Here is a 57,671-nt window from a genome sequence, read left to right on the forward strand (position 1 = left end):
CGACCCCGCCGGCGACGGGTGGCGCGGCTGGGCCGCGCTGCTGGCCGGCGGACTCGCCGCGAGGGAGGTGGAGTTCACCAACCTCGCGGTCAGCGGGGCGCAGACCCGGGACGTACTGGAACGTCAGACCCCGGCCGCGCTGGAACTTCGTCCCGACATCGTCGCCGTCGTCATAGGCGTCAACGACACCCTGCGCTGCACCTTCGACATCCACGCGGTGGCCGAACGGCTCGACAAGGTCTACGCGGCCTTCACCGCGCCGGGCACCACCCTGCTCACGGCCTGCCTGCCCGATCCCGGCTCCATGCTCGGACTCCCGGGCGCCCTGGCCCGTCCGCTGGCCCGTCGGCAGCGTGCCGTCAACATGGTGGTGCACGCGCTGTCCGAGCGGTACGGGGCGGTCCACCTGCACGCGGCGGAGGGCGCCTGGCTCACCGACCGCGCGATGTGGAGCGCGGACCGGCTGCACCCGTGCGAGCGCGGGCACCGGCAGCTCGCCGTCCGCTTCCACGCCCTCCTCGCCCCGATGGGCAAGGCGACAGGGAGGGCGCCGTCGCCCGAGCCCGAGTTCCCGGCGCCGACGAAGAAGGCGAGCCTGGTGTGGCTGGCCACCGCCGGCACCGCGTGGGTGATCAGGCGCTGCCGTGACCTGCTGCCCCAGCTGCTGCGGCTCGCCCTCGACGAGATGCGGCACCGCCGCAAGGGCACCAGCGCCCGACTGGACCTGAGCGCGTCCGCCGCCGTGTCCGCCGCGCTGGCTGCCCTCCAGCCGCCGGAGCGGCCGGCCGACGCGGCGTGAGGCCGGCCTGCCGGCCGAGGCCGCAACGGCGGTTGAGCGGCGGCTAACGACGGTTCGGCGACGGCGTACCGCTTACGGCGGTTCAGCGACGGCGTATCGCGGTTCAGCGGCGGCGTACGGCCACGAACCGGACCGGGATGCCCGGGACCGTCTGGGCCGCCGCCGGGAGATCGGCGGCGCGGACCACCGCGATCACCGGATAGCCGCCGGTGGTCGGATGGTCGGCCAGGAACACCACCGGACGGCCGTCCGGCGGAACCTGGACGGCACCGAGGACCATGCCCTCACTGGGGAGTTCACCGGGACGGGCCCGCTCCAGGGCGGGCCCTTCCGTGCGCAGCCCGATGCGGTTGCTCGCCGACGACACGCGGTACGCGCGCGAGGTGAACGCCCGTACGGCAGCGGGCGTGAACCAGTCGGCACGCGGCCCGAGCGTCACCCGCAGCACCAGCTCCGCCGGCGGGGACGGCTGCGGAGCGACGTCCACGCGCGCGTGCGGGCCCGCCGGAGTGCCCAGCGGCAGCACCGTACCGTCCGCCAGCGGAGCGGGACCGAGCCCGGAGAGCAGATCCGTGGCCCGGCTGCCCAGTACGGGTTCGACGGCGACACCGCCGGAGACGGCCACATAACTGCGTACACCGGACAGGGCCGTCCCCACCTCCAGCAGCTCCCCGGCGGCGACCACGACGGGTGCGCCCCACGCGGCCGGGCGCCCGCCCACCGCGACCGGACACGGCGCACCCCCGACCGCCACCACCACCGTCGAACGCGGCCGCACGGCACAGCCGTCGAGCGTCGTCTCCAGGACGGCCGCCTCGGGGGAGTTGCCGACCAGCCGGTTGACGAGCGCCGCGGCGGGCGCGTCCAGCGCTCCGGAGCGGGGCACCCCGAGATGCGCGTACCCGGGCCGCCCCCGGTCCTGCACGGTCGTCAGCGCCCCGGCCCGTACGACGACGAGCGCCCGGTCGGTCACAGGCCCCCCACCGGCCCCGCTGGCCCCACCGGCACGAACCGCACCCGCGTACCCGGCGCCAGCAGTGCGGCCGGCACACGCGCGTGGTCCCACAGCACCGCCTCCGTCGTCCCGATCAGCTGCCAGCCGCCCGGCGACGAGCGCGGGTACACGCCGGTGTACGGCCCGGCCAGCGCCACCGCCCCCGCGGGCACGGCCGTGCGCGGAGTGGCGCGGCGCGGCATGTCGTACTGGGCGGGCAGCCCGGTGAGATAGCCGAAGCCGGGCGCGAAGCCGCAGAAGGCGACCGTGAACTCGGTTCCCGAGTGGATACGGGCCACCTCGTGCTCGGACACCCGCCAGTGGGCGGCGACCTCGGACAGGTCCGGGCCGTCGTAGCGCACAGGCAGCTCGATCGCCGCACGCGCGCGTGCGGGACTGGGAGGGATCTCGGCGGCGGACAGTTCGGCGGCCCGGCGGGCCGGGTCGTCAAGGCCGTCGAGCAGGACCGTGCGGGCCGCCGGCACGATCTCGCGGACCGCCAGTGAGCCCTCCGCGCGGCGGCGCAGCAACTCGGCGTGCAGGGCCTGGGCCTCGGCGCCGGAGCCGACCTCGAGGAGCAGGGCGTCGTCACCGACGGGGCGGGTGGTCATGGGCATGGTGCTCCCGGCCGGTATCGTCCCGGTCACGCGAAGGCCGCCACGGTCACGCCCGCCTCCGTGAGCCGCGTGCGCACCCTGCGCGCCAGCTCCACGGCGCCCGGGGTGTCACCGTGCAGACAGAGCGAGCGGGCACGCACGCCGATACGCGCGCCGGAGTGCGCGACGACCGCGCCGGAGCGCGCCAGTTCCACCGAGCGCTCCACCACTGCCTCCGGGTCGCTCACCACCGCGCCCTCGCGCCCACGCGGGACGAGCGTCCCCTCGTCGGTGTAAGCGCGGTCCGCGAACGCCTCGGTGACGGCCGGCAGCCCCGCCTTGCCGGCCAGCTCCAGCAGCCGTGAACCGGGCAGCCCCAGTACCGGGAGCGAGGCGTCCGCGAGGAGCACGCCGTCGACCACCGCGGCGGCCTGCTCCTCGTCGTGCACGACCCGGTTGTAGAGCGCGCCGTGCGGCTTCACGTACGCCACGCGTCCGCCCGCCGCACGTGCGAAGACCTCCAGGGCGCCGATCTGGTAGGCCACCTCGGCCGCCAGCTCGGCGGGCGGCACGTCCATCGCGCGCCGCCCGAACCCCGCCAGGTCCCGGTAGGACACCTGGGCGCCGATCGTCACCCCGCGTTCGGCCGCCAGTTCGCACACCCGCCGCATGGTGGCCGCGTCCCCCGCGTGGAAGCCGCAGGCCACGTTGGCACTGGTGACGACGGACAGCAGTTGTTCGTCGTCGGTGAGCCGCCAGCGGCCGAAGCCCTCGCCCAGGTCGGCGTTCAGGTCGATCGAGGTCATGGATCCGCTGTCTCTCCTGTCAGGCCACGCGGTACTGCTCGTCGCGGGCGTCGCTGATGAACATCTGGCCGGGCGCGTGGGTGATGGCGAACGGCGGCCGCGAGGCCGTCACCACCGCCTGCGGGGTCACCCCGCACGCCCAGAACACCGGGATGTCGTCGGGGTCGGCGTCCACCGGGTCGCCGAAGTCGGGCCGGCCGAGGTCGTCGATGCCGAGTGCCGAGGGATCGCCGCAGTGTACGGGGGAGCCGTGCACCGCCGGGAGCAGACTGCTCTCCCGGATCGCAGCGGACAGATGCGCCGGCGGCACCGGGCGCATCGACACCACCATCGGCCCGCTCAGCCGCCCCGCCGGACGGCACGGGCGGCTGGTGACGTACATCGGCACGTTCCGGCCCTGCTCGACATGGCGGATCGGCACGCCGGCCTCGGCAAGCGCCCACTCGAACGTGAAGCTGCACCCGAGCAGGAACGACACCAGATCGTCCCGCCAGTACGCGCGCACGTCCGTCGGCTCGTCCACCAGCTCCCCGTTCCGCCACACCCGGTAGCGCGGCAGGTCGGTGCGCAGGTCCGCGCCCTCCGCGAGGACGGTGCCCGTGGCGCCCGCGTCGGTGACGTCGAGCACCGGACACGGCTTGGGGTTGCGCTGGCAGAACAGCAGCATGTCGTACGCCCAGTCGGCGGGCACCGAGATCAGGTTGGCCTGGGTGTGTCCGGCCGCGACCCCGGCCGTGGGGCCCGCGAGGCCCGCCCGGAACCGGGCCCGCGCGGTTTCCGGGCTCCACGCGTGCGCGTGCTCGTCGACGAGGACGACGGGACGGTCCGCCACGGCGACCGGCACCGGGTGCTCTTCCGTACGGGTCATACCAGTTCCTTCCCACGCGTCTCCGGCAGCCCGAGCAGAGCCAGGGCGGCGATTCCGTATCCGGCCGCGCCGAAGACCAGCGCGCCGCCCACGCCCCAGCTGTCGGCCAGGAAGCCCACCAGGGTCGGGAAGACCGCGCCCACCGCGCGGCCCGCGTTGTACGTGAAGCCCTGCCCGGTGCCGCGGACCGCCGTCGGGTACAGCTCGCTCAGATACGAACCGAAGCCGCTGAAGATCGCCGACATGCAGAAGCCGAGCGGGAAACCGAGCACCAGGAGCACCGTGTTGGCGTTGTCCGGGATGTTCGCGTAGGCCAGCACACAGACCGCCGACAGCAGCGCGAACAGCCAGATGTTGCGGCGCCGGCCCAGCCGGTCGGTGAGGTAGCCGCCGGTGAGATAGCCGAGGAAGGCTCCCGAGATCAGGAAGGTCAGATAGCCGCCGGTGCCGACGACCGACAGACCGCGCTCGGTCTTCAGATACGTCGGGATCCAGGTCGCCAGGGTGTAGTAGCCGCCCTGGACGCCCGTGGACAGCAGGCCCGCGAAGACCGTGGTCCGCAGCAGACCGGGCGCGCCGGCCGTGCCGGGCCGGAAGATCGCGGCGAACGAGCCGCGCTGCGGGCTCTGTTCCCGTACCGCGACCGCCTGCGGGGCGTCGTGCACCCGGCGGCGCAGCCACACCACGAGCAGCGCGGGCAGCGCGCCGGTCCAGAACATCACCCGCCAGGCCATGTCGTCGCCGACGAACGAGAAGACCAGCGTGTAGACGATCGCGGCGAGGGCCCAGCCGACGGCCCAGGAGCTCTGGACCGCACCCAGCGTGCGGCCGCGGTGCCGGGCGCTCGCGTACTCGGCGACCAGGATCGCGCCGACCGCCCATTCGCCGCCGAAGCCGAGGCCCTGGAGGGCACGGAACACCAGCAGCGTCTCGTAGTCGGGCGCGAAGCCGCAGGCCACCGTGAACACCGCGTAGGTGATCACCGTGATCATCAGGGCGCGCACCCGGCCGACCCGGTCGGCGACCACGCCCGCCGCGGCGCCGCCGACCGCGGAGACCACCAGGGTGACGGTGGTGAACAGGCCGGTCTGAGCGCTGTCCAGACCGAAGTACGCCGCGAGCGCGACCATGCTCAGCGGCAGTGTGAAGTAGTCGTACGAATCCAGGGCATATCCGCCGAAAGCTCCGGCGAACGCGCGCCGACCGCGCGGACCGAGGGCGCGCAGCCAGCCGAACGCGCCGTCCTCGGCGGTGCGTTCACCCCTGCCCGGGTGTGTGTCGGAGGTCAGGGACTGCGGTGGAGGGGTCGTGCTCATGGGCACCTCGCAGATGAGGGACGGAGGGTGCGTGGACTGAGCAGTGCGGGTCCACTCCTTGGGGAGCGTGCTGAGCACCGTAGAGGATCGTTCAACGATCCTTCAATACCGGTGTTGTTTCGTTCTGGTGTCTGCGGTTGAATTCCGGGCATGGCAGAGCAGCTGACGGGACTGGCCGACGACCGCTCCCTCCTCGGGCGCACCAGCACCGCGGAACGGGTCTCCGACATCCTCAGGAGCCGTATCGCCGACGGCTATTTCCCGCCGGGAACCCGTCTGTCGGAGGACGGCATCGGCGGTGCGCTCGGGGTCTCCCGCAACACCCTGCGCGAGGCGTTCCGGCTGCTCACCCACGAACGCCTGCTGGTCCACGAACTCAACCGGGGCGTCTTCGTCCGGGTCCTGACCGTCGAGGACGTCGAGGACATCTACCGCACCCGCGCCCTCGTCGAGTGCGCCGTCGTACGCGGCCTCGGCGAGCCGCCGTACACCCTGGGCGCCCTGTCGGCGGCGGTCGCCGAAGGGCAGCGGGCCGCCGCCGCGAATGACTGGAAAGCGGTGGGTACGGCCAATATCCACTTCCATCGGGAACTGGTCGCCCTGGCCGGCAGTGAACGCACCGACGAACTGATGCGCAGCGTCTTCGCCGAACTCCGCCTCGCGTTCCACGTGGTGGACGACCCGCACGCCCTGCACGAGCCGTACCTGGCCCGCAACCGGGAGATCCTCCAGGCCCTGGAGGCGGGCGACAGGCGCGGGGCGGAGAGTCTGCTTGAGACGTACCTCACGGACTCCCTGGAACGAGTGGTGGAGGTCTACCGCCGCCGGGTCGACAGCAACCCGTGATTTCAGTGCCCCGTAAGCTGAGCGCCCCGTAAGGGGCGCGGGGAACTGCGCGATCAACCCCCACCGAGCCGCACTTCGAGAACGGGGCTGCAGTGCCCGGCGCCGCCGGCGGAGCCACCCGCGTCGTTTGGGCCGTTGTCAGACCAAGGACCTAGTCTGTGCACCGTGACTTCGCCTGCACCGACGGACAGCGTTCCGCCCCAGCTCAGCGCGGGGCCGCGCCCGGCACCGGGCCCGGCCGCCGACGAGGGGCTGGCGCGGCGGCTGCGCGCGCTCGCCTGCACGGCTCCGCTGCACGACCTCGACGCGCGCAAGGCGAACCTGGCCGGCGAGTACTCGGTCTACGGCATGGCCGAGGTCGCCCTCGCCGCCATCGACCTCGTCACACTGAACATGGACTTCGACACCGGCGCCGACCACGAACAGATCGTCGCCCGGCTGATCCCGCGGATCTCCGCGCAGACCCCGCAGCGCCCCGTCGCCGAGCATGAGCGCGTGGCCCGCTGGGTCCTGGAGAACCTGATCAACGTCGGCAGCGTGGACCGCGGCTTCCGCGCCGTGTACGGCACCTTCGCGTCCGACGGGTCGTACGTCCGCCGCGACTACGACTTCAAGCTCATCGAGGAGGTGCCGGGCCCCGGCGGCACGGTGTACCTCCGGACCACCGACGAAGCCGTCAACGTCCTGGTCGGCGCCCTCGACACGGACGTCACCAGCGCCCAGATCGCCGCCGAGGTCAAGCTGGAGGTGCTGATCAACCGCGGTCGGCTCGCCGACGCCCAGCTCGCTGCGGAGCAGGCCCGCTACCGGACCGTGCAGTACTCGGAGACCCTGCGCCGAGCCCTGGACGCCACCCGGCGCAACGTCCGCGCGGTGGACTGGCTGAACGCCGTCCCCGACATGATCGCCGAGGCCCTGGACCACGTCGCCGACCGGTACCGGCACGAGAACGCGATCCTCACCAACATCCGCAAGGCCCGCGACGAGACCGAGGACCCCGAGAACAAGCGGCGCGCCGCCGAGCTCGTCGACATCGTCAAGGACTGCATCCGACGCCATACGCAGTTGCAGTCGCGACTGCTGGAGGCCGGACCGCTGTTCCGCGCGGAGCAGGACCGGCAGGCGTTCGCGACGCCGATGACGACGTCCGGGATAGACCTGTACGGGCATCTCGTCGCGCCGGTGCTGCCGTTGCCGCTGGAGCAGGCGAGCCGGGTCACGGGGGCGTTCTTCGCACGCGGGACCGGGCTGCGGACGCCGGTGTCGGTGCGGGTCGGCGACCTCGTCGACATACTGCTGACTCCGCCCGTGGAGCGGGAGCACCTGGGTGCGGAGATGCCGGAGCCGGACCTCATCGCCACGCCGGACGACAGCCGGTTCAGCGAGGAGCAGCTGGCTGCGGCGATGGAGCTGCTGGATCTGCCGGCGGACGCGCCCCGTCGTCTGTCGGGGTTGCTGGCGGAGGCGCGGCGTGTCGGGGGCGACGAGGGTGAGGATCTGGCCTACCTCGTCGCCTTGCTGGCGGTGCACGCCGCCAGCCCGGCCGTCGGCACGGCCTATCGGCAAGGTGAGCAGAAGCTGCTGTTCGCCGTCGACGACGGTACCGAGTTGGACGATCCCGGATTCGGTGGTGCCGATCTGATCGTGGGGACTGCCTTGTTGGACGCGGTGGGGATGGCGGCGGATCGGACCGAGGCCGCGTGATGCCGTGTGCCGGGTGCGAGTCCGTTGTGGCTGGTCGCGCAGTTCCCCGCGCCCCTGACGGGGCGCTTGCGTCGACCCCTGTTTTCAAGTCGAGGGAGTTGTCGTTGTGAGCGAGTACGTCGAGGCCGAGGTGTCTGCCGGGACGGCGCCCGCTGCCGTCACGCCGGCCGACGCCGCCGATGCCGCGCGGCTCGTCGCCTTCGGGCTGCAGCCCAAGCTGCAGCCCGCGCGTGATCAGGAGTACACGGAGCTGCTGCGGCGGTACCGGGAGGACCCCGCGTTCGCGCGGCTCGCGGATGCCGTGGCCGCCGGGCTCGGGCTTGTGGTCCTGGAGGTGTCGCCCCGCGCGGGGATGGCCGTGACCGCCGCCGAGGACTCGGTGTTCGCCGTTCGCATGGGCGACTACGCGCGTCGTACGTCAGCGGACGGCAGCGACCGGTTCCTGCACGGGCTCGCCCATCTCGCCGTCGCCGCGCTGGCGTTCCCGCGCCCCGAGGACCTGGCCGACGACGGCTACATCGGCCGGATCACGGTCAACGGCGTCGACGCCTTCGTACGGCAGGCCTGCCGCCGTCTGGAGGAGCGGGCGGAGGAGCTGGGGGAGAACACCGACCCGGCCACCGACACACCCGACCTGGAGGCCGCCTGGCGGATCTGGGCCAGACGCAGCGCGACCGGGGCGACCAAGGACGCCCGCCGACTGGCCGGTTCCACCACCGGCATCATCGGCAAGGCGGTCGCCTTCCTCACCGACTCAGGGTTCCTCCAGCGCACCGGTGACGACCAGGGCGGCACCTACCGCACGACGGCCCGCTACCAGCTCCAGGTGCGGGACATGGCCGGCAGCGCCGCCATGGCCGAGCTGCTGGAACTCGGCGTCGTCCCGATCACCGACGGCACGGCCAGCCTGATGCCTGCCGACGACACCGAGGACCTGGACCTGGTCGCCGACGCCGGGCTTCCGTTCCACTCCTGAGCTGTCAGAACCCCTATCCCAAGCCTTACGAGAGTCCGCCATGTACGAGCTGTCCCGGGTCCGCCTCTACTCCATCGGGCCGGCCGGTGCGCGCTATGCCGACACCGTGCTGGACCTGCGGGGTGTCGGCGAGCCCGTGCCCGACCCGGCCCCCGCCCAGGCGGAGTTCTTCGAGGAGGAGCCGGTCGGCCCGCCGCGCCGGCCCGCGCCCGCCGGCGTGCTCTTCCTGGAGAACGGCGGCGGCAAGTCGGTGCTGCTCAAGCTGATCTTCTCGGTGATGCTGCCGGGGCACCGGAACACCCTCGGCGGCGCGAGCTCGGGTGTGCTGCGCAAGTTCCTGCTCGCCGACGACTGCGGACATGTCGCCCTGGAGTGGCAGCACACGCTCACCGGTGAGTGCGTGGTCGTCGGCAAGGTGAGCGAGTGGCGGGGGCGGCAGGTGTCCAACGACCCGCGGAAGTTCGCGGAGGCTTGGTACTCGTTCCGGCCCGGCCCCGGTCTCTCCCTGGACAGCCTGCCGGTCGCCGAGTCCACCGCCGTACGGCCGCCCGTGGAGGGCGCATCCGGGGCGCAGGGGCGACGGCGGACCATGAAGGGCTTCCGGGACGCCATCACCGAGGCGGGCAAGTTCTATCCGCACCTGGAAGTGCACTGGGAGGAGATCCACGACCGCTGGATCGAGCACCTCGGCGAACTGGGCCTGGACCCCGAACTCTTCCGCTACCAGCGAGAGATGAACGCCGACGAGGGCGAGGCCGCCGGCCTCTTCGCGGTCAAGAAGGACTCCGACTTCACCGACCTGCTGCTGCGTGCCGTCACCGACACCCGGGACACCGACGGGCTGGCCGACCTGGTCGGCGGCTTCGGCAACAAGCTGGGGCGGCGCGCCGAGCTGATCGCCGAGCGGGACTTCACCGCCGGGTCGGTGGATCTGCTCGGGAGGATCGTCGAGGCCGCCGAGACGCGGTCACGCGCGCGGGACATCCACGCGGGCGCCGAGCGCCGTACCCGCACGCTGGCGCGCCGGCTGTCCGCGCGGGGCGTGCAGGAGCGGGTGCGTGCCGCGGACCTCGCCCAGCGGGTCACGGCCGCCGCCTACGCCGTCACGCACTCCGAGGGCGCCCGCGAGCGCAGTGCGCTGATCGCCGCCGAACTCGCCTACCGGCACGCCTCGCTGGCGCTGGCCGTCGGTGAGAAGTCCGCCGCCGCGCAGAAACGCGAGCTGGCCGATGCCCGCACCCTGCACTCCGCCTGGCAGGCCGCCGAGGCCGTGCTGCGGCACCGGGCCGCCGCCGACCGCGTCGCGCGCGTGGCCGCCGCCATCCAGGTAGCCGAACGGGACGCGGCTCCGGCCCTCGCCGCCCGCGCCAAGGCCGCCGTGGATCTCGTACGGGCCCTGCACTCGGCCGCCGAGAGCGCAGAACTCCTCGCCAACGAGGAGGAGGAGCGGTCCGCCGCCCTCCAGGAGGTCAGCGACTCCGCGTACCGGGACTCCACCTCCGCCGCCACCGAGGCACAGCGTGCCCGCAGCGAGGTCGGCCATCTGCGCCAGCGCCTCAGCGAGGTCGAGCAGGAGACCGCCGAGGCCGTCCGCGCGGGCTGGCTCGACGACAGCGCCCCGGACGCCGACCCGGCCAGGGCCGCCCTCGCGGCCAGTGACGCCGAGAAGGCGGCCGTGGCCGCCTGGGACACCGCCCGCGAGGCCTCCCGCAAGACGGCCGAGCATGCGCGCGAGGCGGCCTCCGCCGAGTCCCGCGCCGAGCTCACGGCCGCCCGGGCGGCGGACGCGGCGACCGCGGCCGAACGGACGTACGACGCCGAGAAGCGCCTCGCCGAGGCCCTGGCCGCCGAGGAGCGGCTCGCCGGGCTGCTGGGTCTCACCGGATCGCGTAAGGCGATCCCTCAGCCCCGGCAGGCGGCGGACGGCGAGGGAGCCCTCAGCGCCGAGGAACTCGACCGGTTCGCCGACGAGTTGCACGAGCTGCTCGACGACGCCGTCGGCTCCGCCGAGCGGCACCTGTTCGAGCTGCGCACCGCGGCCGCCGACGACTCCCGGATCCTCGGCGCCCTGGGCGACGGCGGGCTGCTGCCGCCCGGCCCCGACGTCCTGGCCACCGTCGAGTTCCTCGGCGAGCACGGCATCCCCGCCCTGCCCGGCTGGCGCTATCTCGCCCAGGCCGTCGACCCGGTGGACCACGCGCGCGTGCTCGCCGCCCGCCCCGAGCTCGTCGACGGCGTCATCATCACCGACCCGGACACGCATGCGCGTGCCCGCGAGACGCTCAGCGAGGCGGCCCTGCTGCCGCGCTCCGCCGTCGCCGTCGGCACGGCCGCCGCCCTGCTCGCGCCGACCCCGGCCGACGACGCCACCCCGGGCGACGTGTTCCTCGTACCGCCGAACCCGGCCATGCACGACGAGCACGCCGCCGACGAGGAACGGCAGGCATTGCGCGCGCGGGCCACCGAGCGGGACGAGGAGATCCGCACCCTCGCCGCGCGGCTCGGCAAGGACCGCGAGCTGGCCGCGCGGCTCGCCTCCTGGCGGACCGGCTGCCCGGCCGGCCGGCTCCTGGAGCTGGCCCAGGCCGCCGGGGACGCGCGCGTGTTCGCCGAGGAGTCCGAGGCCGAGCTGGCCGAGGCGCGGACCGTGCGGGCCGAGGCCGAGGAGGCCGCCGCCGAGGCCGCACAGGCCCGCGACGAGCGGCAGGAGGCCGCACAGAAGGCCCGGCGCGCCGCCGACGCCCTCGCCGGCCTCGCGTTCCGGCTCCGCGAACGCGCCGGCTGGCAGGTCAAGCTGCGCGAACTCGCCGACGAGGCCACCGAGTCGGAGGCCCGCGCCCAGTCCTGCCTGGAGCGCGCCCGCGCGGCCGACGAGGACCGGCGCGGCGCCCAGCGCGCAGCCGACGACGCCCGCCGCACCGCCCGCGCACTGCGCGCCGAGCGCTCCGAGATCGCCGGCGCCCCCGACGACGTGCCCGAGGCGGACCCGGACACCCCCAAGTCCTCGCTGCCCGCCCTACGCGAGGCCTACCGGGCCGCTTCCCAGGTGTACGAGAAGGTCGGAGTCGGCGCCGACCTGCGCGCGGAGCAGGCGCGTTCGGAGAGCGACGAGAGCGCCGCGCTCACGGAGCTGAACCGGCTGACCAACAAGGTCCGCACCCGCGCGGAGCAGCTGCTCCAGTCGCCCGACGGCTCCGACGGGCCCTCCCGGCAGGCCGCCGCCGCCCGCGCGGAGGAGCTGGTCCAGCTCCTGGAGACCCGCATGTCCACCGCGAGCGAACAGCTGGGGCGACTGCGCGGCGAGGCCGAACGACACGCCCCCGAGGACGGCGAGGCGCACACCGAGCTGCCCGAGGAACTCCAGCCGCGCGACGCCGAACACGCGCAGGCGCTGCTGCGCACCGCGACCGCCGAACTCGCCTCCCGCACCGAGGCCCTGACCCAGGCCCGCGAGGCGCACGCCGAACTGCTGGACGCGCACCGCGCGGCCGAGGACGCGGCGAGCGGCTTCGACGAGATCGCCGCCATGCTCCGCGACCTGCTGCGCGAGCACACCTCCGAGGAGGACCAGGAGGAGCCCGAGCCGTACCCCGGCAGCCCGGAGGAGGCCCGGCAGTCCGCCGCCGAGGCCCGCCGGTCGCTGCGCGGCTGCGCCGGAGATCTCTCCGCCGCGGAGTCCGCCGTACGCGAGGCGAGCGATGTCCTGGTACGGCACGCCAACTCCACGCGCTACGAGGCGGTACGGACCCCCGCGCGGCAGCAGATCCGTGAACTGCCCGCTGCCGCGCTGCCCGAGCACGCCCAGAAGTGGGCCGACGCCTTCGCCCCCCGACTGCGGGTGCTCACCGACGAGTTGGCGCAGCTGGAGCGGAACCGGGACTCGATCGTGGACCGGCTGCGGGGACTCGTCGAGTCCGCGCTCGCGACCCTGCGGTCCGCCCAGCGGCTGTCCCGGCTGCCCGAGGGGCTCGGTGAGTGGTCCGGGCAGGAGTTCCTGCGCATCCGCTTCGAGGAGCCGGACCAGGCCACGCTCACCGAGCGCCTGGGGGAGGTCGTCGACGAAGCGACCAGGGCGGCCGTGAAGAAGAACTCCGATCTGCGACGGGACGGAATGTCCTTGCTGCTGAGGGGGGTTGCGGCAGCCCTGCAGCCGAAGGGGATCGCCGTCGAGATCCTCAAGCCGGACGCGGTGCTGCGCGCGGAGCGGGTGCCGGTGGGGCAGATGGGGGACGTGTTCTCCGGCGGACAGCTGCTCACGGCGGCCATCGCCCTGTACTGCACGATGGCCGCGCTGCGGTCCAACGACCGGGGGCGGGACAAGCACCGTCACGCGGGCACGCTGTTCCTCGACAACCCCATCGGACGTGCCAACGCGACGTATCTGCTGGAGCTTCAGCGGGCCGTGTCGGATGCCCTGGGCGTGCAGCTGCTGTACACGACCGGCTTGTTCGACACGACCGCGCTGGCGGAGTTCCCGCTGGTCATTCGGTTGCGGAACGACGCGGACCTGCGGGCCGGGCTGAAGTACATCAGCGTGGAAGAACACCTCCGGCCCGGTCTGCCGCAGCAGCCGCAGGCGGGGGAGGCCGTGCACAGCGAGATCACGGCGACACGGATGTTCAAGAAGCCGTCGGCCTAGAGATCCCCGTCCTGCACCGCTCGCGGTGTCCTCAGGGGTGGGACAGCTGGCCGGCCTTGGAGGCCCGACGCCGTATCCGCTCCTGCTCGCGCCCGGCGGCGCGCTCCTGCCGCCGGGCCGCGCGCCGCTCGCGGCGGAGCGTGCGTGCCGTGCTGCTCGGCTCCGAGACCACGCCGTTGCGCTGGTTCCACACCTGACGGGTCACCAGGACGTCCACCGCGCTCCAGGTGGCCACCACCGTGCTCGCCACGCTGCTGATCACCATCGGGAACGCCAGCCAGGACTCCGCGAGCGTGCACAGGAAGGCCACCATCGCCTGGATCAGCGTGACGGCGATGATGATCACCGCCCGCACGGAGGCCGTGCGCACCGGGTCCGGCATCCGGTACCGCTTGGCGGGCTCCTCGACCCACAACGGCCGGTACTGCGCGGACTGTTGCGTACCGCGGCGCGGAGCAGTCCCCGGGCGCACTGTCGAGCGCGCCGCCGCACCGTCCTCGGGCGCCAAGCGCCGCTGAGCCGTCCCTATCAACGTGTCACTCCCCACCGCCGGCAGCTCTCTCGCACCGGTGTCCGATGACACCGACTCCCCAGTGGCTGCCCGGCTTGCGCTGTTTTACGCGGCCCGAATACTAGATGCGGTTCCTGTGGCCGATTCCGCACCCATTGCCCGTAGACAAGGACGAACGAACTCGCCCGATGATTCCCGACCAGCGAAAAATTCCGGCCAACTGATCCTTCGTGCCGTTCCCGTCCCGCTCGTGCGAGTCGGTGCGCCCGTGGGGGCAATCTCCCGCAATGCCCGGACAACTCTCCCTGTCTGCCCGCCATGTCCCGGCCCCGAGGCGGAAGTTCGGCCTCCGGACGCGTCTTCGAGTTATCCATGTGACGGTAGTAGGCTCGCGCCGTTTGTTGACGTACATGTGTACCCCCGGCCGGTGGGGGTCGAGCTGGGGGAGGCCATGCGCTTTCGCGGGAAGTCCATCCGCCGGAAGATCGTGGCGCTGCTTCTCGTGCCGCTGGTGTCCCTGACGGCGGTCTGGGGCTTCGCGGCCGTCCTCACGGGACGCGAGGTCACCCAGCTGTTCCAGGTGTCCTCCACCGTCGAGAAGCTCGGCTACCCCACCGAGGACACCGCCCGGGTCATCCAGCAGGAACGCAGGCAGACTCTCGTCTATCTCGCCGACCCGCGGGCCGCCGACGCGCTCGCCGCCCTGCACCGCACGCGCGCCGCCACCGACAGCGCCGTCGCCGAGCTCCGGAGGAACGTCGGCGACCGGGACCTCCGCGACGGCCTGAACGCCGACGAGAGCGAGGGCCTCACCGCCGTGCTCGACGCGTTCGAGGGCATCGCCGCCCTGCGCCGCAGCGTCGAGGAGGGCACCGTCAGCCGTACCCAGGCCTACGACCTCTACAACCGCCTCGTCGACCCCCTCTACGCGCTGCTCACCACCCTGGAGGGCATGGACGACGTCGAGATGGAGAAGCAGGCCCGCGCCCTCGACAACATCGCCCTCGCGCGGGAACTCCTCTCCCGGGAGGACGCCCTGCTCGGCTCGGCCCTGGTGGTCGGGAAGGTCTCCCGCGACGAGACCCGAGAGATCTCCGACCTCGTCGCCCAGCGCACCCTCCTCTACGACGTCGCCCTGCCTCTGCTGCCGGCGGCGGAACGCGACCGCTACGACCGCTTCTGGAAGGACGCCACGACCGCTCCCCTGCGGACCGCGGAACAGTCCGTCATCGCCCTCGGCTCCGGCATCCCGAACGACGTCAGCGCCAAGAGCTGGGACACCGCCGCGGGCAGCGTCCTCAAGGAACTGGGCACCCTCAACGACCAGGTCGCCGACCGCTACCAGAACCGCATCCGGCCCGTGGCCGTCAACGTGATCCTGCAGGCGGCCGTCGTCGGCGTCCTCGGCGTGGTCGCCGTGCTGTTCTCGCTCGTCATGTCGGTCCGGACCGGCCGCGGACTCATCCGCGACCTGCGGCTGCTGCGCCAGGAGGCGCACGAGGCGTCCGGCGTCCGGCTGCCGAGCGTCATGCGCCGGCTGTCCGCAGGCGAACAGGTCGACGTGGAGACCGAGGCCCCGCGCCTGCAGTACGACAAGAACGAGATCGGAGAGGTCGGCCAGGCCCTCAACACCCTGCAGCGCGCCGCGGTCGAAGCCGCCGTCAAACAGGCCGAACTGCGGTCCGGGGTCTCCGAGGTCTTCGTCAATCTCGCCCGCCGCAGCCAGGTCCTGCTGCACAAGCAGCTCACCCTGCTCGACACCATGGAGCGCAGGACCGAGGACACCGACGAACTCGCCGACCTCTTCCGCCTCGACCACCTCACCACCCGGATGCGCAGGCACGCCGAGGGCCTGGTGATCCTCTCCGGCGCGGCCCCCTCCCGGCAGTGGCGCCGGCCCGTCCAGCTGATGGACGTGGTGCGGGCCGCCGTGGCCGAGGTCGAGGACTACGAGCGCATCGAGGTCCGCCGCCTGTCCCGGGTCGCCGTCACCGGCCCCGCTGTCGCCGACCTCACCCACCTCGTGGCCGAACTCCTCGAGAACGCCACGGTGTTCTCGCCGCCGCACACCGCCGTCCAGGTCCTCGGCGAGCGCGTCGCCAACGGCTTCACCCTGGAGATCCACGACCGCGGCCTCGGCATGGCCGCCGAGGCGCTGCTGGACGCCAACCTGCGGCTCGCCGAGACCCCCGAGTTCGAGCTCTCCGACACCGACCGGCTCGGCCTGTTCGTGGTCAGCCGCCTCGCCCAGCGCCAGAACGTCCGCGTCTCGCTCCAGCCGTCCCCCTACGGCGGCACCACCGCCGTCGTCTTCATCCCCGACGTGCTGCTGACCGACGACGTCCCGGACACCAACGGCATCGGCTTCCGCCTCGACCGGGACCGCCTCACGAAGGAGGCGGCGCCCGAGGAGAGCCGTGCCACCGCCCTGACCCAGGTGCCGGCGCAGCGGCCCGGTCTGCCGGGTGCGCTGCTGGACGGTCCGGTCGAGCTGGAGGCACCCGTCGACCTGGACGCGCTGGACGGTTTCCCGGGCGCCCTCACCGACGAGGACAGCGAGCGCGGCGGCCTGTTCCGCCCCCGCCGCTCCATCGCCCGCGGCTCCGACGACACCGCCCCCGCCGTGAGCGAGCCCCATCAGCCGGCTCCGGAGACCGCGGACGGCTTCCGCGAGGAGCGCACCGGCGGCCCCGTGCCGCTCCCCAGGCGGCGTACGCCCAAGCTGGTCAGCTCCCACGGCAAGCCCGTCACCGAGCAGCGCTCCCGCCGGTCCGAGCCGGACGAGCGGGGCCCGGCGGACACGGGCCGCCCCGAACCGGGCGGACTCGCTCCGCTGCCCTCTCGCCGCCGCACCGAGCCGTCCTCGCAGCGCGCCGTCGGCCCGGTCGGCCGGGTCGAGCAACCCACCGCGCCCCAGACGGGCGGCCCGGACGAACCCCCCGTGCTGCCTCGGCGCAGCCGCCGCTCCGAGATCACCTCCGGCAGCGGCACCGACGACTCCGTCCCGCCGCTCGGCAGCACACCCCCGGAAGCCGCATCCGGCACCCGGCCGCTGCCCAAGCGGGTACGGCAGGCCAACCTGGCCCCGCAGCTGCGACAGGACCCCGTACGGCCTGCCCGACGGGAGGCGGAACCCGTCGAGCGCGATGCCGACGAGGTCCGCAGCCGCATGGCCTCGCTCCAGCGCGGCTGGCAGCGCGGCCGGGACGAGAACGCCGCGGGCGACGGGTCCCGGCACGGCACAGCACAAGGAACGACTAAGGGGGACGGTCGATGACCGATCCGAAGACGACCGGCCGCACGGCGACGAACAAGGGTGAGCTGAACTGGCTCCTGGACGACCTCGTGGACCGGGTCGCCAGCATCCGCAAGGCCGTCGTGCTCTCCGGCGACGGCCTGGCCACCGGTGTCTCCAAGGACCTCACCAGAGAGGACAGCGAGCACCTGGCGGCCGTGGCCTCCGGTTTCCACAGCCTTGCCAAGGGCGTGGGCCGCCACTTCGAGGCGGGCAGCGTCCGGCAGACCGTCGTGGAGCTCGACGAGGCCTTCCTGTTCGTCACGGCCGCCGGTGACGGCAGCTGCCTCGCCGTCCTCTCCGATGCCGACTCCGACGTCGGCCAGGTCGCGTACGAGATGACGCTCCTGGTCAAGCGGGTCGGCGTACATCTGGGCTCCGCTCCGCGCACCGATCTGCCTTCGGGCGGGTAGTGGAGTGACATGAGCGGAGACGGTCAGGGAAGAAGTCACTGGTTCGACGACGAGGCCGGACCGGTCGTCCGTCCGTACGCCATGACGCGCGGCCGCACCACCAGTGCGGCCCAGCACCGCCTCGACCTGATCGCGGTGGTCGTCGCGGAGGCGCACGCGGACGACCCGGAGGACGACCGGACGCTGTCCCCGGAACATGTGGACATCGTCGAGCTCTGCCGGGACGTCCCGCAGTCCGTCGCCGAGCTGGCTTCGGAACTCGATCTGCCCATCGGAGTGGTCCGGGTCCTCATCGGCGACCTCGTCGACGGGGAACTCGTCCATGTCAACCGGCCGGTACCCCCGGCCGAGCTGGTGGACGAGAGTATTCTGCGCGACGTGATCAACGGCCTCCGGGCCCTGTGACCGGCGCGGAAGCGGAGAAGTGACGTGACAGGCTGGCAGTTCTGGGTCGACCGTGGCGGTACGTTCACCGACGTCGTCGCGCGGCGCCCGGACGGCCGGCTGCTCACCCACAAACTGCTCTCCGACAACCCCGCGCGGTACACCGACGCGGCCGTGGCAGGCGTACGCGAACTCCTCGACGGCTGCGGCGACCCCGTCGACGCCGTCCGTATGGGCACCACCGTCGCCACCAACGCGCTCCTGGAACGCAAGGGCGAGCGCACCCTTCTCGTCATCACGCGCGGCTTTCGCGACGCCTTGCGCATCGCCTACCAGAACCGCCCCCGTATCTTCGCCCGCCGCATCGAGCTGCCCGAACTGCTGTACGAGCGAGTCGTCGAGGTGGACGAACGGATCGCCGCCGACGGCACCGTGCTCCGCACACCCGACCTGGAGGCCCTGGCCGGCCCGCTCCGGGAGGCGTACGACGACGGGATCCGCGCGGTCGCCGTCGTCTGCATGCACAGCCACCTCCACCCCGCCCACGAGCAGGCCGTCGGCGAGCTGGCCGCCCGCACCGGCTTCCCGCAGATCTCGCTGTCCAGCGAGGTCAGCCCGCTGATGAAGCTCGTCCCGCGCGGCGACACCGCCGTCGTCGACGCCTACCTGTCGCCCGTGCTGCGCCGCTACGTCCGCCATGTCGCCGACGAACTCGAAGGCGTGCGGCTGATGTTCATGCAGTCCAATGGCGGGCTCGCCGAGGCCGGGCAGTTCCGCGGCAAGGACGCCGTCCTGTCCGGGCCGGCCGGAGGGATCGTCGGCATGGCCCGGATGTCGCAGCTCGCCGGCTTCGACCGGGTCATCGGCTTCGACATGGGCGGTACCTCCACCGACGTCTCCCACTTCGCCGGCGCGTACGAACGGGTCTTCACCACACAGATCGCGGGCGTCCGGCTGCGCTCCCCGATGCTGGACATCCACACCGTCGCCGCGGGCGGCGGCTCGGTGCTGCACTTCGACGGCTCCCGCTACCGCGTCGGCCCGGACTCGGCCGGCGCCGACCCCGGCCCGGCCTGCTACCGCGGCGGCGGCCCGCTGGCCGTCACCGACGCCAACGTCATGCTCGGCCGCATCCAGCCCGCCCACTTCCCCCGCGTCTTCGGACCCGACGGGGACCAGCCCCTGGACGCCGGCCTCGTCCGCGACCGCTTCACCGACCTCGCGCGGCAGATCCACGAGCGGACCGGCGACGACCGCACCCCGGAACAGGTCGCCGAGGGCTACCTGAGCATCGCCGTCGCCAACATCGCCAACGCCGTGAAGCGGATCTCCGTCCAGAAGGGCCACGACGTCACCCGCTACGCCCTCACCACCTTCGGCGGGGCCGGCGGGCAGCACGCGTGCATGGTCGCCGACTCGCTCGGCATCCGCACCGTCCTGGTGCCGCCCATGGCCGGTGTCCTGTCCGCGCTCGGCATCGGCCTCGCCGACACCACCGCCATGCGCGAACAGTCCGTCGAGGCCACCCTGGAGCCCGCCGCCATGCCCGGCGTCCGCAAGACCGCCGACGACCTGGAGGCCGCGGCCCGCGCCGAACTCCGCGCCGAGGACGTCCCGGAGGACCGCATCGAGGTGACCCGCCGAGCCCAGCTCCGCTACGACGGCACCGACACCACCCTCACCGTCGAACTCACCGAGCCCGACGCGATGAAACACGCCTTCGAAGAACGTCATCGCGCCACGTACTCCTTCACACTCGACCGTCCGGTCGTCGTCGAAGCCCTCTCCGTGGAAGCCACCGGCATCACCCGACCCCCCGATCTCTCCGCCCTCGCCCCGTACGAGGGTCGTCCCGCCGCCCCGGAAACCGTCCGCCTCCACACCGGCGGCGCCTGGCGCGACGTACTCCTGCACCGCCGCGAGGACCTTCCTCCCGGCGTATCCGTCACCGGCCCCGCGATCATCACCGAGGCCGGCGCCACGACCGTCGTCGACGACGGCTGGCGGGCCGCGGCGACCGACGACGGGCATCTGGTCATGGAACGCGCGACGATTACGCAGAGTTCCGATCTCGACACAGAAGCCGACCCGGTCCTGCTCGAGGTCTTCAACAACCTCTTCATGTCCATCGCCGAACAGATGGGCGCCCGGCTGGAGTCCACGGCCCAGTCCGTCAACATCAAGGAGCGCCTGGACTTCTCCTGCGCCCTGTTCGACCCGGACGGGAACCTGGTGGCCAACGCCCCCCACATCCCCGTCCACCTGGGTTCCATGGGCACCAGCGTCAAAGAGGTCATCCGCCGCCGCGGAACCTCGATGCGCCCCGGCGACACCTACGCCGTCAACGACCCTTACCACGGCGGCACCCACCTGCCCGACGTCACCGTGATCACTCCCGTCTTCGCCACGCAGGGTGACCGGATCCTCTTCTACGTCGCCTCGCGCGGCCATCATGCCGAGATCGGCGGCATCGCCCCCGGCTCGATGCCCGCGAACAGCCGCACCATCGACGAAGAGGGCGTCCTCTTCGACAACTGGCTGCTAGCCGAGAACGGCCGGTTCCGCGAGGCCGAGACCCACCGGCTGCTCGCCGGCGCCCGCTACCCCTCGCGCAACATCCGCACCAACCTCGCCGACCTGCGCGCCCAGATCGCCGCCAACCGCAAGGGCGTCGACGAAGTCGGCCGCATGATCGAGGAGTTCGGCCTCGACGTTGTCCAGGCCTATATGCGGCACGTCCAGGACAACGCGGAGGAAGCGGTCCGCCGGGTCGTCGACGCCCTGGACGACGGCGAGTACGCCTACGAGACCGACTCCGGCGCCGTCATCCGCGTACGCGTGCGCGTGGACCGCGCCGACCGGCGCGCGACCATCGACTTCACGGGCACCTCCGCCCAGCTCGCCACCAACTTCAACGCACCGTTCTCGGTCGTCAACGCGGCCGTGCTGTACGTCTTCCGCACCCTGGTCGCCGACGACATCCCGCTCAACGACGGCTGCCTGCGCCCCCTGGACATCGTCGTACCGCCCGGCTCCATGCTCGCCCCCGAGCCGCCGGCCGCCGTCGTCGCGGGCAACGTGGAGACCTCGCAGGCCATCACCGGCGCCCTCTACGCGGCGCTCGGCGTCCAGGCCGAGGGCTCCGGCACCATGAACAACGTCACCTTCGGCAACGACCGCCACCAGTACTACGAGACCGTCGCCTCCGGATCCGGCGCCGGCGACGGCTTCCCCGGCGCGAGCGTCGTACAGACCCATATGACGAACTCCCGGCTCACCGACCCGGAAGTCCTGGAGTGGCGACTGCCCGTCCGCCTCGACGAGTTCGCGGTACGACGGGGCAGCGGCGGCGCGGGCCGCTGGCACGGCGGGGACGGAGCGGTCCGCCGTATCCGCTTCCTCGAACCCATGACCGTCTCCACGCTCTCCCAGCACCGTCGCGTCCCGCCGTACGGTATGGCGGGCGGCGCACCCGGCGCGCTCGGCGCCAACCGGGTGGAGCGGGCCGACGGCACGGTCACCGAACTCGGCGGCAGCGACGCGGCGGACGTCCGCCCCGACGACGTGCTCGTCATCGAAACCCCAGGTGGCGGCGGATACGGAAGTCCGTCACCCGGCGACCCCCACCAAGGACGACCCCATCAAGCAGGAGAAGAGACCGATGATCTTCGGGCGATCTGAGCGCGGCAAGCCCCCGGTCGAGCCCGTCACGCTCAAGATCCTCGTGGCCGGCGGCTTCGGCGTGGGCAAGACGACCCTCGTCGGCGCGGTCAGCGAGATCAGGCCGCTGCGCACCGAGGAGTACCTCACGGAGGCCGGGCGACCGGTCGACGACACCTCCGGCGTCGAGGGCAAGCACACCACCACCGTCGCCATGGACTTCGGACGCATCACATTGCGCGAGGACCTGGTGCTGTACCTGTTCGGAACCCCCGGGCAGGAACGGTTCTGGTTCATGTGGGACGAACTGTCCGAGGGCGCGCTGGGCGCTGTGGTGCTCGCCGACACCCGTCGGCTGGAGGACTGTTTCGCCGCCGTCGACTACTTCGAGCGGCGGTCCATACCGTTCCTCGTCGGCGTCAACTGCTTCGAGGGCTCGGCCCGTTACCCGGTGGAGGACGTCCGGCAGGCGCTCGATCTCGACGAGGACGTACCGGTTCTGCTGTGTGACGCCCGGGACCGGGAGACCGTCAAGGAGGTGCTCATCGGCGTCGTACAGCACGCGATGGCGTACGCGGCGGCCCACCGGCAGGCCGTCACCACCTGAGCGGCGGCACGGCCCGTACCCCCGCCGACCGGGGTACGGGCCGTGGTCCCAGGGGGTTACTCGTCGCCCTCTTCCAGCCAGCCGAAGCTCTTCTCCACCGCCTTGCGCCAGTTGGCGTACTCACGGTCGCGCACCGACGCCGCCATGGCGGGCGTCCACTCCACGTCCTTCTGCCAGTGGGACTTGAGTTCGTCGAGATCGTTCCAGACGCCGGTCGCCAGGCCGGCCGCGTAGGCGGCGCCCAGGCAGGTCGTCTCGGAGACCCGGGGGCGGATCACCGGCACCCCGAGGACATCGGCCTGGTGCTGCATCAGGAGGTTGTTCCCGGTCATGCCGCCGTCCACCTTCAGGGTCGTGATCTGCACCCCGGAGTCCTGGTACATGGCGTCCACGACCTCCCGCGTCTGCCAGCTGGTCGCCTCGAGGACCGCACGGGCCAGATGCGCCTTCGTGACGTACCGGGTGAGCCCGGTGACGACCCCGCGGGCGTCCGAGCGCCAGTAGGGCGCGAACAGGCCGGAGAAGGCGGGCACGATGTAGGCACCGCCGTTGTCATCGACGCTCGCCGCCAGGGTCTCGATCTCGTCGGCGCTGCGGATGATGCCGAGCTGGTCGCGGAACCACTGGACGAGCGCGCCCGTTATGGCTATCGAACCCTCCAGGCAGTACACCGGCGCCTCCCCGCCGATCTTGTAGCCCATCGTCGTCAGCAGCCCGTTCTTGGACGGCACCGGCCGGTCGCCGGTGTTGAGCAGCAGGAAACTGCCCGTCCCGTAGGTGTTCTTCGCCGTGCCGACGTCGTAGCAGGCCTGCCCGAAGACCGCCGCCTGCTGATCGCCCAGGGCGGACGCCACCGGTACGCCGGCGAGCTGGCCGACGGCGGTGCCGTACACCTCGGCGGAGGACCTGATCTCGGGCAGGATCGCCGCGGGGACGTTCATCGCGGACAGGATGGAGGCGTCCCACTGCAGGGTCTCCAGGTTCATCAGCATGGTGCGCCCGGCGTTGGTGACGTCGGTGACGTGCCGGCCGCCGTCGGTGCCGCCGGTGAGGTTCCAGATCAGCCAGGAGTCGATGGTCCCGAAGGCGATCTCACCGCGCTCGGCGCGGTCCCGGAGCCCGGGCACGTTGTCCAGCAGCCAGGCCGCCTTGGGCCCGGAGAAGTAGCTGGCCAGGGGCAGCCCGGTCTGCTCGCGGAAGCGGTCCTGGCCGTCGCTGCCGCCGAGTTCGTGGCACAGGGCCGCGGTGCGGGTGTCCTGCCAGACGATCGCGTTGTGCACGGGCTTGCCGGTGGCCCGGTCCCACAAGACCGTCGTCTCGCGCTGGTTGGTGATGCCGAGCGCGCTCAACCGGTCGGCGCGCAGCCCGGCCTTGGCCAGTGCCCCGGCGACCACGGCCTGCACCTTGGACCAGATCTCGGTGGCGTCGTGCTCCACCCAGCCCGGCTTGGGGAAGATCTGGCGGTGCTCGCGCTGGTCGACGGCGACGATGGCGCCGCCGTGGTCGAAGATGATGCAGCGGCTCGACGTGGTTCCCTGGTCGATTGCGGCGACGTACTTCTCGGCGGTGTCCGTCATGGCTACCCCTTGGTCGCTGGATCAGAAGGCTGCGTTGTAGATGAGGCCCGCGAGCGCGCCGCCGGCCAGCGGGCCGACGACGGGGATCCAGGCGTAACCCCAGTCGGAGGTGCCCTTGTTGGGGATCGGCAGGAAGGTGTGCACGATCCGGGGGCCGAGGTCGCGCGTCGGGTTGATGGCGTATCCGGTGGGCCCGCCGAGGGACAGCCCGATGCCGACGACGAGCAGCGAGACGATCAGCACCGTGGTGCCGGACTCGCCGAGCCCCTTGGTCAGCCCGAACGCGAGGATCGGCAGGACCAGCGCGATCGTCGCGATGATCTCGGTGATGAGGTTGGCGACCGGGTTCCGGATCTCCGGGATGGTGGAGAAGATGCCGAGTGTCGGCGTCGGCTCCTCCGCGGTCTCCTCGTCGGGCACATTGGCCTGGAACTGGGCGAGATAGACCAGGTACGTCAGGACGGCGCCCAGCATCGCGCCGACGAGCTGGCCGAGCAGATAGACCCAGACCTTGCCCCACTTGCCGGTGTCGACGGCGATGCCGATGGTGACGGCGGGGTTGAGCTGTCCGCCGGAGAGGGGAGCGGCGGTGTAGGCGCCGGCGAGCACGCCGAACCCCCAGCCGAACGCGATCACCACCCACCCCGCGGCCCGGGCCTTGGAGTGTCTGAGGGTGACGGCGGCGCAGACACCGGCACCGAAAAGGATCAGGATGGCCGTGCCGATGACTTCGCCGACGAATATGTCTCCGTTGCTCATGGCGGGCTCCTAGGGCGCTGGCCGGGGAACACCCCGGCACTCCGAGCAGGAACGGTTCCCTTGGGGACGCCAGCCGAAGGCAGGGAAGGTCCCGCGCCCCGCCCGGCGTCTGTGACGAGCGTGCCGTAGCAGCCGAATCGCCCATGGGGGAGCAGGCCTCAGAACAGGAGCGGCCCATGGCGCAGTGCCTGATTACGCCGAGAATGTACGGCGATGTCGACCGACACCGGAAGTTTTCACCGGCACCCAGGGAGCGTCAAGGTCGCCGACGGCAACGATGACAGGCGACCCGTGGGAAAACCGCTTTCACGGCTCCACCGCCGCGTACCCGGCCTGGGTCGGATGCGCACCCGAGCCGCGCCGGATCTCGTGGCCGGGCAGTCCCGCCCGCCCCAGCACCCAACTCGCCCCGTGCAGCGCCTTGGCGGCCTTCTTCAGTGGCGCCAGCCAGGCGGCCGCCTGACGGTGGTCGATCACGCTCCCGGGACCGCACACGACGGTGGCCAGGGACAACGTGACGGGCCGCCCGCCGGCCGCCCAGGGCGCGTCGAGCACCCCGGTGACGAGCGACGCCATCCCCTCCTCGTCGGCGAGCACCAGGAAGTCGTCCCCGCCGATGTGCCCCACCCGCGCGTGGCCGGCCACGGCCTGCTGAAGCGCCCGCCCCACCGAACGGATCAGCTCGTCGCCCGCGGCGAACCCGGCACCGTCGTTCACCTGTTTGAAGTGGTCGATATCGAGCCAGCTGAGCGCGAAGACCCGGCCGTCCGCGATCCACCGGTCCACCTCGCCCGTGATCGCGTCCGAACCGGGCAGCCGGGTCAGCGGATTGAGCCCGGCCGCCTCCTCGACACGGGTCTCGGCGAGGGCCCGTACCAGGTCGGCGAGGCGTACGACGCCCACACAGCGCCCGAGCTGGTCGACGACCGCCACATCGTCCGAGGTGCGGTCCCGCTCGCCGACGGCCACCACGTCCAGTACCTCCCAGGCGGTGGCGTCGACGCCGACCGTGCGCGGTGCGTCGCCCAGTTTGAAGGCCGGGCGGTCCGCGTACAGGGCGTGTCCGTAACGGCCCGACATCGACAGCAGGAAGCGGGAGCGGTGCACCGACCGGACCGGGGCGCCCGTCTGGTCCACCAGGAGGACTCCGGAGACCTCCGGGGAGCCGGTCAGCAGGGCGCGCACCTGCAGCGCGGACGCGGTGACCGGCAGCAGCGCGGCGGGCCGGACGAACTCCCGCACGGACGGCCCCGAGCGCGGTGGGGGCAGGGCGGCGGGGGAGAGCGGCGGAACGTATACCTCCGCCACCGGGATCCGGGCCGGCGGCGCGAACAGCTCGCCCTGGGCCAGCTGTGCCCCGGCCGCCAGCGCCGCCGCGTGCTGCCGTTCGGTCTCCACGCCCTCGACGGCCACCAGGGCGCCCAGCTCCTCGCACAGGGTCCGCATCGCCCGCACCGCGGCCGGCCGGCCGAGCAGCGAGGCGTCGAGCTTGATCAGGTCGGGGGAGAGGTCGGTGAGCAGCCGAAGCGGCACATCCCCGTCGCCGATGCCGTCGGCGCTGATCCGGAAGCCCTGACCGCGCAGTGTCGCGACGGCCTCCAGCAGGGCCCGCTGCGGCACGTGCGTGTACGGCGGCACGATGTCCAGGGTGACCTCCCAGGGCATCCGGCCGGCCTCGCGGATGGCCTCGGGCAGGGCGCCGATGCCGCCCAGGTCGGCGAGCGTCGCTGCGAACACGTTGATGTGCAGCGGCAGCAGTGTCTCCTTGCGCGCCGCGGCGCGGAGCGCCAGCACGGCCAGTCTGCCGTCGAGCTCGGGGTCTCGGCGGGCTTCGGCGAGGATGTCGCCGGTCTCGGGGCGGGCGAGGATCTCCAGTGCGGCGATCCCACCGGTCGTCAGATTGACCACCGGCTGGAAGGCGAAACGGAGAGTATCCGTCCAGGAGGGCACGGGAGCATGATGGCTCCACCGGCGTACGCCCAGGGGCAGTTCATAAGACGTTCACGCAACCGCCCGGGGTGGTGACACGGGGTGTGGGAGCCCCGCTGTCACACCCGTCACGCTAGCGCACCGCTATCACGGACGAGCCGTGCCCGAACAGCCCCTGGTTGGCCGTGATCCCCACGCGCGCGTGGGCTACCTGCCGGTCACCCGCCGTGTCCCTCAACTGCCAGGTCAGCTCGCATATCTGGGCGATCGCCTGAGCCGGCACCGCCTCCCCGAAGGAGGCGAGTCCACCGCTGGCGTTGACGGGTGTGCGGCCCCCCAGGGCGGTCACCCCCTCGCGCAGCAGCTTCGCGGCCTCGCCCTCGCCGCACAGACCGAGATCCTCGTACCACTGCAACTCCAGGGCGGTGGAGAGGTCGTAGACCTCCGCAAGGGAGAGTTCCTCGGGGCCGATGCCCGCCTCCTCGTAGGCGGCCCGGGCGATGGACGCCCGGAACGTCTCGGCCGGGGGCGCCACGGCCGCCGCCGAGTCCGTGGCGATGTCCGGCAGGTCGAGGACCGTGCTCGGATACCGCGGCGTGACCGTGGACACCGCGCGGATGCGCACCGGGCGGGCCACCCCGTGCCGGCGCGCGAAGTCCAGGCTCGACAGCACCAGCGCGGCCCCGCCGTCGGAGGTCGCGCAGATGTCCAGCAGCCGCAGCGGATCGGCGACCACCTGCGAGGCGGCGACCTCCTCGGCCGTGACCCGCTTGCGGTAGCGGGCGTACGGATTCAGCGCCCCCAGGGCCGCGTTCTTCACCTTGACCAGCGCGAAGTCCTCCGGGGTGTCCCCGAACACCGCCATCCGCCGGCGTGCGTACAGCCCGAAGTACGTCGGATTCGTCGCCCCCAGCAGCCGGAAGCGCAGCCAGTCGGGATCGTCGGGGCGGTCTCCTCCGGCGGGCCGGAAGAAGCCCTTGGGGGCCGCGTCCGCGCCCACCACGAGCACCACGTCCGCGAGCCCCGCGAGGATCTGTGACCGCGCCGCGGCGACCGCCTGGGCCCCCGACGCACAGGCCGCGTAGACGCTCGCGACCCGTGCTCCCTGCCAGCCCAGCGCCTTGGCGAAGGTCGCGCCCGCGACATAGCCGGGATAACCGCCACGGACCGTGTCCGCGCCCACGATCGAGCCGACGTCCCGCCACTCCAGCCCGGCGTCCGCGAGCGCCGCGCGGGCCGCCGCCGTCCCGTACTCGACGAAGCTGCGCCCCCACTTGCCCCAGGGGTGCATGCCCACGCCGAGCACCGCCACGTCCGCCGTCATGCCGTCACCCCCGTCGGCCGCCAGTGCCAGGTCGTCCAGGTCGTCTCCGCGTCCTCGCTCAGCACTCCGGGGACGGCCTCGACCTCCATGCCCATCGCCAGATCGGCGACGGTGATCCAGGGAACCGCCTGTCCCAGCACCACGATCCGCTCGGACTCCAGCTCCACAGCGATCAACGCGTACGGCTCCCACGGAAGTTCCGGATCGCTCACATAGGGTGACGGCGGCCGGTATCTGCTGTCGGTGTACGACCAGATCCGCCCGCGCCGGGAGAGCGGCACCTCCTCCAGGTCGCCGCCCGCGCACCCGGGATTGCGGCAGTGGGCGTCCTCGCGCGGGAAGAAGACCGAGGCGCAGGCCCCGCAGCGGGTGCCCAGGAGCCGGAAATCGTCTCCCGCGCCCGTGAACCAGCCTTCGACCGCCGGTGTGCGTGTACCCGACAAAGCTCCTCCAGGGCACCTGATCTGACGGAACGTCAGAAGTGTGCCACGGGCTCCGGGAAATGGGCAGGCCGAGCCGTCGGATCGCATCACGCTGTCCGGTTCCCGGTCGTCCGATGTCGTTTCACTTCCGGAAGGCGACGTTCCCCTGACCGTAAGACGTCGTTCCTGTGATCGGATAAAGTCCGCGCGTGTCCGAAAATCAGCACCCAATTGCCAACTCCGCTCCGGACTCGCACTGTTCGAGCTGCGGAGCGCCGTACGGAGCAGGAGTCTCCGGCTGGCCGCGCACCTGCCCGGCCTGCGGCCACACCGCCTACCGCAACCCGCTGCCGGTGGCGATCGCCCTCCAGCCCGTGTACGACACGAAGGGCACCGCCCTCGTCGTCATCACCCGAACCGTCGCCCCCGCGCGCGGAGGCACCGCGCTGCCCGGCGGTTACGTCGACGACCGCGAGGATTGGCGGCACGCCGTCGTCCGTGAGCTCAAGGAGGAGACGGGCATCGACGCGGCCGCCCGCGACGTACGGCTCGTCGACGCCATGAGCTCACCCGACGGGCACCTGCTGCTGTTCGGTCTCCTCCCGGAACGCCCGGTCGAAGGACTCCCGCCGTCCGGCGCGACGGACGAGACGGAGGGCTGGCACCTGCTGCGCAGACCCGAGGAGCTGGCCTTCCCGCTGCACAGCGTGGCCGTACGCGCGTGGTTCGAGGGCCGCTACTGAGCCCTCCGGCTCACCCCAGCCCCCTGATGTGCACGGGGTGGGACGGCTCGCGCACGCCGTTCTCCCCCACCTGCCCGACCAGCACCCGCCGGCCGTCCCAGCGGGCGACGTAACGCTCGATCTCCGGCTCGTCCCAGCCGTCGCCCGCGTCCGGCACGAACAGTCCGCCCCCCGTCCGTCCCCGCGCGGGCGCCCAGACCTCCAGCCGCGTCCCGCCGTCCTCGCCCCGCACGGGAAGGACGGCACCCGCACGTGCGAGCACCGGGATCCGCGACAGCGGTGCGTCCACCAGCACCTGCCCGGGCCCCTCGTACGCCCGCTCCGTCAGCGTGTCGTACCAGCGCCCCCGGGGCAGCTGCACCGCACGCCGGTCGGCGCCCGGATCCAGCACCGGCGCCACCAGCAGAGCGTCGCCCAGCAGGAACGCGTCCTCGCAGTCGCGCAGCGCCCGGTCCTCGGGAGCTCCCCACCACAGAGGGCGCACATAGGGCGCGCCGGTCCGCCTCGCCAGATGCGCCAGCGTCATGAAGTACGGCAGCAGGCGCCTGCGTTCGAGGAGCGCCACGCGCGCGTGCTCCAGCACCTCGGGTCCGAACTCCCACGGTTCCCGGCGCCCCGCACGCATGCTCGCATGCGTGCGGAACAGCGGCAGGTAGGCGCCGAGCTGGAACCAGCGCAGAAACAGCTCGGGCGACGGACTCCCGTCGAACCCGCCCACGTCCGGCCCGGAGTAGGGCACCCCGCACAGCCCGAGTCCCAGCACCAGCGACAGGGACGCGCGCAGCCCCGGCCAGCCGGTGGCGACGTCACCGGACCAGGTGCCCCCGTAGCGCTGCTGGCCGGCCCAGCCGGAGCGCGAGAACAGGAACGGCCGCTCCTTGGGAGCCAGTTCGCGCAGGCCCTCGTAGGCCGCCTGCGCCATGCACAGCGCGTAGACGTTGTGCGCCTCCCGGTGGTCGCCGCCGCGGCCCTCCAGGTGGTGCCGGGCCGAGCGCGGCAATGTGGACTCGCCGAAGGCGTTGAAGGACGTCGGTTCGTTCATGTCGTGCCAGAACCCGGCGAAGCCCTCGTCGAGCCGCTCCTCGTACAGCCCGCCCCACCACGCACGCACGCGCGCGTGCGTGAAGTCGGGGAAGACCGACTCACCGGGCCAGACCACACCCTCCACCGTCCGCCCCGACTGGTCGCGCACGAAAGCGTCGATGGCCGTCCCGGCGTCGTGGACCGCGTTGCCCGGTTCGGCCTTCACCGCCGGGTCGACGATCGACACCAGCCGGATCCCCTCCCGCCGCAATTCCTCCGCCAGCGTCGGCAGCTTCGGGAAGCGCTCGTGGTCGACGGTGAACACCTGATGGGCGTCGTAGTGGTCGATGTCCAGATGGACGGCGTCCAGCGGCAGACCGCGCTCCTGATAGCCGGCGACGATCCGACGGACCTCCTGCTCGCTGCCGAAGCCCCAGCGCGCGTGGTGGTGGCCGAGCGCCCAGGCCGGCGGCAGCGCGGGCGCGCCGGTGAGCGAGGCCCAGGTGTGCAGCACGCGCGCGGGGGTGCCCACCATCACCCAGCACCGCAGCGGACCGCCGTCCATGCGCAGTTCGCACCGCCCGGTCCGGTCATGGCCGGAACCGGCTCCCTCCTCGCCCTCCCGGAGGGTCACCGTCCCGTCCCACGAGGAGTCGTGGAACACCAGATGCGTGGCCGCGTCCGCGACCACCAGTTGCACGGGCATGGTGAGGTACAGCGGATCGTCGCCAGGCCCGAAGGCATGCCCGGGATCGGTGTTCCACAGCCGGTACGTCCCGTCACGCAGCCGCGGCCCCGAGGCACGCCCCCCGAGACCGAAGAACCGGGCGTCCGCGGCCACCTCCGAGCGCTGCACCCAGCGCGCCGTACCCCCGCCCACCGGCTCCCACCACCGGGGCGGCAGATCACGGCGCAGCAGCACGCCACCGGGCGTGCACACCTCCACCGCCCCGTGCCGCGAGACGCTGACCGTCACCCGCTCCGCCACGACCCGCCAGCCGCCGTCCGTGTCCGGCTCCAGGACCGCCCGCGGATCCGGCTCCGGACAGCGGCCCGCCAGTGCGTACGACGGCTCGGGACCGGCCCCGTCCCAGCCCCAGAAGACCGCCCCGTTCACGGCGACCATGATCCGTAGCTCGGACCGGCCGAAGCGGATCACACCGCCTCCCGCCCCCGGCTCCGCGTCCCGCACCGGCCCCGGCACCCGGGCGCGCTCGGCCCCCCGCGCGGGCAGCCCGGCAGCATCGATCCGCCTCATGCGCCACGCCGCCCGTACGGTACGCAACCCCTGAGCCGCCTTCCTCGAACCGACCACTCTCACCGAACGCACCAGGTCACGACCGTCCATACTGCTCACCCTGCCACTCGGCGCTCCACACACGCGTGCCGTTCAACTGCCGTTCACCCGTGCCGGGACCACATCTTCACGACACGGACTATGTGGAGCGCTCCCTGGTGTAGAAGTCGATCACATGGCATCGTCCCTGTCAGCCTCGTCACGCGCACACCCCAGCCCGTGCGCGAGAGACGCACACCAGCGCAGAAGCCCGGGAGCCGCCCCATGTCGACCGCGAACCCCCAGCCGCTCTGGCGACCCGATCCGGAAAGGATCGCCCAGGCGCACATCACCGAGTTCCAGTCCTGGGCGGCAGAACACCACGGAGCACCCGCCGACGGCGGGTACCCGGCCCTGCACCGCTGGTCCGTCGACCATCTGGACACGTTCTGGAAAGCCGTCACGGAATTCTTCGACGTACGGTTCTCGACGCCCTACGCGCGCGTGCTCGGCGACCGCTCCATGCCCGGCGCTGAGTGGTTCCCCGGGGCACGGCTGAACTACGCCGAGCACGCCCTGCGCGCCGCCGCCACCCGCGCGGACGAACCCGCGCTCCTGTACGTCGACGAGACCCACGAACCCAGCCCGGTCACCTGGGCCGAACTCCGCCGTCAGGTCGGCTCCCTGGCCGCCGAACTCCGCGCCCTCGGCGTCCGCCCGGGCGATCGCGTCAGCGGCTACCTCCCGAACATCCCCCAGGCCGTCGTCGCCCTCCTCGCCACCGCAGCCGTGGGCGCCGTCTGGACCTCCTGCGCCCCCGACTTCGGCGCCCGCAGCGTCCTGGACCGCTTCCAGCAGGTCGAACCGGTCGTCCTGTTCACGGTCGACGGCTACAGCTACGGCGGCAAGGAGCACGACCGCCGCGAGATCGTCGCCGAACTCCGCCGCGAACTGCCCACCCTGCGTGCCGTCGTCCACATCCCGTTGCTGGGCACCCCGGCCCCCGAGGGCGCCCTGGAATGGTCGGCCCTGACCGCCGCCGACACCGAACCCGCATTTGAACAGGTCCCGTTCGACCATCCCCTCTGGGTGCTCTACTCCTCCGGCACCACCGGGCTGCCCAAGGCCATCGTCCAGTCCCAGGGCGGCATCCTGGTCGAACACCTCAAACAGCTCGGCCTGCACTGCGACCTGGGCCCCGAGGACCGCTTCTTCTGGTACACCTCGACCGGCTGGATGATGTGGAACTTCCTCGTCTCCGGCCTTCTCACGGGCACCACGATCGTCCTGTACGACGGCAGCCCCGGCCACCCCGACATCAGCGCCCAGTGGCGCGTCGCCGAACGTACCGGAGCCACCCTCTACGGCACCTCCGCCGCGTACGTGATGGCCTGCCGGAAGGCCGGCGTGCACCCCTCCCGCGACTTCGACCTCTCGTCGGTGCAGTGCGTCGCCACCACCGGCTCGCCGCTGCCCCCCGACGGCTTCCGCTGGCTGCACGACGAGGTCCGTGACGACCTCTGGATCGCCTCCGTCAGCGGCGGCACCGACGTGTGCTCCTGCTTCGCGGGCGCCGTACCCACCCTCCCGGTCCACAGCGGCGAACTGCAGGCGCCCGGCCTCGGCACCGACCTCCAGTCCTGGGACCCCAGCGGCAAACCCGTCGTCGACGAGGTCGGCGAACTGGTCGTCACCAACCCCATGCCCTCGATGCCGATCCACTTCTGGAACGACCCCGACGGCAGCCGCTACCACGACAGCTACTTCGACATGTACCCCGGCGTGTGGCGGCACGGTGACTGGATCACCGTCACCTCGCGCGGCTCGGTGATCATCCACGGCCGTTCCGACTCCACGCTCAACCGCCAGGGCGTACGGATGGGCTCGGCCGACATCTACGAGGTCGTCGAACGCCTGCCCGAGATCAAGGAATCCCTCGTCATCGGCATCGAACAGCCCGACGGCGGCTACTGGATGCCCCTGTTCGTCCAGCTCGCCCCGGGCGCGGTCCTCGACGACGCCCTGTTGAACCGCATCAAGCAGGCCATCCGCCAGCAGCTCTCGCCGCGACACGTCCCCGACGAGATCATCGAGGTCCCCGGCGTCCCGCACACCCTCACCGGCAAGCGCATCGAGGTCCCGGTCAAGCGCCTGCTGCAGGGCACACCCCTGGAGAAGGCCGTCAACCCAGGATCCATCGACAACCTCGGCCTGCTGAGCTTCTACGAGGACCTGGCCCGCAAGCGCGGCTGACCTTCCCGGCGGGCCCGCTCACCCTCCATAGGTGGCCTCGGACTCACCCAGCACGGCGGCGAAGTCCGAGGCCAGCCGCACCGCCTCGGCCGGCTCAAGACCGGAGATCGAGATCCGGACGCCCGGTCCCGCCGACAGCCGGAACCGGGCCCCGGACGCCACCCACCAGCCGTACGACCGCAGGCCGTTCACCACGGCCGACTCGTCCCGCACCGGCACCCACAGGTTCATCCCGCTGGCACCGTGCGAGACGATCCCATACCCGGCCAGTTCGCCGGCCAGCGTCTCCCGGCGCAGTGTGTACGCCGCACGCGCGCGTGCCACCAACGCGCGCGTGTCCTCGTCCGTCATCAGCGCGAGCACGGTCTCCTGCAACAGGTGACTGACCCAGCCCGACGTCAGGAGCAGCAGCCCGTCATGGCGCGCGAGCGTCGTCGCGTCACAGGCGGCCGCCGCCCACCGCAGGTCGGTCCCCAGGAACTTGCTCACCGTCCGCACATGCACCCAGCGCGCCAACCCCGCACCGGTCAGCGAGTGCAGCGGAACGTCGGTCACCGAGGAGGCGTGATCGTCCTCGATCACCAGGACCTCGGGTTCCTCCCGCAGCACCTCGGCCAACGCGTCCCGGCGGGCCGCGGAGAAGCAGCCGCCGTACGGATTCTGCGCCCGAGGGCTGTACACCACAGCCCGCACACCCGCGCGCAGCGCGGAACGCAGGGCCTCCGGACGAATCCCCTCGTCGTCCACGGCGACCGGCACGATCCGCAGCCCCAACGCCGGGACGAGGTCGAGCAGATGGTGGTAGCCGGGGTCCTCCATGGCGACGGCGTCCCCGGGCCGCAACTCCACGGAGAGCAGCCGGCCGACCAGATCCAGAGCCCCGTGCGCGAACGTCACATGCTCCACCGGCACGCCGTCCGGCCGCAGCCAGTCGCGTACGGCCTCCTCGAGGCGCGCGAGCCGGGGCGCCGAACGATGTGAGCGGACGCCTGGGGAGAGCCGGGAGGGCGGCACCAGGCCGGGCAGCAGGGCGGGGTCGGGATGCCCGTCGGCCAGATCGCGGAGCCCCTCCGGAACCCTGGCCGGCCGCCGTGACGCCACGGCCGGAACCGGGGCCACCACGGTGCCGCCCCGCCCGCGCGTGACGACGATCCCGCGCCGCCGCAGTTCCTTGTACGCCGTCGCGACCGTGCCAGGACTCACCCCCAGCTCGTCCGCGAGCCGCCGCACCGGCGGCAGCGCCTCCTCAGGGGCCAACCCGCCCTCCGCCACGCCCTTTTCGACGGACGTGGCAATCCCCTTGGCCGTCGTACCAGTGATCCCATATTGTGTTACCACGTTGGCAAGTATGTATCACTACATAAGTTCCGACAAGGGGGAGCAGTGAAAGCGAAGCCCGGTGCGACCGCACGGCCCCGCCGCATACCCGGAGGCCGCGATGGACGCAGAATGCTCGCCATCGCCCTCGTCGACCGCATCGGCAGCGGCCTGTGGGCATCGGTCTCGGTCCTCTACTTCACCTACGTCTCCGGCCTCTCCCTCGCGGAGGTCGGCACCCTCGTCGCCGTATCGGGCGCCATCGGCATCGGGGGAGCCCCGCTGGGTGGCCGTCTCGCCGACCGGCTGCCCCTCACTCGCGTCCTGGCCGCACTCCAACTCGTCCGTGCCGTCGCCTCCTTCACCCTGCTCACCACCGACAACTACGCTCTGCTGCTCGCCGTCTCGGCCGTCGGCGCCCTCGGAGACCGCGCCGCCAACGTCTTCACGAAGCTCTACGCCACGCGCATCGCGGGACCCGACCGCGTCCGCTACCAGGCCTTCAACCGCACCGTCGCCAACGCGGGCTGGGCCCTGGGCGGCCTCGCCGCCGCGGCGGCCCTCGCCCTGGACACCACCACGGCCTACCGCTGGCTCCTGGCCGGCGACGCCCTCTCCTTCATCGCGGCCGCACTTCTCACCCTGCGCTGCGGCGAACCCCCGTCGCCCTCACGGGTCGTGGCCGGCTCGAAGGCCGAGCCCAGGACCGCGAAGCCGGCCAACCCCTGGCGCGACCGCACCTACCTGGCATACGTCGCGACCGACACCGTCCTCTTCCTCGACGACGCCGTCTTCAAGGTCGGCCTCCCGCTCTGGATCGCCCACAGCGACCAGGTACCCCACGGCCTCGCACCCCTGCTGATGGTCCTCAACAACGTGATGGTGGTGGCACTCCAGGTCCCCCTGGCCCGCTTCGGCACCACCAGCGAAGCCGCCCGCCGACTCCTCGTCCCGCTCTCCGCCGCGTTCGCCCTGGGCGGCATCACGATGGCCCTCTCCGCCACCGGCGGAACGCTCACGGCGATCCTCCTGCTCACCGCCGCGGCCGCCGCCTTCACCGTCGCCGAGATGCTCCACGCCACCATCTCCTGGGAACTCTCCGTCGCCCTGGCACCCGACACCGCCCAGGGCGCCTACCTCGGAGTCCACGGGCTCGCCCAGTCCGCCCAGCGCAGCGTCGGCCCACTCGCCGTCACCACAGCCATCGCCACCGGCCCGTTCGGCTGGACCGCATTCGGCACCGCCATCGCCCTGACCTGCGCAATCCAGCACCGCCTGGTCCGTGACCGGCTACCGCGAACCGCATTGTCAGTGGTGCCGGTTACTGTGAGTGAGCATTGATCGACCGCTCACAGGGGGAACCATGGCGCACATCGACCACCGGACCATGCGACGCGTCCTGCGCCGCGAAATCGCCGGCACCATCGGCCTGCTGACCGACGAACACGACTTCCGCGCCATGCGGCGCTACCGCACCTTCACCTTCGACGACCACCCCACCTACCTCCGGCAGATCGAAGCCCTCCTCAGGACCCGGGCATCGGAGGGCACCCACACCACACTCGCCCTCTTCGACCCCGACGAATACGCCGAGTTCTGCACGGACACCGGACTCACCCCGGACGACCCCGCGAGCCGCACCCGCTTCACCGCCGAACTCGCGGCCACCGGCGCCACCATCCCGTACGACGGCCGACCCCTCACCGACCTCGTCCCCGTCCTCGTCGACGAGGCGGTACGCCAGGCGACCTGGGAGTACGCAGGCACCCTCCTCGCCCGTCTCGGCCCCTGCCCCACCTGCGGCGAGGACATCGGACGCGCCGCCTTCACCCGTGCCTCCCACCTCCTCACCCGCATCCTCGACACCGCCCCGCCAGGCGACCGCCACCTCGTGTGCAGCGTCTCCGGACCACCCGAAACCCTCGTCACCGTCCTCCACGCCGACCAGGGCAGTGAGGGCACCACACACCTCGACGAAGCCGAACTCCTCGAATTCACCAGCGTCCTCGCCCTCGGCCTGGCCACCCGCAGCCCCGGCGGACTCGTGATGCGCACCAGCGCTCCCGGCACCGCCGACCGCATCTACGGCTGGCGACTGCGCGGCGAGGGCCTCCTGCCCCTTACCGCGGGCGAGGTCTTCGACGCCTACTGCACCGACGCCGAATCCGGCGACCTCATCTCCCCGGAACCCGGCGTCGACTACTGCACACCTCCCGACCTCGGAGACCAGGACACGACACCGGGCCATCACCACTGAACGCACCAGGGGCGCTCCACCCACAGGTGGAGCGCCCCTGGAAAGACAGCCTGTCGCGGCCGCGCCCGGCTACTCGCCGGACAGCACCGCCTGAGCCGCCGTGCGCGCCTCGTCCGCGCTGTCGGTGGCACGCGCGGCCGCGGCGGCCCGCTCGCACTGGGCCAGCGTGTACTTGGCCAGCATCGCCCGGACATAGGGAATCGACGCCGCACCCATGGAGAGGGAGGTGACACCCAGACCCGTCAGCACACAGGCCAGCAGCGGATCGGACGCGGCCTCACCGCACACACCACAGCTCTTGCCCTCGGCCTTCGCCGCCTCCGCGGACAGCGCGACCAGGTCGAGCAGCGCGGGCTGCCACGGGTCCTGCAGCCGGGACACCGCACCCACCTGACGGTCCGCGGCGAACGTGTACTGCGCCAGGTCGTTCGTGCCCAGCGACAGGAACTCGACCTCTTGGAGGATCGAGCGCGCCCGCAGCGCGGCCGACGGAATCTCCACCATCGCGCCGAACTTGGCCTGCAGCCCCGCCTCGCGGCAGGCGTCCGCGAACGCCTTCGCGTCGGCACGGTCCGCCACCATGGGCGCCATGACCTCAAGGTGGACAGGCAGCCCCTCGGCGGCCTTCGCCAGCGCCGTCAGCTGGGTGCGCAGCACATCCGGGTGGTCGAGCAGCGTCCGCAGGCCGCGCACGCCCAGCGCCGGGTTCGGCTCGTCCGCAGGGGTCAGGAAGTCCAGCGGTTTGTCGGCGCCCGCGTCCAGGACACGCACGACGACCCGACCCTCCGGGAACGCCTCGAGCACCTGGCGGTACGCCTCGACCTGCTTCTCCTCAGAAGGAGCGTTCTTGCTGTCGTCCAGGAACAGAAACTCGGTACGGAACAGACCGACACCCTCGGCACCGGCCGCCACCGCCGCCGGCACATCGGCCGGTCCGCCGACGTTGGCCAGCAGCGGCACCTTGTGCCCGTCCGCGGTGACACCCGGGCCGGTCGAGGAGGCGAGCGCCGCCTTGCGCTCGGCGGCCGCGGCCTCCAGCTCGGCCTTCTTCTCCGCACTCGGGTTCACGAAGATGTCGCCGGTGCTGCCGTCGACGGCGATCACCGTGCCCTCGGCGAGCTCACCGGCACCCGGCAGCGCCACCACGGCCGGCACACCGAGCGCCCGCGCAAGGATCGCGCTGTGACTCGTCGGCCCGCCCTCCTCGGTCACGAAACCGAGCACCAGCGTCGGGTCCAGCAGCGCCGTGTCCGCCGGCGCCAGGTCCCGAGCGACCAGCACGTACGGCTCGTCACTGTCCGGGACACCCGGCATCGGAACCCCCAGCAGGCGGGCGACGATACGATTCCGCACGTCGTCCAGGTCGGCCACCCGACCGGCCAGGTACTCACCGGCTCCGGCCAGCAGCTCGCGGTAGGCGGCGAACGCGTCGTACACGGCACGCTCTGCGGTGCTGCCGACGGCGATCCGGCGTTCCACATCGGCCATCAGCTCGGGGTCCTGGGCCATCATGGCCTGGGCCTCGAGCACCGCTTGGGCCTCGCCGCCGGCCAGGTTGCCGCGCGCCATCAGGTCGGCCGCCACGGCGTCCACGGCCTGACGGGCGCGTCCCTGCTCCCGCTCCGCCTCTTCCGCCGGGATCTGCTTGGCCGGCGGCTCCAGCACCGCCGTTCCCATGTGCCGAACCTCGCCGATCGCCACACCGTGGCTCACGCCGACGCCTCGCAGCGTTGTGTCCATCTCACCCGTCTCCGATAGTGCGGCGGGTCCCGCCGCCGCGATGGTTGTCGTGGTCGCCGCCTGCTCCGTCGTACGACGGCACGGCGGGGTCGTCAGTCGCAGACGAGTCAGTTCCAGGCGAAGAGACTGTCGCCGGCCTTCACGTCACCGTCTTCACGGAGGTCGGAGAGGGAGTCGGCCGTTGCCTCCAGGGCCACGACGGGGCACACCGGGGACTTGCCGGCGGCCTCGACCTCGGCCGGGTTCCAGCGCACCACGCTCTGACCGCGGGTCACGGTGTCGCCTTTGTTGACGAGGAGCTCAAAGCCCTGCCCATTGAGCTGCACGGTGTCGATACCGAGGTGGGTGAGCACGCCGTGCCCGCTCTCGTCGACGACGACGAACGCGTGCGGGTGGAGAGAGACAACGACTCCGTCCACGGGCGCCACCACCACGGAAGGCTCACGCGCGGGGTCGATGGCCGTGCCCGGGCCGACCATGGCCCCGGAGAAGACCGGATCCGGCACTGCGGCGAGTCCGATGGCACGTCCTGCGAGCGGGGACGTCACGGTGGTCATGGGAAGCCTCCCAGGAGTGGAGCTGCTTACGGGCCGTCACTACCTGTCCCGGACGGCGTACTGAGCAGCAGCGTATGTCATGTGAAGTGGCGGTTCCGCATGGAAGGTACCAGCTAGTGGTCTAGACCACCAGTCTTATCGATTTGCACGGCCTTCGAGGCCCCGTGTACAGTCGTACTCCTGCTTGAGACCGAGCGGCGCCGTAAAGCGTCCTTACTCAGCAGCACCCAAACTTGTTAGATCCTAACTCGGGATCACCTTCCGCATGCCTGCGGGAGGGTGGTCAGAGAGACGGAAAAACACTGATAGAGTTTGGAACACCGAAGGGAAGCCCGGAGGAAAGCCCGAGAGGGTGAGTACAAAGGAAGCGACCGTTCCTTGAGAACTCAACAGCGTGCCAAAAATCAACGCCAGATATGTTGATGCCCCGTCCGTCGGAACATTCCGATGGTCGAGGTTCCTTTGAAAAAACACAGCGAGGACGCTGTGAACGGTCGGATCATTCCTCCGACTGTTCCGCTCTCGTGTGTGTGCACCGGATTACCGGTAAACATTCACGGAGAGTTTGATCCTGGCTCAGGACGAACGCTGGCGGCGTGCTTAACACATGCAAGTCGAACGATGAACCACTTCGGTGGGGATTAGTGGCGAACGGGTGAGTAACACGTGGGCAATCTGCCCTTCACTCTGGGACAAGCCCTGGAAACGGGGTCTAATACCGGATAACACTCTCACGGGCATCTGTGAGGGTTAAAAGCTCCGGCGGTGAAGGATGAGCCCGCGGCCTATCAGCTTGTTGGTGAGGTAATGGCTCACCAAGGCGACGACGGGTAGCCGGCCTGAGAGGGCGACCGGCCACACTGGGACTGAGACACGGCCCAGACTCCTACGGGAGGCAGCAGTGGGGAATATTGCACAATGGGCGAAAGCCTGATGCAGCGACGCCGCGTGAGGGATGACGGCCTTCGGGTTGTAAACCTCTTTCAGCAGGGAAGAAGCGAGAGTGACGGTACCTGCAGAAGAAGCGCCGGCTAACTACGTGCCAGCAGCCGCGGTAATACGTAGGGCGCAAGCGTTGTCCGGAATTATTGGGCGTAAAGAGCTCGTAGGCGGCTTGTCACGTCGATTGTGAAAGCCCGAGGCTTAACCTCGGGTCTGCAGTCGATACGGGCTAGCTAGAGTGTGGTAGGGGAGATCGGAATTCCTGGTGTAGCGGTGAAATGCGCAGATATCAGGAGGAACACCGGTGGCGAAGGCGGATCTCTGGGCCATTACTGACGCTGAGGAGCGAAAGCGTGGGGAGCGAACAGGATTAGATACCCTGGTAGTCCACGCCGTAAACGGTGGGAACTAGGTGTTGGCGACATTCCACGTCGTCGGTGCCGCAGCTAACGCATTAAGTTCCCCGCCTGGGGAGTACGGCCGCAAGGCTAAAACTCAAAGGAATTGACGGGGGCCCGCACAAGCGGCGGAGCATGTGGCTTAATTCGACGCAACGCGAAGAACCTTACCAAGGCTTGACATACACCGGAAACGTCTGGAGACAGGCGCCCCCTTGTGGTCGGTGTACAGGTGGTGCATGGCTGTCGTCAGCTCGTGTCGTGAGATGTTGGGTTAAGTCCCGCAACGAGCGCAACCCTTGTTCTGTGTTGCCAGCATGCCCTTCGGGGTGATGGGGACTCACAGGAGACCGCCGGGGTCAACTCGGAGGAAGGTGGGGACGACGTCAAGTCATCATGCCCCTTATGTCTTGGGCTGCACACGTGCTACAATGGCCGGTACAATGAGCTGCGATACCGTGAGGTGGAGCGAATCTCAAAAAGCCGGTCTCAGTTCGGATTGGGGTCTGCAACTCGACCCCATGAAGTCGGAGTCGCTAGTAATCGCAGATCAGCATTGCTGCGGTGAATACGTTCCCGGGCCTTGTACACACCGCCCGTCACGTCACGAAAGTCGGTAACACCCGAAGCCGGTGGCCCAACCCTTGTGGAGGGAGCTGTCGAAGGTGGGACTGGCGATTGGGACGAAGTCGTAACAAGGTAGCCGTACCGGAAGGTGCGGCTGGATCACCTCCTTTCTAAGGAGCACTTCTTACCGGTTCAGGCCGGTCAGGGGCCAGTACATCGGCGAATGTCCGGTGCTGGTTGCTCATGGGTGGAACGTTGATTATTCGGTCTGGATTCTCGGGTCGGAGGCTGCAAGTACTGCTCTTCGGAGCGTGGAACGCATGATCTTCGGGCGGGGTTCGGCCGGGCACGCTGTTGGGTGTCTGAGGGAATGATCTTCCTTCAGTCGCCGGCCCCAGTGAACTCCAGGCTCTGGCTTGGGGGTGATGGGTGGCTGGTCGTTGTTTGAGAACTGCACAGTGGACGCGAGCATCTGTGGCCAAGTTTTTAAGGGCGCACGGTGGATGCCTTGGCACCAGGAACCGATGAAGGACGTGGGAGGCCGCGATAGTCCCCGGGGAGTCGTCAACCAGGCTTTGATCCGGGGGTTTCCGAATGGGGAAACCCGGCAGTCGTCATGGGCTGTCACCCACTGCTGAACACATAGGCAGTGTGGAGGGAACGAGGGGAAGTGAAACATCTCAGTACCCTCAGGAAGAGAAAACAACCGTGATTCCGGGAGTAGTGGCGAGCGAAACCGGATGAGGCCAAACCGTATGCGTGTGAGACCCGGCAGGGGTTGCGTATACGGGGTTGTGGGATCTCTCTTTCACGGTCTGCCGGCCGTGAGACGAGTCAGAAACCGTTGATGTAGGCGAAGGACATGCGAAAGGTCCGGCGTAGAGGGTAAGACCCCCGTAGCTGAAACATCAGCGGCTCGTTTGAGAGACACCCAAGTAGCACGGGGCCCGAGAAATCCCGTGTGAATCTGGCGGGACCACCCGCTAAGCCTAAATATTCCCTGGTGACCGATAGCGGATAGTACCGTGAGGGAATGGTGAAAAGTACCCCGGGAGGGGAGTGAAATAGTACCTGAAACCGTGTGCCTACAAGCCGTGGGAGCACTTCGGTGTGACTGCGTGCCTTTTGAAGAATGAGCCTGCGAGTTTGCGGTGTGTTGCGAGGTTAACCCGTGTGGGGTAGCCGTAGCGAAAGCGAGTCCGAATAGGGCGTATGAGTAGCACGCTCAAGACCCGAAGCGGAGTGATCTAGCCATGGGCAGGTTGAAGCGGAGGTAAGACTTCGTGGAGGACCGAACCCACCAGGGTTGAAAACCTGGGGGATGACCTGTGGTTAGGGGTGAAAGGCCAATCAAACTCCGTGATAGCTGGTTCTCCCCGAAATGCATTTAGGTGCAGCGTCGTGTGTTTCTTGCCGGAGGTAGAGCACTGGATAGGCGATGGGCCCTACCGGGTTACTGACCTTAGCCAAACTCCGAATGCCGGTAAGTGAGAGCACGGCAGTGAGACTGTGGGGGATAAGCTCCATGGTCGAGAGGGAAACAGCCCAGAGCATCGACTAAGGCCCCTAAGCGTACGCTAAGTGGGAAAGGATGTGGAGTCGCAGAGACAACCAGGAGGTTGGCTTAGAAGCAGCCACCCTTGAAAGAGTGCGTAATAGCTCACTGGTCTAGTGATTCCGCGCCGACAATGTAGCGGGGCTCAAGCGTACCGCCGAAGTCGTGTCATTGCAGCATATAGCCCCAACGGGTGCTGTGATGGGTAGGGGAGCGTCGTCTGCCGGGTGAAGCAGCACCGGAAGGTAGTTGTGGACGGTTGACGAGTGAGAATGCAGGCATGAGTAGCGATTCACACGTGAGAAACGTGTGCGCCGATTGACTAAGGGTTCCTGGGTCAAGCTGATCTGCCCAGGGTAAGTCGGGACCTAAGGCGAGGCCGACAGGCGTAGTCGATGGATAACCGGTTGATATTCCGGTACCCGCTGTGAAGCGTCAAACATCGAACCAGGCGATGCTAAGTCCGTGAAGCCGTTCCGGACCCTTCGGGGAAAGGAAAGTGGTGGAGCCGACGGACCAGACTTGTAGTAGGTGAGTGATGGGGTGACGCAGGAAGGTAGTCCATCCCGGGCGGTGGTTGTCCCGGGGTAAGGGTGTAGGACGCTGTCTAGGCAAATCCGGACAGCACATAGTCTGAGACCTGATGCCGAGCCGATTGTGGTGAAGTGGATGATCCTATGCTGTCGAGAAAAGCCTCTAGCGAGTTTCATGGCGGCCCGTACCCTAAACCGACTCAGGTGGTCAGGTAGAGAATACCGAGGCGTTCGGGTGAACTATGGTTAAGGAACTCGGCAAAATGCCCCCGTAACTTCGGGAGAAGGGGGGCCACACCTGGTGAGAGAGTTTTCCTCTTGAGCTGGGGGTGGCCGCAGAGACCAGCGAGAAGCGACTGTTTACTAAAAACACAGGTCCGTGCGAAGCCGTAAGGCGATGTATACGGACTGACGCCTGCCCGGTGCTGGAACGTTAAGGGGACCGGTTAGCTCTGATTCGTCGGGGCGAAGCTGAGAACTTAAGCGCCAGTAAACGGCGGTGGTAACTATAACCATCCTAAGGTAGCGAAATTCCTTGTCGGGTAAGTTCCGACCTGCACGAATGGCGTAACGACTTCTCGACTGTCTCAACCATAGGCCCGGTGAAATTGCACTACGAGTAAAGATGCTCGTTTCGCGCAGCAGGACGGAAAGACCCCGGGACCTTTACTACAGTTTGATATTGGTGTTCGGTTCGGCTTGTGTAGGATAGCTGGGAGACTTTGAAACTCGGACGCCAGTTCGGGTGGAGTCGTCGTTGAAATACCAGTCTGGTCGTGCTGGATGTCTAACCTGGGTCCGTGATCCGGATCAGGGACAGTGTCTGATGGGTAGTTTAACTGGGGCGGTTGCCTCCTAAAGAGTAACGGAGGCGCCCAAAGGTTCCCTCAGCCTGGTTGGCAATCAGGTGTTGAGTGTAAGTGCACAAGGGAGCTTGACTGTGAGACCGACGGGTCGAGCAGGGACGAAAGTCGGGACTAGTGATCCGGCGGTGGCTTGTGGAAGCGCCGTCGCTCAACGGATAAAAGGTACCCCGGGGATAACAGGCTGATCTTCCCCAAGAGTCCATATCGACGGGATGGTTTGGCACCTCGATGTCGGCTCGTCGCATCCTGGGGCTGGAGTCGGTCCCAAGGGTTGGGCTGTTCGCCCATTAAAGCGGTACGCGAGCTGGGTTTAGAACGTCGTGAGACAGTTCGGTCCCTATCCGCTGTGCGCGTAGGAGTCTTGAGAAGGGCTGTCCCTAGTACGAGAGGACCGGGACGGACGAACCTCTGGTGTGCCAGTTGTTCTGCCAAGGGCATGGCTGGTTGGCTACGTTCGGGAGGGATAACCGCTGAAAGCATCTAAGCGGGAAGCCTGCTTCGAGATGAGGACTCCCACCTCTATAAGAGGGTAAGGCTCCCAGTAGACGACTGGGTTGATAGGCCGGATCTGGAAGCCAGGTAACTGGTGGAGGTGACCGGTACTAATAGGCCGAGGGCTTGTCCTCAGTTGCTCGCGTCCACTGTGTTGGTTCTGAAACCACGAACAGCCCCATGCCAGGGTCACGGCATGGTGCGGCATTCACAGTTTCATAGTGTTTCGGTGGTCATAGCGTGAGGGAAACGCCCGGTTACATTCCGAACCCGGAAGCTAAGCCTCACAGCGCCGATGGTACTGCAGGGGGGACCCTGTGGGAGAGTAGGACGCCGCCGAACTCCTTTTAGAGCTCTGGCTCTTGGGCAACAAGCCCAAGAGCCAGAGCTTTTTTGCGTTGAGGTAGGGTCAGGGAGCAAAGTTGGCTCGTTTCCCACCACAGGAGGCCCCCGGGTGGAGGTCCAGGAGACGCGTGTCCAGACGGACCGGGTCCTCACCATCCCGAACATCCTCAGCATGGCGCGTCTCGTCGGCGTACCCGTCTTCCTGTGGTTGATCCTCAGGCCCGAGTTCGGCGGCCCCAAGAGCGACGGCTGGGCCCTGCTGGTGCTCCTCTTCAGCGGCGTCAGCGACTACCTGGACGGCAAGCTCGCCCGGCGCTGGAACCAGATCAGCAGCCTCGGCCGGCTTCTCGACCCCGCCGCCGACCGGCTCTACGTCCTGTCGACGTTGGTCGGACTCACCTGGCGCGAGATTCTGCCGCTCTGGCTGACGGCCGCGCTACTGCTGCGTGAACTGATGCTGCTGGTGATGGTGGGGATCCTCAGGCGGCACGGCTATCCGCCGCCACAGGTGAACTTCCTCGGTAAGGCCGCGACGTTCAATCTGATGTACGCGTTCCCGCTCCTGTTGCTCAGTGACGGAAGCGGTTGGATCTCGTCACTCGCTGCTATTTTCGGATGGGCGTTCGCCGGGTGGGGTACAACGCTCTACTGGTGGGCAGGAGTGCTCTACGTGGTGCAGGTCCGTCGCCTGGTTCGTGCGGACGCCACAGCCGATTGAGCTCGGCGATTGTCCGGACGTAGTGGCCCTCGATTGCTCTCGATGGCCCGCGGCGGAAAAGTGCGGGACAATCTGGACGGGTGAAGTCGGCTAGACCGTCATCTCTTAGAGGAGGACGCTTCCGACATGAAGGCCGTCGTGATGGCCGGTGGCGAAGGCACACGCCTTCGCCCCATGACCTCAAGCATGCCCAAGCCGCTCCTTCCGGTGGTGAACCGCCCGATCATGGAGCATGTGCTACGGCTGCTCAAAAGGCATGGGCTCACCGAGACCGTCGTCACCGTGCAGTTCCTGGCATCGCTCGTCAAGAACTACTTCGGGGACGGCGAGGAGCTCGGAATGGAGCTCACCTATGCCAACGAGGAGAAGCCACTCGGTACCGCCGGAAGCGTCAAGAACGCCGAAGAGGCGTTGAAGGACGATGCTTTCCTGGTCATCTCCGGCGATGCGCTGACCGACTTCGACCTCACCGAGCTGATCAACTTCCACAAGGCGAAGGGCGCGCTCGTCACGGTCTGTCTGACGCGAGTGCCCAATCCCCTGGAATTCGGCATCACCATCGTCGACGAAGAGGGGAAGGTCGAGCGCTTCCTGGAGAAGCCGACCTGGGGACAGGTCTTCTCCGACACGGTGAACACGGGCATCTACGTCATGGAGCCCGAAGTATTCGACTATGTAGAGGCCGACGTTCCGGTCGACTGGTCCGGCGATGTCTTCCCGCAATTGATGAAGGAAGGCAAGCCGATCTACGGCTATATCGCCGAGGGCTACTGGGAGGACGTCGGGACGCACGAGTCGTATGTGAAGGCGCAGGCCGACGTCCTGGAGGGCAAGGTCGACGTCGACATCGACGGCTTCGAGATATCCCCGGGCGTCTGGGTGGCGGAGGGCGCCGAGGTGCACGCCGACGCCGAACTGCGTGGGCCGCTGTACATCGGTGACTACGCCAAGGTCGAGGCCGGCGCGGAAATCCGTGAGCACACCGTCGTCGGATCCAATGTCGTGGTGAAGAGCGGGGCCTTCCTGCACCGGGCCGTCGTCCACGACAACGTGTACGTCGGGCAGCACAGCAATCTTCGGGGCTGTGTCGTCGGGAAGAACACCGACATCATGCGGGCCGCCCGGATCGAGGACGGGGCGGTCATCGGGGACGAGTGCCTGATCGGTGAAGAATCGATCGTTCAGGGCAACGTCCGGGTCTATCCGTTCAAGACCATCGAGGCCGGCGCGTTCGTCAACACGTCGGTGATCTGGGAGTCCCGGGGGCAGGCGCATCTGTTCGGCGCTCGTGGTGTGTCCGGCATTCTCAACGTGGAGATCACCCCGGAGCTGGCCGTACGGCTCGCCGGCGCGTATGCGACCACCCTGAAGAAGGGGTCCACCGTCACGACGGCCCGTGACCACTCCCGTGGTGCCCGTGCGCTCAAGCGGGCGGTCATCTCGGCGCTCCAGGCCAGCGCCATCGACGTACGGGACCTGGAGAACGTACCGCTGCCCGTGGCGCGGCAGCAGACCGCACGGGGCAGTGCCGGCGGCATCATGATCAGGACCTCGCCAGGGGTGCCCGACTCCGTCGACATCATGTTCTTCGACGGGCAGGGCGCGGACCTCTCGCAGGCCAGCCAGCGGAAGCTGGACCGGATCTTCGCGCGACAGGAGTACCGCCGCGCGTTCCCGGGCGAGATCGGCGACCTCTACTTCCCGGCCAGCGTCTTCGACTCGTACACGGGGTCGCTGCTGCGGAACGTCGACACGACCGGGATCGCCGACGCGGGCCTGAAGGTCGTCGTGGACGCCTCCAACGGCAGCGCCGGGCTCGTCCTGCCCAGCCTGCTCGGCAAACTCGGAGTGGACTCGCTGACCATCAACCCCGGCCTGAACGAGGCCAGGCCCACGGAGACGGCCGACCAGCGGCGGTCGGGCCTGGTGCGGCTCGGTGAGATCGTGGCCTCCTCCGGGGCCGCGTTCGGCGTACGGTTCGACCCGGTCGGCGAGCGGTTGTCCCTGGTGGACGAGAAGGGCCGCATCATCGAGGACGACCGGGCGCTGCTGGTCATGCTCGACCTGGTCGCCGCCGAGCGGCGCAGCGGCCGGGTGGCGCTTCCGGTCACCACGACCCGGATCGCCGAGCAGGTGGCCGCGTACCACGGCACCCAGGTCGAGTGGACGACCACCTCTCCCGACGACCTCACGCGCGTGGGGCGTGAGGAGGGCACCATCTTCGGCGGTGACGGAAAGGGTGGGTTCATCGTCCCCGAGTTCAGCAGTGTGTACGACGGTACGGCCGCCTTCGTACGCCTGATCGGTCTGGTGGCGCGGACGCAGCTCACGCTCAGCCAGATCGACGCCCGGATCCCGCGGGCGCACGTCCTCAAGCGGGACCTGGCGACCCCGTGGGCTGTCAAGGGGCTGGTCATGCGGCGTGTCGTCGAGGCGGCCGGTGATCGCTTCGTCGACACGACCGACGGTGTGCGGGTCGTGGAGACCGACGGACGCTGGGTGATGGTGTTGCCCGACCCGGCTGAGGCGGTCACCCATCTGTGGGCCGAGGGGCCCGACGACGCCTCCGCGCAGGCCCTGTTGGACGAGTGGTCGGCGATCGTGGACAGCGCCGGACGGTAGAAAACACTGCACGCGTGCGTGCCGGACAGGTGTCCCCAGGGGGCCCGTCCGGCACGCCGGTGGGGCCATTCGGAGGTACGGGCCGCGACGTGCGACGATGTGCGGCATGCCGCAGCAACCCCCCGTTCGGAGCAGCGCCACCCGGCCGCAGCGCCCGGACGCCTCCATGTCGTTGATCACCAACGTCATGGACCACAGCCTCGACGACGGGTACGCCGAGGCGGCCGCCCGCAAGCGGGCTCAGGGGCAGGGCGGCGGCATGCCGAAGACCCTCCGGGCGAAGCTGGGGCTCGCCGGCGGTCTGGTGCTCGCGGCCCTGGTGGTGACCCTGGGAGCGGCGCAGGCGCATGTGACGGCGCCGGTCGTGGCCAAGGAGCGCCAGGAGCTCATCGACCGCATCGACCGGGAGACCGCGGCCGCCGACAAGCTCGAGACGAATGTCGACAAGCTGCGTGACGACGTCAGCGACCGCCAGCGCGCGGCGCTGAAGGAGAGCGGCGGCAGCGGGCAGGTGGACCTGATGGGCGTCCTGTCGGGTGCCACGGCGGTGCACGGCCCCGGTGTGAAACTGGTGGTGAACGACGCCAAGGAGGCATCCTCCGGCGGCGACGCCAGCAATCCCCGGGAGACCTCCGGGTTCTCCGACACCGGCCGGGTCCGCGACCACGACATGCAGCGTGTCGTGAACGGGCTGTGGGGTTCCGGCGCCGAGGCGATCTCCATCAACGGGCAGCGGCTGACCGCCCTGTCCGCGATCAGGGCGGCCGGAGACGCGATACTGGTCGACAACAGGCCGCTGGTACCGCCGTACACGGTGCTGGCGGTGGGGGACGGGGCGAAGCTCGGTTCCAGGTTCCAGGACAGTCCGGACGGGCTGTACCTGCACGCACTGGAGCAGAACTTCGACATCAGGGCGACGATCTCCACGGAGAGTGACGTCCAGTTGGCCGCCGCACCGAGCGTGATCGTACGTACGGCGGAGCCGTACACCGAGAAGACTGAGAAGGGCACATCGTGATCGCCGTACTTGGCCTCGTCGTGGGCGTCGTGGCCGGACTTTTGGTCCGTCCTGAGGTTCCGGCGGTCGTCGAGCCGTATCTGCCGATCGCTGTCGTCGCGGCGCTCGACGCCGTCTTCGGCGGTCTGCGAGCCATGCTCGACGGGATCTTCGACGACAAGGTCTTCGTGGTGTCGTTCCTGTCGAACGTGGTGGTGGCCGCGCTGATCGTGTTCCTGGGCGACAAGTTGGGCGTGGGCTCGCAGCTGTCGACGGGTGTCGTGGTGGTCCTCGGTATCCGTATCTTCTCCAACGCCGCGGCGATCCGGCGGCACGTCTTCCGGGCGTGAGCGGCATGAGCGAGAACGAGAACGACAGCGAGAACGGCCGTGAGCACGAGAAGCGGCCGGAGAACCCGCTGCGCAAGGAACTGCCGGACGAGGTGCCCGCCGCGGCGCCGGCGCCCGAACCGGTCGCCGGGCCGGATCCGGAGGCCGGCCTGACCGGTCGCAGGCGACTGGTCCAGGGGCTGTGGCCGCCGCGGGTCAGCCGCGCCCAACTGATCGTCGCCGTGCTGCTGTTCGGGCTCGGATTCGGTCTCGCCGTCCAGGTGGCGTCGAACAGCGACAGCGACAGCGCGCTGCGCGGGGCCCGCCAGGAAGATCTTGTGCGCATCCTCGATGAACTGGACGACCGTACCCAGCGTCTTGAGGACGAGAAGACAGGACTGGAGAAGCAGCGCCAGGAGTTGCAGAGCAGCTCCGACCAGGCGGCGGAGGCCCGCAGACAGACGGCCGAGAAGGAGCGGCAACTCGGCATTCTGGCGGGCACCGTGGCGGCGCAGGGTCCTGGCATCACGATGACGGTCGACGACCCGAAGGGGACGGTGCAGGCGGACATGCTGCTCGACGCGATCCAGGAGCTGCGCGCGGCCGGCGCGGAGGCGATCCAGGTCAACGGGGTGCGGGTGATCGCCGGTACCTACCTGGCGGACTCCGGGAAGAGTGTGAGCGTCGACGGGAACAAGATCACCCAGCCCTTCGTTTTCAAGGTGATCGGCAAGCCGCAGGACCTCGAACCGGCCCTCAACATCCCCGGAGGCGTGGTGCAGACCCTGGAGAAGGAACAGGCGACCGTGTCCGTCGAGCGGTCGGCCAAGATCGTCGTGGATGCCTTGCGACCGGCGAAGGAGCCTGACTACGCTCGGTCGTCCTCACAGTGAACCGGCGGTGCATGGCGGACGTCCGGCGAGGGCATGAGGATGCGGGGGGTCGGCGCACCGGGGAGCGGGTGCGTGGTGGAAACTGTCTGGTGGATACGGACGTTGTGTGGTTGTCCGGGTCGGCCGGTTTATTCAGTCAGGGTTCGTCCTGCCCCACGGGCGGGTCTGTTTCGGTCAAGGGGAATCGCCCGTGAAGTTGTTTGCGAAGTTGTTCGGCAAGAGCGCGCGAGAAGGCAGCGACAACGCGACCGCTCGCCATCGTGCACAGCCCGACGAGGAGGGTCAGCGCCCGCTGTTCCGGGATCAGGTGGCTGGTCCGGGGGGTGACATTTCGGGAGGTCAGGGCGCGCCGTCAGTTGACCCGTCCCAGTCCGGCGGCATAGGTTTCGGGCAACCGTCAACCTCAGGTGCGGGTGGAGGGTTCGCCTCCGGCCCGTACGCGTCCAACGCCCCGGCGGGGCAGCCGCGGCAGGAGGATCCGTCGATGTCGGCCCTGGTTTGTACGAGGTGCGGTAACCGCAACGCGGAGAACGCCCGCTTCTGTTCCAACTGTGGTGCCCCGCTGCGTGCGGGTGCCGTCCCCGAGCGTGCGGCGGAGACGACTTCCACGATCTCGATCTCCGGCCTGGAGGCCTACGACGCCGAGGTCACCGGCCAGACCCAGGTGCCGGCGCTCTCGCCCGAGGCCCAGGCGGCCGTCGACGCGCTGCCGGTGGGCTCGGCCCTGCTGGTCGTGCGCCGTGGCCCGAACTCGGGCAGCCGCTTCCTGCTGGACAGCGACCTGACCACGGCCGGGCGTCACCCGCAGAGCGACATCTTCCTGGACGACGTGACGGTCTCGCGTCGGCACGTGGAGTTCCGCCGTCAGCCTGACGGTTCGTTCACGGTGGCCGACGTGGGCAGCCTCAACGGCACGTACGTCAACCGGGAGCGCATCGACCAGGTCGCTCTGTCGAACGGTGACGAGGTCCAGATCGGCAAGTACCGGCTGGTCTTCTACGCGAGCCGGCAGGGCATCTGACCCTCCGGACCTCGTCCGGGGGATCCGAGGGAAGAAGGTCCATGCTGCACACACCGAGCGGCGGTACCGGTCACGGCACCGCCGCCACGGAGACCGGGCTGATGAGTATCGGCACGGTGCTGAACGTGCTGCGCGACGAGTTCCCCGAAGTCACCATCTCCAAGATCCGCTTCCTGGAGTCGGAGGGGCTCATCGAGCCGCGCCGCACCCCTTCCGGGTACCGCAAGTTCAGTGCCGGGGACGTGGAGCGGCTCGGACACGTCCTGAGGATGCAGCGGGACCACTATCTGCCGCTCAAGGTCATCCGGGAGTACCTGGACGCCATGGAGCGCGGTGAGGCCGTACAGCTGCCCGTACTGGGCCGGCAGCGGGACGGCGAGGCCGTACAGCTGGGCCCCGAGCCGCCCGCTGTGGCCCGGATCGGGCGGGACGAGCTGCTCGCGGCTGCCGGGATCGACGAGAGCTGTCTGAAGGAGTGGGAGTCGTACGGGCTGATCGCTCCCCTGCAGGACGGCGTGTACGACGCCGAGACGGTCACGGTGGCCACGCTCGTGGCCGAGCTGGGCCGGTTCGGGATCGAGCCGCGCCATCTGAGGGTGATGAAGGCCGCGGCCGATCGTGAGGCGGGCCTGGTGGACCAGGTGGTGGCCCCGCTCAGGCGTCACCGCAACCCGCAGACCAGGGCCCATGCGGAGGCCCGTGCGAAGGAGCTGGCGGCGCTCACGGTGAGACTGCACGCCGCGCTGGTGCAGACCGCGCTCGGGGTGCGGCTGCCGTGACGGTCGTGACAGGACCCGGGCCTAGGCCGGATCGGGCGCGCGTTTTTGGCCCGACTACCCAAACGTCCCGGGCACGGCCTAGGGTTGCTGTGTGAACGAGCTCGATGTCGTAGGTGTCCGGGTGGAAATGCCCTCCAACCAACCGATCGTGCTCCTGCGCGAAGTGGGAGGCGACCGCTACCTCCCCATCTGGATCGGGCCGGGGGAGGCGACGGCGATCGCTTTCGCCCAGCAGGGCATGGCCCCTGCGCGACCGCTGACCCACGACCTGTTCAAGGACGTGCTGGAGGCCGTCGGTCAGGAGCTCACCGAAGTACGCATCACGGACCTGCGTGAAGGCGTCTTCTACGCGGAGCTGGTGTTCGCCAGCGGCGTCGAGGTGAGCGCCCGTCCGTCCGACGCGATAGCGCTGGCGCTGCGCACCGGAACGCCGATCTACGGCAGTGACACGGTGCTGGACGACGCGGGCATCGCGATCCCGGACGAGCAGGAGGACGAGGTGGAGAAGTTCCGCGAGTTCCTCGACCAGATCTCGCCCGAGGACTTCGGCACCAGCAGCCAGTGAGGACAGAGCGGCCCGTCACCCGCCGGAAGGCAGGTGGCGGGCCGGTTCACGGCTGGGCATGCGTAACTCATGGGCAATTGCCAGCGGCCATTGAGAGCGTCCTACGGCTTCCCGCCAGAGCATTCGGCTAGCCTTTCCCCGCGGTGGAGCACGGGAAACCACTCCTAGGGTGATTATCACTCGGCGTGCCGAGTGTGGCGATCGTTGACGCGCCCCTGGTGACTGCCTACCGTCGAGAAGGCAGGTCAAGGACGGAGGTCGGCGTGAGAAGCAGCGGCGACGGTACGGCTGGGGGTGCCCCGGGACGCGGTCTCGGGGAGAGCGGTCCGTACGCGCTTCACGGCAGCGCGGCCGGTCGCACCCCGCAGCGGCCGGCGGCAGTGCCGAGCGGCGGAGGGGCGGCGTCCATGGCGACCGAGGAGATCGGCTACCGGGGGCCCACGGCCTGTGCGGCGGCTGGCATCACCTATCGGCAGCTCGACTACTGGGCCCGCACCGGTCTGGTCGAGCCCAGCGTGCGGCCCGCCTACGGGTCGGGTACGCAGCGGCTGTACAGCTTCCGGGACGTGGTCGTCCTGAAGATCGTCAAGCGATTCCTGGACACCGGGGTGTCCCTCCAGAACATCCGTACAGCTGTTCAGCACCTCAGGGAACGCGGTTTCAGCGATCTGGAGCGCATGACCCTCATGAGCGACGGCGCCACGGTCTACGAGTGCACCTCGCCGGACGAGGTGCACGCCCTGCTCCAGGGCGGCCAGGGCATCTTCGGTATCGCGGTCGGAGTGGTCTGGCGGGACGTAGAAAGCGCACTCTCCCAGCTGCACGGCGAGCGCGTGGACACCGGGGAGACGCTCGTCGGGCACAACCCCGCCGACGAGCTGGCCCGGCGGCGCAACCGGGCGGTCTGAACTCCTGGCCCGAAGGCGCTTGGCCTGACGACCGTCGTGACAACGCCCCGGCACGCGACCGTGCCGGGGCGTTGTCAGTGCTGTGGTGCAGCATCGGACATGTGAGAAACGCGCCCACGATCCTGCATCTCGACATGGATGCCTTCTTCGCCTCGGTGGAGCAGGCGTCCAAGCCGAGTCTGCGCGGGAAGGCCGTGATCGTGGGCGGGCTCGGACCACGCGGTGTGGTGGCCACCGCGTCGTACGAGGCCCGGGTGTTCGGGGTGCACTCCGCGATGCCGATGGCCCAGGCACGCAGGCTGGCGCCGAACGCTGCGTATCTCGTGCCGCGCTTCGGGCTGTACCGGTTGATCAGCGAGCAGGTGATGGGGCTGCTGCGCGCGCTGTCGCCGCTGGTGGAGCCGCTGAGCCTGGACGAGGCGTTCGTGGATCTGGAGGCCGCCGGGGCGGCCTGGGACGCGCCGTCGGCGCGATCGGTGGGGGAGAGGCTGCGCGCGGACATACGGGCCGTCACGGCGCTCTCCGGGTCCGTCGGGCTCGCCGCCTCCAAGATGCTCGCGAAGATCGCCTCCGAGCAGGCCAAGCCGGACGGTCTGGTGCTGATCGAGCCGGGTACCGAGCGGGCGATGCTGGGACCGATGCCGGTGCGGACGCTGCCGGGGGTGGGGCCGGCGACGGGGGACCATCTGCGGCGGGCCGGCATCACCACCGTCGAGGAGATCGCCGAGGCGGGCGAGGACGAGCTGGTGCGGCTGCTGGGCAAGGCGCACGGACACGGGCTGTACGCGATGGCCCTGGCGCACGACGAGCGGCCCGTGGTGGCGGAGCGGGAGACCAAGTCGGTGTCCGTCGAGGACACGTACGACGTGGACATCCACGACCGGATGCGGGTGGGCCTGGAGGTGCAGCGGCTGGCTGACCGGTGTGTACGGCGGCTGCGGGAGGCCGGGCTGTCGGGACGCACGATCGTGCTGAAGGTGCGGCGGTACGACTTCTCGACGCTGACCCGTTCGGAGACGCTCAGAGGTCCCACCGATGACCCGGCGGTGGTGCGGGAGGCGGCAGCACGGTTGCTGGACTCGGTGGACACGACGGGGGGTGTGCGGTTGCTGGGGGTGGGGGTGTCGGGGCTGGCCGATTTCACGCAGGAGGACCTGTTCGCGCAAGCGGCGGCCGAAGAGGGGGCGGACGTCCTGTCGGAGGAGGCCGTCCCCGAGCCGGTCGCCGAGCAGGAGGCGGCCGCCGAGCGGCGCTGGCGTGCGGGACACGATGTGCGGCATGCCGAGTACGGACACGGATGGGTGCAGGGGAGCGGGCTGGGCAGGGTGACGGTGCGCTTCGAGACGCCGGGGTCGCTGGTGCCGGGGCGGGTGCGGACGTTCCGGGTCGACGACCCCGAACTGGAGCCGGCGGATCCGTTGCCGCTGGTGCCGGGAGACCGGTTGGGCAGCGCCTCGTAAGGGGCGCGGGGAACTGCGCGACCAGCCCCCACCCACCCGCAGGCGACCGACGGCCTGGCAGGCACCCCCCTTCGGCGGCACCCCCTTCGGCGCTCACGCCCCCGCGTCCTCCGTTCCCGCCAGCTTGCCGAAGTCGTGGTCCGGGTGGTCCGGGGGCGGGGCGGTCGTGTCCAGGCCGTAGTGGTGGTAGAGCTGGAGTTCCTGTTCCGGGGACAGATGGCGGCCCACGCCGAAGTCGGGCGCGTCTTTGATCAGGGTGCGGTCGAAGGGGACCTGGAGGGTGCCCTCGACCAGTTCGCTGGGTTCCAGGGGCACGAAGGCGTCCCGGGAGAACAGGCCGGTGCGTATGGCCGCCCACTCCGGCACTCCGGTCGCGTCGTCGAGGTACACCTCGTCGATCGTGCCGATCTTCGTGCCGTTGCGGTCGAACGCCTTGCGGCCGATCAGGTTGCGCGGATCGATGTCGGTCTGCACGGGCCCTCCACTTGGTCGCAAATCATCCGTAAGCACTACAAAAGAGCACATTCAAGGAGGCGGCCACTCGAAGGCCCGTGCGTTGCCCTCGCTGGTAGGCTGGCAAGCGGCTGCTGACCCCGTGCGGGAGAGTCCTCCGGGCAACCGGAGGCGCCGAAGGAGCAAATCCTCCCCGGAATCTCTCAGGCCCACGTACCGCATGGACGAGGTCACTCTGGAAAGCAGGGCGGGTGTCGACGGTGTCCGCCCTCACCGACGGTGAAAGCCGGAGCCTTCGGGCATCCGGTGAAGCTCTCAGGTTGAGATGACAGAGGGGGAGGCCGTCGGGGTACCCGCGCCGGGGTACCCCTCGAAGGTCGCGTCAGACCAGGAGGCCTCCGCAATGACCGCCCACCGCCCTTCGCTTTCCGAACTCGAACAGGGGATCCCGTTCGAGCAGCGTCACATCGGGCCCGATCACGAGGCCCAGGCGAAGATGCTCGCCCAGGTCGGGTACGGCTCGCTGGACGAGCTGACCGCCGCCGCCGTGCCGGACGTGATCAAGAACGCCGACTCCCTGGAGCTGCCGGGAGCCCGCACCGAAGCCGAGGTGCTGGCCGAGCTGCGCTCGCTCGCCGACCGCAACCAGGTGCTCGACTCGATGATCGGGCTGGGGTACCACGGGACCTTCACACCGCCCGTCATCCTGCGCAACGTCATGGAGAACCCCGCCTGGTACACGGCCTACACGCCGTACCAGCCGGAGATCTCCCAGGGGCGGCTGGAAGCCCTGCTGAACTTCCAGACGGTGGTCGCCGACCTCACCGGGCTGCCCACCTCCGGTGCCTCGCTGCTCGACGAGGGCACGGCCGCGGCCGAGGCCATGTCCCTGTCGCTGCGCATGGGCAAGAACAAGAAGGGCGTCTTCGTCGTCGACGCGGACGCGCTGCCGCAGACCGTCGCCGTTATCCAGACCCGGGCCGAGCCGACGGGCGTGGAGGTCGTCGTCGCGGACCTGAGCGACGGCATCCCGGCGGACCTCGCCGCGCGTGAGATCAACGGCGTGCTCGTCCAGTACCCCGGCGCCTCCGGTGCCGTACGCGACATCAAGCCGGTCGTCGAGCAGGCGCACGAGCTGGGCGCGCTCGTCACCGTCGCCGCCGACCTGCTCGCACTGACCCTGCTGACCTCGCCGGGCGAGCTGGGCGCCGACATCGCCGTCGGCACCACCCAGCGGTTCGGTGTGCCGATGGGCTTCGGCGGTCCGCACGCGGGCTACATGGCGGTCCGCGAGAAGTTCGCCCGCAGCCTGCCCGGGCGGCTCGTGGGCGTGTCCGTGGACGCCGACGGGCACAAGGCCTACCGGCTGGCCCTGCAGACCCGTGAGCAGCACATCCGGCGCGAGAAGGCCACCAGCAACATCTGCACCGCGCAGGTGCTGCTCGCCGTGATGGCCGGCATGTACGCCGTCTACCACGGGCCCGAGGGGCTCAAGGCCATCGCGCAGCGCACGCACCGGTACGCCACGATCCTCGCCGCCGGGCTCAAGGCCGGCGGGGTCGAGATCGTGCACGGCGCCTACTTCGACACCCTCACCGCGCGCGTGCCCGGCAAGGCCGCCGAGGTCGTCGCCGCAG

At 70.1% G+C, this 57,671-nt stretch carries 40 protein-coding genes, 3 rRNA genes, 1 pseudogene and 1 riboswitch (2 of these 45 cut by a window edge); of the genes and pseudogenes, 28 read left to right on the plus strand and 16 right to left on the minus strand.

Going from position 1 to position 57,671, the window contains the following annotated elements:
- On the plus strand, positions 1-799 hold the 3' portion of the coding sequence (locus EDD90_RS43700; protein ID WP_123978608.1) for an SGNH/GDSL hydrolase family protein. 53 nt of this gene lie to the left of the window's left edge; 799 of the gene's 852 nt are visible here — the last part of the coding sequence; its start codon lies beyond the left edge, outside the window; its stop codon occupies positions 797-799.
- Between the two features lie 103 nt (positions 800-902).
- Here the strand turns inward: EDD90_RS43700 and EDD90_RS43705 are convergent, their stop codons facing one another.
- Genes EDD90_RS43705 through EDD90_RS43725 form a run of 5 tightly spaced genes read right to left on the minus strand, consistent with a single transcriptional unit; the run spans position 903 to position 5,379 of the window.
- Entirely contained in the window at positions 903-1,772 is an 870-nt protein-coding gene (locus tag EDD90_RS43705; protein WP_123978609.1) for a biotin-dependent carboxyltransferase family protein, read from the minus strand.
- Positions 1,769-2,404 (minus strand): 5-oxoprolinase subunit PxpB, encoded by a 636-nt coding sequence (gene pxpB, locus EDD90_RS43710; protein WP_123978610.1) that lies wholly within the window; start codon positions 2,402-2,404, stop codon positions 1,769-1,771. The genes EDD90_RS43705 and pxpB overlap by 4 nt, the downstream gene beginning before the upstream one ends.
- Positions 2,405-2,436: 32 nt before the next feature.
- Positions 2,437-3,195: a LamB/YcsF family protein gene (locus tag EDD90_RS43715; RefSeq protein WP_123978611.1), complete on the minus strand. Its 759-nt coding sequence runs from the start codon at positions 3,193-3,195 to the stop codon at positions 2,437-2,439.
- A 19-nt stretch (positions 3,196-3,214) separates the two neighbouring features.
- A complete protein-coding gene (locus EDD90_RS43720) occupies positions 3,215-4,063 on the minus strand; it encodes a putative hydro-lyase (RefSeq protein ID WP_123978612.1) in 849 nt (282 codons plus the stop codon).
- A complete protein-coding gene (locus EDD90_RS43725) occupies positions 4,060-5,379 on the minus strand; it encodes an MFS transporter (protein WP_123978613.1) in 1,320 nt (439 codons plus the stop codon). The genes EDD90_RS43720 and EDD90_RS43725 overlap by 4 nt, the downstream gene beginning before the upstream one ends.
- 150 nt (positions 5,380-5,529) lie before the next feature.
- On the opposite strand from EDD90_RS43725, the gene EDD90_RS43730 reads away from it, so the two are divergent.
- The 4 genes from EDD90_RS43730 to EDD90_RS43745 all read left to right on the plus strand — a co-directional run bounded on the left by EDD90_RS43730 (position 5,530) and on the right by EDD90_RS43745 (position 13,544).
- Positions 5,530-6,225 (plus strand): GntR family transcriptional regulator, encoded by a 696-nt coding sequence (locus tag EDD90_RS43730; RefSeq protein WP_123978614.1) that lies wholly within the window; start codon positions 5,530-5,532, stop codon positions 6,223-6,225.
- 165 nt (positions 6,226-6,390) lie between these two features.
- Positions 6,391-7,929 (plus strand): hypothetical protein, encoded by a 1,539-nt coding sequence (locus EDD90_RS43735; RefSeq protein ID WP_123978615.1) that lies wholly within the window; start codon positions 6,391-6,393, stop codon positions 7,927-7,929.
- 106 nt (positions 7,930-8,035) lie between these two features.
- Positions 8,036-8,905 (plus strand): hypothetical protein, encoded by an 870-nt coding sequence (locus tag EDD90_RS43740; RefSeq protein ID WP_123978616.1) that lies wholly within the window; start codon positions 8,036-8,038, stop codon positions 8,903-8,905.
- A gap of 40 nt (positions 8,906-8,945) precedes the next feature.
- The gene (locus tag EDD90_RS43745) at positions 8,946-13,544 is read left to right on the plus strand and encodes a hypothetical protein (protein WP_123978617.1); all 4,599 of its coding nucleotides are present in this window, start codon (positions 8,946-8,948) and stop codon (positions 13,542-13,544) included.
- Between the two features lie 31 nt (positions 13,545-13,575).
- Here the strand turns inward: EDD90_RS43745 and EDD90_RS43750 are convergent, their stop codons facing one another.
- The gene (locus EDD90_RS43750) at positions 13,576-14,091 is read right to left on the minus strand and encodes a hypothetical protein (RefSeq protein ID WP_398927403.1); all 516 of its coding nucleotides are present in this window, start codon (positions 14,089-14,091) and stop codon (positions 13,576-13,578) included.
- Positions 14,092-14,506: 415 nt separating this feature from the next.
- Here EDD90_RS43750 and EDD90_RS43760 point away from each other — a divergent pair, with 415 nt between their 5' ends.
- From EDD90_RS43760 to EDD90_RS43780, 5 genes are read left to right on the plus strand one after another with little or no spacing between them, the layout of a single operon-like run.
- On the plus strand, positions 14,507-17,332 hold the full coding sequence (locus EDD90_RS43760; RefSeq protein WP_123982251.1) for a nitrate- and nitrite sensing domain-containing protein: 2,826 nt from the start codon (positions 14,507-14,509) through the stop codon (positions 17,330-17,332).
- Positions 17,329-17,763 carry a roadblock/LC7 domain-containing protein gene (locus EDD90_RS43765; protein ID WP_123978619.1) on the plus strand — a complete coding sequence of 145 codons (435 nt, stop codon included), beginning with the start codon at positions 17,329-17,331 and terminating at the stop codon, positions 17,761-17,763. Before EDD90_RS43760 ends, EDD90_RS43765 begins: the two co-directional genes overlap by 4 nt.
- A gap of 9 nt (positions 17,764-17,772) precedes the next feature.
- Positions 17,773-18,168 (plus strand): DUF742 domain-containing protein, encoded by a 396-nt coding sequence (locus EDD90_RS43770; protein WP_123978620.1) that lies wholly within the window; start codon positions 17,773-17,775, stop codon positions 18,166-18,168.
- Positions 18,169-18,192: 24 nt separating this feature from the next.
- Positions 18,193-21,828 carry a hydantoinase B/oxoprolinase family protein gene (locus EDD90_RS43775; protein WP_123978621.1) on the plus strand — a complete coding sequence of 1,212 codons (3,636 nt, stop codon included), beginning with the start codon at positions 18,193-18,195 and terminating at the stop codon, positions 21,826-21,828.
- Positions 21,809-22,414 carry an ATP/GTP-binding protein gene (locus EDD90_RS43780; RefSeq protein WP_123978622.1) on the plus strand — a complete coding sequence of 202 codons (606 nt, stop codon included), beginning with the start codon at positions 21,809-21,811 and terminating at the stop codon, positions 22,412-22,414. Before EDD90_RS43775 ends, EDD90_RS43780 begins: the two co-directional genes overlap by 20 nt.
- A gap of 56 nt (positions 22,415-22,470) precedes the next feature.
- Here the strand turns inward: EDD90_RS43780 and glpK are convergent, their stop codons facing one another.
- From glpK to EDD90_RS43805, 5 genes are all read right to left on the minus strand, one after another.
- Positions 22,471-23,991: a glycerol kinase GlpK gene (gene glpK / locus EDD90_RS43785; protein ID WP_123978623.1), complete on the minus strand. Its 1,521-nt coding sequence runs from the start codon at positions 23,989-23,991 to the stop codon at positions 22,471-22,473.
- A 21-nt stretch (positions 23,992-24,012) separates the two neighbouring features.
- Positions 24,013-24,750 carry an MIP/aquaporin family protein gene (locus EDD90_RS43790; protein ID WP_123978624.1) on the minus strand — a complete coding sequence of 246 codons (738 nt, stop codon included), beginning with the start codon at positions 24,748-24,750 and terminating at the stop codon, positions 24,013-24,015.
- 306 nt (positions 24,751-25,056) lie between these two features.
- Entirely contained in the window at positions 25,057-26,700 is a 1,644-nt protein-coding gene (locus tag EDD90_RS43795) for a GGDEF domain-containing protein (RefSeq protein ID WP_123978625.1), read from the minus strand.
- 112 nt (positions 26,701-26,812) lie between these two features.
- Positions 26,813-28,003 (minus strand): lipid-transfer protein, encoded by a 1,191-nt coding sequence (locus EDD90_RS43800; protein WP_123978626.1) that lies wholly within the window; start codon positions 28,001-28,003, stop codon positions 26,813-26,815.
- On the minus strand, positions 28,000-28,446 hold the full coding sequence (locus EDD90_RS43805) for a Zn-ribbon domain-containing OB-fold protein (RefSeq protein WP_260328483.1): 447 nt from the start codon (positions 28,444-28,446) through the stop codon (positions 28,000-28,002). The genes EDD90_RS43800 and EDD90_RS43805 overlap by 4 nt, the downstream gene beginning before the upstream one ends.
- 188 nt (positions 28,447-28,634) lie before the next feature.
- On the opposite strand from EDD90_RS43805, the gene EDD90_RS43810 reads away from it, so the two are divergent.
- Positions 28,635-29,168, plus strand: a complete 534-nt coding sequence (locus EDD90_RS43810) for an NUDIX domain-containing protein (RefSeq protein WP_123978627.1) — start codon at positions 28,635-28,637, stop codon at positions 29,166-29,168.
- A gap of 10 nt (positions 29,169-29,178) precedes the next feature.
- On the opposite strand, the gene EDD90_RS43815 is transcribed toward EDD90_RS43810, so the two are convergent.
- Positions 29,179-31,539: a glycoside hydrolase family 31 protein gene (locus EDD90_RS43815; protein ID WP_123978628.1), complete on the minus strand. Its 2,361-nt coding sequence runs from the start codon at positions 31,537-31,539 to the stop codon at positions 29,179-29,181.
- A 213-nt stretch (positions 31,540-31,752) separates the two neighbouring features.
- On the opposite strand from EDD90_RS43815, the gene EDD90_RS43820 reads away from it, so the two are divergent.
- Positions 31,753-33,720: an acetoacetate--CoA ligase gene (locus EDD90_RS43820; protein ID WP_123978629.1), complete on the plus strand. Its 1,968-nt coding sequence runs from the start codon at positions 31,753-31,755 to the stop codon at positions 33,718-33,720.
- Between the two features lie 18 nt (positions 33,721-33,738).
- On the opposite strand, the gene EDD90_RS43825 is transcribed toward EDD90_RS43820, so the two are convergent.
- Positions 33,739-35,058 carry an aminotransferase class I/II-fold pyridoxal phosphate-dependent enzyme gene (locus EDD90_RS43825; protein ID WP_123978630.1) on the minus strand — a complete coding sequence of 440 codons (1,320 nt, stop codon included), beginning with the start codon at positions 35,056-35,058 and terminating at the stop codon, positions 33,739-33,741.
- A gap of 111 nt (positions 35,059-35,169) precedes the next feature.
- On the opposite strand from EDD90_RS43825, the gene EDD90_RS43830 reads away from it, so the two are divergent.
- Both EDD90_RS43830 and EDD90_RS43835 read left to right on the plus strand, forming a co-directional pair.
- The gene (locus EDD90_RS43830; RefSeq protein ID WP_123978631.1) at positions 35,170-36,378 is read left to right on the plus strand and encodes an MFS transporter; all 1,209 of its coding nucleotides are present in this window, start codon (positions 35,170-35,172) and stop codon (positions 36,376-36,378) included.
- A 22-nt stretch (positions 36,379-36,400) separates the two neighbouring features.
- Positions 36,401-37,294, plus strand: coding sequence for a hypothetical protein (locus EDD90_RS43835; RefSeq protein ID WP_123978632.1), 894 nt, complete (start codon positions 36,401-36,403; stop codon positions 37,292-37,294).
- Between the two features lie 69 nt (positions 37,295-37,363).
- Here the strand turns inward: EDD90_RS43835 and ptsP are convergent, their stop codons facing one another.
- Both ptsP and EDD90_RS43845 read right to left on the minus strand, forming a co-directional pair.
- On the minus strand, positions 37,364-39,034 hold the full coding sequence (ptsP, locus tag EDD90_RS43840; RefSeq protein WP_123978633.1) for a phosphoenolpyruvate--protein phosphotransferase: 1,671 nt from the start codon (positions 39,032-39,034) through the stop codon (positions 37,364-37,366).
- Positions 39,035-39,141: 107 nt separating this feature from the next.
- Positions 39,142-39,591, minus strand: a complete 450-nt coding sequence (locus EDD90_RS43845) for a PTS glucose transporter subunit IIA (protein WP_123978634.1) — start codon at positions 39,589-39,591, stop codon at positions 39,142-39,144.
- Between the two features lie 553 nt (positions 39,592-40,144).
- Between EDD90_RS43845 and EDD90_RS43855 the strand changes: the two genes are divergently transcribed.
- From EDD90_RS43855 to EDD90_RS43915, 13 genes and pseudogenes are all read left to right on the plus strand, one after another.
- Positions 40,145-41,668 (plus strand): 16S ribosomal RNA (locus EDD90_RS43855).
- A 306-nt stretch (positions 41,669-41,974) separates the two neighbouring features.
- Positions 41,975-45,078: ribosomal RNA gene (locus tag EDD90_RS43860) — 23S ribosomal RNA — on the plus strand.
- A gap of 91 nt (positions 45,079-45,169) precedes the next feature.
- A 5S ribosomal RNA gene (gene rrf, locus EDD90_RS43865) occupies positions 45,170-45,286 on the plus strand.
- Together the 16S, 23S and 5S rRNA genes form the textbook arrangement of a ribosomal RNA operon.
- A gap of 112 nt (positions 45,287-45,398) precedes the next feature.
- On the plus strand, positions 45,399-46,007 hold the full coding sequence (locus EDD90_RS43870; RefSeq protein ID WP_123978636.1) for a CDP-alcohol phosphatidyltransferase family protein: 609 nt from the start codon (positions 45,399-45,401) through the stop codon (positions 46,005-46,007).
- A gap of 126 nt (positions 46,008-46,133) precedes the next feature.
- On the plus strand, positions 46,134-48,629 hold the full coding sequence (locus EDD90_RS43875) for a mannose-1-phosphate guanyltransferase (protein WP_123978637.1): 2,496 nt from the start codon (positions 46,134-46,136) through the stop codon (positions 48,627-48,629).
- 106 nt (positions 48,630-48,735) lie between these two features.
- On the plus strand, positions 48,736-49,647 hold the full coding sequence (locus EDD90_RS43880; RefSeq protein WP_260328484.1) for a DUF881 domain-containing protein: 912 nt from the start codon (positions 48,736-48,738) through the stop codon (positions 49,645-49,647).
- Complete coding sequence (locus tag EDD90_RS43885; protein ID WP_046727248.1) at positions 49,644-49,976, plus strand: small basic family protein; 333 nt, start codon at positions 49,644-49,646, stop codon at positions 49,974-49,976. Before EDD90_RS43880 ends, EDD90_RS43885 begins: the two co-directional genes overlap by 4 nt.
- Before the next feature lie 5 nt (positions 49,977-49,981).
- The gene (locus EDD90_RS43890) at positions 49,982-50,848 is read left to right on the plus strand and encodes a DUF881 domain-containing protein (RefSeq protein WP_123978639.1); all 867 of its coding nucleotides are present in this window, start codon (positions 49,982-49,984) and stop codon (positions 50,846-50,848) included.
- Positions 50,849-51,038: 190 nt separating this feature from the next.
- Positions 51,039-51,869, plus strand: a complete 831-nt coding sequence (locus EDD90_RS43895; RefSeq protein ID WP_185149432.1) for an FHA domain-containing protein — start codon at positions 51,039-51,041, stop codon at positions 51,867-51,869.
- Between the two features lie 41 nt (positions 51,870-51,910).
- Complete coding sequence (locus EDD90_RS43900) at positions 51,911-52,648, plus strand: MerR family transcriptional regulator (protein WP_123978641.1); 738 nt, start codon at positions 51,911-51,913, stop codon at positions 52,646-52,648.
- A gap of 91 nt (positions 52,649-52,739) precedes the next feature.
- The gene (locus tag EDD90_RS43905; RefSeq protein WP_026253112.1) at positions 52,740-53,213 is read left to right on the plus strand and encodes a bifunctional nuclease family protein; all 474 of its coding nucleotides are present in this window, start codon (positions 52,740-52,742) and stop codon (positions 53,211-53,213) included.
- A gap of 263 nt (positions 53,214-53,476) precedes the next feature.
- Entirely contained in the window at positions 53,477-54,121 is a 645-nt protein-coding gene (locus EDD90_RS43910) for a MerR family transcriptional regulator (RefSeq protein ID WP_123978642.1), read from the plus strand.
- Between the two features lie 101 nt (positions 54,122-54,222).
- Positions 54,223-55,762: pseudogene (locus EDD90_RS43915) on the plus strand (DNA polymerase IV).
- Here EDD90_RS43915 and EDD90_RS59190 read toward each other — a convergent pair.
- Entirely contained in the window at positions 55,675-56,055 is a 381-nt protein-coding gene (locus EDD90_RS59190) for a PRC-barrel domain-containing protein (protein WP_185149433.1), read from the minus strand. The pseudogene EDD90_RS43915 and the gene EDD90_RS59190 sit on opposite strands and share 88 nt — an antisense overlap.
- A 114-nt stretch (positions 56,056-56,169) precedes the next feature.
- A riboswitch (glycine riboswitch) is annotated at positions 56,170-56,263 on the plus strand.
- A gap of 174 nt (positions 56,264-56,437) precedes the next feature.
- On the opposite strand from EDD90_RS59190, the gene gcvP reads away from it, so the two are divergent.
- On the plus strand, positions 56,438-57,671 hold the 5' end (the start) of the coding sequence (gene gcvP, locus EDD90_RS43925; RefSeq protein ID WP_123978645.1) for an aminomethyl-transferring glycine dehydrogenase. Its footprint extends 1,652 nt past the window's final position; the window shows 1,234 of its 2,886 coding nt (coding positions 1-1,234); it begins with the start codon at positions 56,438-56,440; its stop codon lies beyond the right edge, outside the window.

Origin of the sequence: Streptomyces sp. Ag109_O5-1 (assembly GCF_003814875.1) — a bacterium.
GTDB lineage: Bacteria > Actinomycetota > Actinomycetes > Streptomycetales > Streptomycetaceae > Streptomyces > Streptomyces sasae.

Coding starts and splice junctions, on each gene's coding strand:
- pxpB (WP_123978610.1), bottom strand. CDS start 2,404: ATGACCACCCGCCCCGTCGGTGACGACGCCCTGCTCCTCGAGGTCGGC.
- EDD90_RS43715 (WP_123978611.1), bottom strand. CDS start 3,195: ATGACCTCGATCGACCTGAACGCCGACCTGGGCGAGGGCTTCGGCCGC.
- EDD90_RS43720 (WP_123978612.1), bottom strand. CDS start 4,063: ATGACCCGTACGGAAGAGCACCCGGTGCCGGTCGCCGTGGCGGACCGT.
- EDD90_RS43725 (WP_123978613.1), bottom strand. CDS start 5,379: ATGAGCACGACCCCTCCACCGCAGTCCCTGACCTCCGACACACACCCG.
- EDD90_RS43730 (WP_123978614.1), top strand. CDS start 5,530: ATGGCAGAGCAGCTGACGGGACTGGCCGACGACCGCTCCCTCCTCGGG.
- EDD90_RS43745 (WP_123978617.1), top strand. CDS start 8,946: ATGTACGAGCTGTCCCGGGTCCGCCTCTACTCCATCGGGCCGGCCGGT.
- EDD90_RS43760 (WP_123982251.1), top strand. CDS start 14,507: ATGCGCTTTCGCGGGAAGTCCATCCGCCGGAAGATCGTGGCGCTGCTT.
- EDD90_RS43765 (WP_123978619.1), top strand. CDS start 17,329: ATGACCGATCCGAAGACGACCGGCCGCACGGCGACGAACAAGGGTGAG.
- EDD90_RS43770 (WP_123978620.1), top strand. CDS start 17,773: ATGAGCGGAGACGGTCAGGGAAGAAGTCACTGGTTCGACGACGAGGCC.
- EDD90_RS43780 (WP_123978622.1), top strand. CDS start 21,809: ATGATCTTCGGGCGATCTGAGCGCGGCAAGCCCCCGGTCGAGCCCGTC.
- glpK (WP_123978623.1), bottom strand. CDS start 23,991: ATGACGGACACCGCCGAGAAGTACGTCGCCGCAATCGACCAGGGAACC.
- EDD90_RS43790 (WP_123978624.1), bottom strand. CDS start 24,750: ATGAGCAACGGAGACATATTCGTCGGCGAAGTCATCGGCACGGCCATC.
- EDD90_RS43800 (WP_123978626.1), bottom strand. CDS start 28,003: ATGACGGCGGACGTGGCGGTGCTCGGCGTGGGCATGCACCCCTGGGGC.
- EDD90_RS43815 (WP_123978628.1), bottom strand. CDS start 31,539: ATGGACGGTCGTGACCTGGTGCGTTCGGTGAGAGTGGTCGGTTCGAGG.
- EDD90_RS43820 (WP_123978629.1), top strand. CDS start 31,753: ATGTCGACCGCGAACCCCCAGCCGCTCTGGCGACCCGATCCGGAAAGG.
- EDD90_RS43830 (WP_123978631.1), top strand. CDS start 35,170: ATGCTCGCCATCGCCCTCGTCGACCGCATCGGCAGCGGCCTGTGGGCA.
- EDD90_RS43835 (WP_123978632.1), top strand. CDS start 36,401: ATGGCGCACATCGACCACCGGACCATGCGACGCGTCCTGCGCCGCGAA.
- ptsP (WP_123978633.1), bottom strand. CDS start 39,034: ATGGACACAACGCTGCGAGGCGTCGGCGTGAGCCACGGTGTGGCGATC.
- EDD90_RS43845 (WP_123978634.1), bottom strand. CDS start 39,591: ATGACCACCGTGACGTCCCCGCTCGCAGGACGTGCCATCGGACTCGCC.
- EDD90_RS43875 (WP_123978637.1), top strand. CDS start 46,134: ATGAAGGCCGTCGTGATGGCCGGTGGCGAAGGCACACGCCTTCGCCCC.
- EDD90_RS43880 (WP_260328484.1), top strand. CDS start 48,736: ATGCCGCAGCAACCCCCCGTTCGGAGCAGCGCCACCCGGCCGCAGCGC.
- EDD90_RS43890 (WP_123978639.1), top strand. CDS start 49,982: ATGAGCGAGAACGAGAACGACAGCGAGAACGGCCGTGAGCACGAGAAG.
- EDD90_RS43900 (WP_123978641.1), top strand. CDS start 51,911: ATGCTGCACACACCGAGCGGCGGTACCGGTCACGGCACCGCCGCCACG.